52 protein-coding genes and 2 pseudogenes (2 of these 54 cut by a window edge) are annotated in these 57,041 nt (G+C 72.3%); 23 read left to right on the forward strand and 31 right to left on the reverse strand.

Going from position 1 to position 57,041, the window contains the following annotated elements:
• Positions 1–1,223: the start of a hypothetical protein gene (locus tag FBY22_RS14130; protein WP_142145622.1), read on the reverse strand. The gene continues 1,555 nt to the left of window position 1, outside the view; 1,223 of the gene's 2,778 nt are visible here — the first part of the coding sequence; its start codon is at positions 1,221–1,223; its stop codon lies off the left edge, out of view.
• Between the two features lie 187 nt (positions 1,224–1,410).
• Between FBY22_RS14130 and FBY22_RS45730 the strand changes: the two are divergent.
• The 3 genes and pseudogenes from FBY22_RS45730 to paaI all read left to right on the forward strand — a co-directional run.
• Positions 1,411–1,998 (forward strand): annotated as a pseudogene (locus FBY22_RS45730) (Gfo/Idh/MocA family protein); the annotation flags it as partial.
• A 49-nt stretch (positions 1,999–2,047) separates the two neighbouring features.
• On the forward strand, positions 2,048–2,749 hold the full coding sequence (locus FBY22_RS45735) for a Gfo/Idh/MocA family oxidoreductase (RefSeq protein ID WP_313905395.1): 702 nt from the start codon (positions 2,048–2,050) through the stop codon (positions 2,747–2,749).
• On the forward strand, positions 2,746–3,165 hold the full coding sequence (gene paaI / locus FBY22_RS14140) for a hydroxyphenylacetyl-CoA thioesterase PaaI (RefSeq protein ID WP_142145624.1): 420 nt from the start codon (positions 2,746–2,748) through the stop codon (positions 3,163–3,165). Before FBY22_RS45735 ends, paaI begins: the two co-directional genes overlap by 4 nt.
• A gap of 6 nt (positions 3,166–3,171) precedes the next feature.
• Here paaI and FBY22_RS14145 read toward each other — a convergent pair whose 3' ends face one another.
• Both FBY22_RS14145 and FBY22_RS14150 read right to left on the reverse strand, forming a co-directional pair.
• On the reverse strand, positions 3,172–3,585 hold the full coding sequence (locus FBY22_RS14145) for a Zn-ribbon domain-containing OB-fold protein (RefSeq protein ID WP_142147612.1): 414 nt from the start codon (positions 3,583–3,585) through the stop codon (positions 3,172–3,174).
• 132 nt (positions 3,586–3,717) lie between these two features.
• Positions 3,718–4,383, reverse strand: coding sequence for a TetR family transcriptional regulator (locus tag FBY22_RS14150; RefSeq protein ID WP_142147613.1), 666 nt, complete (start codon positions 4,381–4,383; stop codon positions 3,718–3,720).
• A gap of 217 nt (positions 4,384–4,600) precedes the next feature.
• Here FBY22_RS14150 and FBY22_RS14155 point away from each other — a divergent pair, with 217 nt between their 5' ends.
• Positions 4,601–5,260 carry a peptidoglycan-binding protein gene (locus FBY22_RS14155; RefSeq protein ID WP_174267141.1) on the forward strand — a complete coding sequence of 220 codons (660 nt, stop codon included), beginning with the start codon at positions 4,601–4,603 and terminating at the stop codon, positions 5,258–5,260.
• Positions 5,261–5,296: 36 nt separating this feature from the next.
• Here the strand turns inward: FBY22_RS14155 and FBY22_RS14160 are convergent, their stop codons facing one another.
• The 7 genes from FBY22_RS14160 to FBY22_RS14190 all read right to left on the reverse strand — a co-directional run bounded on the left by FBY22_RS14160 (position 5,297) and on the right by FBY22_RS14190 (position 15,062).
• Positions 5,297–7,723 carry a SpoIIE family protein phosphatase gene (locus FBY22_RS14160; protein WP_260844832.1) on the reverse strand — a complete coding sequence of 809 codons (2,427 nt, stop codon included), beginning with the start codon at positions 7,721–7,723 and terminating at the stop codon, positions 5,297–5,299.
• A gap of 116 nt (positions 7,724–7,839) precedes the next feature.
• Entirely contained in the window at positions 7,840–8,406 is a 567-nt protein-coding gene (locus FBY22_RS14165) for an antibiotic biosynthesis monooxygenase (RefSeq protein WP_142145626.1), read from the reverse strand.
• A gap of 56 nt (positions 8,407–8,462) precedes the next feature.
• The gene (locus FBY22_RS14170) at positions 8,463–8,837 is read right to left on the reverse strand and encodes a hypothetical protein (protein WP_142145628.1); all 375 of its coding nucleotides are present in this window, start codon (positions 8,835–8,837) and stop codon (positions 8,463–8,465) included.
• Positions 8,838–9,154: 317 nt separating this feature from the next.
• Positions 9,155–10,078 carry a MurR/RpiR family transcriptional regulator gene (locus tag FBY22_RS14175; RefSeq protein ID WP_174267142.1) on the reverse strand — a complete coding sequence of 308 codons (924 nt, stop codon included), beginning with the start codon at positions 10,076–10,078 and terminating at the stop codon, positions 9,155–9,157.
• A 124-nt stretch (positions 10,079–10,202) separates the two neighbouring features.
• Positions 10,203–11,891 (reverse strand): phospholipid carrier-dependent glycosyltransferase, encoded by a 1,689-nt coding sequence (locus tag FBY22_RS14180; protein WP_142145632.1) that lies wholly within the window; start codon positions 11,889–11,891, stop codon positions 10,203–10,205.
• A 94-nt stretch (positions 11,892–11,985) separates the two neighbouring features.
• Positions 11,986–13,914: a phosphatase PAP2 family protein gene (locus FBY22_RS14185; protein ID WP_142145634.1), complete on the reverse strand. Its 1,929-nt coding sequence runs from the start codon at positions 13,912–13,914 to the stop codon at positions 11,986–11,988.
• 248 nt (positions 13,915–14,162) lie between these two features.
• A complete protein-coding gene (locus tag FBY22_RS14190) occupies positions 14,163–15,062 on the reverse strand; it encodes an N-acetylglucosamine kinase (RefSeq protein WP_142145636.1) in 900 nt (299 codons plus the stop codon).
• A gap of 310 nt (positions 15,063–15,372) precedes the next feature.
• Here FBY22_RS14190 and FBY22_RS14195 point away from each other — a divergent pair, with 310 nt between their 5' ends.
• The 6 genes from FBY22_RS14195 to FBY22_RS14220 all read left to right on the forward strand — a co-directional run bounded on the left by FBY22_RS14195 (position 15,373) and on the right by FBY22_RS14220 (position 23,578).
• Positions 15,373–16,506 carry an ROK family transcriptional regulator gene (locus FBY22_RS14195; RefSeq protein WP_260844833.1) on the forward strand — a complete coding sequence of 378 codons (1,134 nt, stop codon included), beginning with the start codon at positions 15,373–15,375 and terminating at the stop codon, positions 16,504–16,506.
• A 274-nt stretch (positions 16,507–16,780) separates the two neighbouring features.
• Complete coding sequence (locus FBY22_RS14200) at positions 16,781–18,112, forward strand: extracellular solute-binding protein (RefSeq protein WP_142145638.1); 1,332 nt, start codon at positions 16,781–16,783, stop codon at positions 18,110–18,112.
• Between the two features lie 114 nt (positions 18,113–18,226).
• On the forward strand, positions 18,227–19,138 hold the full coding sequence (locus tag FBY22_RS14205; RefSeq protein WP_142145639.1) for a carbohydrate ABC transporter permease: 912 nt from the start codon (positions 18,227–18,229) through the stop codon (positions 19,136–19,138).
• Positions 19,135–20,037, forward strand: coding sequence for a carbohydrate ABC transporter permease (locus tag FBY22_RS14210; protein WP_142145641.1), 903 nt, complete (start codon positions 19,135–19,137; stop codon positions 20,035–20,037). The genes FBY22_RS14205 and FBY22_RS14210 overlap by 4 nt, the downstream gene beginning before the upstream one ends.
• A gap of 2 nt (positions 20,038–20,039) precedes the next feature.
• Complete coding sequence (locus FBY22_RS14215) at positions 20,040–21,740, forward strand: hypothetical protein (protein ID WP_142145643.1); 1,701 nt, start codon at positions 20,040–20,042, stop codon at positions 21,738–21,740.
• A gap of 5 nt (positions 21,741–21,745) precedes the next feature.
• Positions 21,746–23,578, forward strand: coding sequence for a hypothetical protein (locus FBY22_RS14220; protein ID WP_142145645.1), 1,833 nt, complete (start codon positions 21,746–21,748; stop codon positions 23,576–23,578).
• Here FBY22_RS14220 and FBY22_RS14225 read toward each other — a convergent pair.
• On the reverse strand, positions 23,568–24,248 hold the full coding sequence (locus FBY22_RS14225) for a nucleoside/nucleotide kinase family protein (protein ID WP_142145647.1): 681 nt from the start codon (positions 24,246–24,248) through the stop codon (positions 23,568–23,570). The genes FBY22_RS14220 and FBY22_RS14225 overlap by 11 nt on opposite strands.
• Positions 24,249–24,365: 117 nt before the next feature.
• Here FBY22_RS14225 and FBY22_RS14230 point away from each other — a divergent pair, with 117 nt between their 5' ends.
• The 3 genes from FBY22_RS14230 (at position 24,366) to prcB (ending at position 28,716) form a co-directional block, all read left to right on the forward strand.
• Entirely contained in the window at positions 24,366–25,106 is a 741-nt protein-coding gene (locus FBY22_RS14230; RefSeq protein WP_142145649.1) for an HAD family phosphatase, read from the forward strand.
• Entirely contained in the window at positions 25,103–27,445 is a 2,343-nt protein-coding gene (locus FBY22_RS14235; RefSeq protein WP_142145651.1) for a glycoside hydrolase family 65 protein, read from the forward strand. The genes FBY22_RS14230 and FBY22_RS14235 overlap by 4 nt, the downstream gene beginning before the upstream one ends.
• Before the next feature lie 416 nt (positions 27,446–27,861).
• A complete protein-coding gene (prcB, locus tag FBY22_RS14245) occupies positions 27,862–28,716 on the forward strand; it encodes a proteasome subunit beta (protein WP_142145653.1) in 855 nt (284 codons plus the stop codon).
• Positions 28,717–28,753: 37 nt separating this feature from the next.
• On the opposite strand, the gene FBY22_RS14250 is transcribed toward prcB, so the two are convergent.
• Positions 28,754–29,713 (reverse strand): hypothetical protein, encoded by a 960-nt coding sequence (locus FBY22_RS14250; protein ID WP_142145655.1) that lies wholly within the window; start codon positions 29,711–29,713, stop codon positions 28,754–28,756.
• 13 nt (positions 29,714–29,726) lie between these two features.
• Complete coding sequence (locus tag FBY22_RS14255) at positions 29,727–31,199, reverse strand: APC family permease (RefSeq protein ID WP_142145657.1); 1,473 nt, start codon at positions 31,197–31,199, stop codon at positions 29,727–29,729.
• Between the two features lie 334 nt (positions 31,200–31,533).
• Between FBY22_RS14255 and FBY22_RS14260 the strand changes: the two genes are divergently transcribed.
• Positions 31,534–32,025 carry a DUF5709 domain-containing protein gene (locus FBY22_RS14260; protein ID WP_142145659.1) on the forward strand — a complete coding sequence of 164 codons (492 nt, stop codon included), beginning with the start codon at positions 31,534–31,536 and terminating at the stop codon, positions 32,023–32,025.
• 8 nt (positions 32,026–32,033) lie between these two features.
• Here FBY22_RS14260 and sthA read toward each other — a convergent pair whose 3' ends face one another.
• The gene (gene sthA / locus FBY22_RS14265) at positions 32,034–33,437 is read right to left on the reverse strand and encodes a Si-specific NAD(P)(+) transhydrogenase (RefSeq protein ID WP_142145661.1); all 1,404 of its coding nucleotides are present in this window, start codon (positions 33,435–33,437) and stop codon (positions 32,034–32,036) included.
• A gap of 153 nt (positions 33,438–33,590) precedes the next feature.
• Here sthA and FBY22_RS14270 point away from each other — a divergent pair, with 153 nt between their 5' ends.
• Positions 33,591–34,715: a sulfite oxidase gene (locus FBY22_RS14270; protein ID WP_142145663.1), complete on the forward strand. Its 1,125-nt coding sequence runs from the start codon at positions 33,591–33,593 to the stop codon at positions 34,713–34,715.
• Here FBY22_RS14270 and FBY22_RS14275 read toward each other — a convergent pair.
• Complete coding sequence (locus tag FBY22_RS14275; protein WP_142145665.1) at positions 34,712–34,918, reverse strand: hypothetical protein; 207 nt, start codon at positions 34,916–34,918, stop codon at positions 34,712–34,714. The two genes, FBY22_RS14270 and FBY22_RS14275, sit on opposite strands and share 4 nt — an antisense overlap.
• A 176-nt stretch (positions 34,919–35,094) precedes the next feature.
• Here FBY22_RS14275 and FBY22_RS14280 point away from each other — a divergent pair, with 176 nt between their 5' ends.
• Positions 35,095–37,359, forward strand: coding sequence for an MMPL family transporter (locus FBY22_RS14280; protein WP_142145667.1), 2,265 nt, complete (start codon positions 35,095–35,097; stop codon positions 37,357–37,359).
• Here FBY22_RS14280 and FBY22_RS14285 read toward each other — a convergent pair.
• Positions 37,331–38,431: a PP2C family protein-serine/threonine phosphatase gene (locus FBY22_RS14285; protein WP_399211092.1), complete on the reverse strand. Its 1,101-nt coding sequence runs from the start codon at positions 38,429–38,431 to the stop codon at positions 37,331–37,333. The two genes, FBY22_RS14280 and FBY22_RS14285, sit on opposite strands and share 29 nt — an antisense overlap.
• Positions 38,432–38,512: 81 nt before the next feature.
• Positions 38,513–39,406 carry a Gfo/Idh/MocA family protein gene (locus FBY22_RS14290; RefSeq protein ID WP_142145671.1) on the reverse strand — a complete coding sequence of 298 codons (894 nt, stop codon included), beginning with the start codon at positions 39,404–39,406 and terminating at the stop codon, positions 38,513–38,515.
• Between the two features lie 218 nt (positions 39,407–39,624).
• On the opposite strand from FBY22_RS14290, the gene FBY22_RS14295 reads away from it, so the two are divergent.
• Positions 39,625–40,482, forward strand: a complete 858-nt coding sequence (locus FBY22_RS14295) for an aldo/keto reductase (protein WP_142145673.1) — start codon at positions 39,625–39,627, stop codon at positions 40,480–40,482.
• Positions 40,483–40,585: 103 nt separating this feature from the next.
• Positions 40,586–40,759 (forward strand): annotated as a pseudogene (locus FBY22_RS14300) (ABC transporter ATP-binding protein); the annotation flags it as partial.
• Between the two features lie 21 nt (positions 40,760–40,780).
• Here the strand turns inward: FBY22_RS14300 and FBY22_RS14305 are convergent.
• Entirely contained in the window at positions 40,781–41,119 is a 339-nt protein-coding gene (locus FBY22_RS14305) for a hypothetical protein (protein WP_142145675.1), read from the reverse strand.
• Between the two features lie 169 nt (positions 41,120–41,288).
• On the opposite strand from FBY22_RS14305, the gene FBY22_RS14310 reads away from it, so the two are divergent.
• Positions 41,289–41,540 carry a DUF5133 domain-containing protein gene (locus FBY22_RS14310; RefSeq protein ID WP_142145677.1) on the forward strand — a complete coding sequence of 84 codons (252 nt, stop codon included), beginning with the start codon at positions 41,289–41,291 and terminating at the stop codon, positions 41,538–41,540.
• Between the two features lie 15 nt (positions 41,541–41,555).
• Here FBY22_RS14310 and FBY22_RS14315 read toward each other — a convergent pair whose 3' ends face one another.
• On the reverse strand, positions 41,556–42,524 hold the full coding sequence (locus FBY22_RS14315; protein ID WP_142145679.1) for a GlxA family transcriptional regulator: 969 nt from the start codon (positions 42,522–42,524) through the stop codon (positions 41,556–41,558).
• A gap of 178 nt (positions 42,525–42,702) precedes the next feature.
• Here FBY22_RS14315 and FBY22_RS14320 point away from each other — a divergent pair, with 178 nt between their 5' ends.
• Positions 42,703–43,152 carry a DUF2269 family protein gene (locus tag FBY22_RS14320; RefSeq protein WP_142145681.1) on the forward strand — a complete coding sequence of 150 codons (450 nt, stop codon included), beginning with the start codon at positions 42,703–42,705 and terminating at the stop codon, positions 43,150–43,152.
• Positions 43,153–43,286: 134 nt separating this feature from the next.
• Positions 43,287–43,502 carry a hypothetical protein gene (locus tag FBY22_RS14325; protein ID WP_142145682.1) on the forward strand — a complete coding sequence of 72 codons (216 nt, stop codon included), beginning with the start codon at positions 43,287–43,289 and terminating at the stop codon, positions 43,500–43,502.
• A gap of 7 nt (positions 43,503–43,509) precedes the next feature.
• Here the strand turns inward: FBY22_RS14325 and tgmB are convergent, their stop codons facing one another.
• From tgmB to FBY22_RS14360, 7 genes are all read right to left on the reverse strand, one after another.
• Entirely contained in the window at positions 43,510–44,493 is a 984-nt protein-coding gene (tgmB, locus tag FBY22_RS14330; RefSeq protein WP_142145684.1) for an ATP-grasp ribosomal peptide maturase, read from the reverse strand.
• Positions 44,494–44,510: 17 nt separating this feature from the next.
• Positions 44,511–44,702, reverse strand: a complete 192-nt coding sequence (gene tgmA / locus FBY22_RS14335; RefSeq protein WP_058921277.1) for a putative ATP-grasp-modified RiPP — start codon at positions 44,700–44,702, stop codon at positions 44,511–44,513.
• Between the two features lie 84 nt (positions 44,703–44,786).
• Positions 44,787–45,122: a YkvA family protein gene (locus FBY22_RS14340; protein ID WP_142145686.1), complete on the reverse strand. Its 336-nt coding sequence runs from the start codon at positions 45,120–45,122 to the stop codon at positions 44,787–44,789.
• Positions 45,123–45,435: 313 nt separating this feature from the next.
• On the reverse strand, positions 45,436–47,541 hold the full coding sequence (locus FBY22_RS14345; RefSeq protein WP_142145688.1) for a xanthine dehydrogenase family protein molybdopterin-binding subunit: 2,106 nt from the start codon (positions 47,539–47,541) through the stop codon (positions 45,436–45,438).
• A gap of 23 nt (positions 47,542–47,564) precedes the next feature.
• Positions 47,565–48,557 carry a xanthine dehydrogenase family protein subunit M gene (locus FBY22_RS14350; RefSeq protein ID WP_142145690.1) on the reverse strand — a complete coding sequence of 331 codons (993 nt, stop codon included), beginning with the start codon at positions 48,555–48,557 and terminating at the stop codon, positions 47,565–47,567.
• Entirely contained in the window at positions 48,554–49,120 is a 567-nt protein-coding gene (locus tag FBY22_RS14355; protein WP_142145692.1) for a (2Fe-2S)-binding protein, read from the reverse strand. The genes FBY22_RS14350 and FBY22_RS14355 overlap by 4 nt, the downstream gene beginning before the upstream one ends.
• A 93-nt stretch (positions 49,121–49,213) precedes the next feature.
• Entirely contained in the window at positions 49,214–50,389 is a 1,176-nt protein-coding gene (locus FBY22_RS14360) for a hypothetical protein (protein WP_142145694.1), read from the reverse strand.
• 313 nt (positions 50,390–50,702) lie between these two features.
• Here FBY22_RS14360 and FBY22_RS14365 point away from each other — a divergent pair, with 313 nt between their 5' ends.
• Positions 50,703–51,083, forward strand: a complete 381-nt coding sequence (locus tag FBY22_RS14365; RefSeq protein ID WP_142147621.1) for a PadR family transcriptional regulator — start codon at positions 50,703–50,705, stop codon at positions 51,081–51,083.
• Complete coding sequence (locus FBY22_RS14370) at positions 51,080–52,084, forward strand: hypothetical protein (protein ID WP_142145696.1); 1,005 nt, start codon at positions 51,080–51,082, stop codon at positions 52,082–52,084. Before FBY22_RS14365 ends, FBY22_RS14370 begins: the two co-directional genes overlap by 4 nt.
• 103 nt (positions 52,085–52,187) lie before the next feature.
• Here the strand turns inward: FBY22_RS14370 and FBY22_RS14375 are convergent, their stop codons facing one another.
• The 5 genes from FBY22_RS14375 to FBY22_RS14395 form a co-directional block, all read right to left on the reverse strand.
• Entirely contained in the window at positions 52,188–52,682 is a 495-nt protein-coding gene (locus FBY22_RS14375) for a lamin tail domain-containing protein (RefSeq protein ID WP_142145698.1), read from the reverse strand.
• Between the two features lie 110 nt (positions 52,683–52,792).
• On the reverse strand, positions 52,793–53,758 hold the full coding sequence (locus tag FBY22_RS14380) for a DUF1152 domain-containing protein (RefSeq protein ID WP_142145700.1): 966 nt from the start codon (positions 53,756–53,758) through the stop codon (positions 52,793–52,795).
• A 28-nt stretch (positions 53,759–53,786) separates the two neighbouring features.
• Positions 53,787–54,947, reverse strand: coding sequence for an NAD(P)/FAD-dependent oxidoreductase (locus FBY22_RS14385; RefSeq protein ID WP_142145702.1), 1,161 nt, complete (start codon positions 54,945–54,947; stop codon positions 53,787–53,789).
• A gap of 175 nt (positions 54,948–55,122) precedes the next feature.
• Positions 55,123–56,487 carry an FAD-dependent oxidoreductase gene (locus tag FBY22_RS14390; RefSeq protein ID WP_142145704.1) on the reverse strand — a complete coding sequence of 455 codons (1,365 nt, stop codon included), beginning with the start codon at positions 56,485–56,487 and terminating at the stop codon, positions 55,123–55,125.
• Between the two features lie 141 nt (positions 56,488–56,628).
• Positions 56,629–57,041, reverse strand: partial view of a chitosanase gene (locus FBY22_RS14395; RefSeq protein ID WP_142145706.1) — the 3' end only. The gene runs 433 nt beyond the window's last position; the window shows 413 of its 846 coding nt (coding positions 434–846); its start codon lies beyond the right edge, outside the window; the stop codon is at positions 56,629–56,631.

Below are 57,041 nucleotides of genomic sequence, written 5' to 3' on the forward strand. Positions count from 1 at the left end.
TGGTCGGCGCCGACCACGTACACCGCGCTGTGCAGCGCCTTGCCACGGCTGACGCCCCGGGTGCCGTCGACGTAGACCTCGCCCTGGAGGTCGGAGACGTCGCCGTCGCAGCCCGGCAGGATCGTCGCCGACGGCACGTCCGCGACCGGATTCTGGCCGAAGATCGTCGGTCCGATCAGCACGGTGCCCCGGATGTGCCAGCGGACCGGGCCGCGGTAGCCGTCCTGCGCGGCGGGCGGTGGGTACAGGCTGTCCATCGCCGCCCGGTTGACGCCCTCGCCGCCGCGCGAGTGGCCGACGAGCAGAATCCGGGACAGATCGGTCTTCGGCGCCCGGCGCACGGCCGCGGGGGCCGTCTCGGGGTGGGCGGCCCAGTCGGCCCAGCGGGCCAGGTGCTGCCGGATGAGGGAGGAGCGGGCCTGCGCCCCGCCGTCCTCGGCGGCCCAGTCCTGGCCGTTGACGCCGTTGGCGGAGATCGAGACGGTCACATAGCCCTGCGAGGCGAGCAGGCGCTGGTCGCGCAGATAGCCGCGGTAGCTGGGAATCGTTTTCGTGCCCGCCGGGCAGGGCCAGTCGCCGGTGACGTCGTCGCCCTTGTAGCAGGTCGAGTGGCGCCCGTGCAGGAACAGGGCGAGCGGCCGGTTGCCGGTGGCGCCCTCGGGCGCGACCACCACGGCCTTCATCTCGACGGGCTGGGGGAAGTCGGGCAGCTTGACCGGGTCGAGGTCGTACTCGCCGGTCGCCGTGCGGTACTGGCCCGGCTTGCCGGGGTCCACGGAGTTCGCCGGAAGCGGTGTGGGCGGCTGCGAGGCCGCCGCCTCGCGCCGGGCCCGTGGAGTCTTCGTACGGCCCGCGGAGTCCAGCTCGCGCCCGCCGGCGCGGACTTCGAGGGTCTTCAACTCGCCTGTGGAACGCAGGTGTTCGAGGTGCAGACGGAAGGTGCGGCCGTCCTTCGCGGCCGTCGGGTGGCCGAGCAGGCGGTCGCCCGCGTAGAAGTCGACGCGCGCGTCCCCCATGCGCACGGGCGCGGCCGAGCGCCACACCAACTGCCGCTCGCCGCCCCGGCCGGCGATCCGCCAGCCGGGCGGCAGACCGCCGTCGTCTGTCGCCGCCGGGTGCGGTCCGGCAGCGGACGGCGGTGCCGCCTGTGCCAGTCCTGGCGATCCCCCCGCCACCGCGAGCACCACCGCGGCGGTAGCCCATATTCGCCGGGCACGGATCAAGGTGTTCCTCCTCAAGTACCGGTTGCGGGCACCCCGTTGGTCGGGCGGAGCGCCTCGTGCCCCGGAGGACGGGGAGAGGCAGCTGTGGGTTGCCTGTGACCGGTGATGCGACCGGGGTCGGACGGTGCGATCAGGCCAGGGCCGCGTGGCAGGCATGCGCCCGCGTGCTCCGGGACAGGACCCCCCAATGAGCCGAACCCCGTTGCGCGCCGCCGTCGTCGGAACCGGGCACCGTGCCCAGACCTTCACCCGCGGTCTCGCCGCGCGCCCCGGCCACGTGGTCGCCCTGTGCGACCCGAACCCGTCCCGGATGGCCTTCCACAACAGGCTGCTCACCGCCGAGGGGGAGCCCGCCGCCACCACATGGGAGCCCGGCCGTTTCGCCGACCTGCTCGCCGAGGAGGACATCGAGGAGGTCGTCGTGACCACCGTGGACGCCGCCCAAGGCCGTTACGTCGTCCCGGCGTTGAAGGCGGCCTGCCGGGTCGTCACCGAGAAACCGATGACCGTCGACGCCGAGCGGTGCGCACGCATCCTCGACACGGTCCGCGCGACCGGCAACCCCCTCACCGTCGCCTTCAACTACCGCTTCAACCCGGTCACGAGAAGGTGCGCGTCCTGGCGCGGACGGCGCGATCGGTGGGTCCTCTCCGTGCACTTCGAGTGGCTCCTCGACACCCGGCACGGCGCCGACTACTTCCGCCGCCGGCACCGCGGGAAGGCCAACAGCGGCGGCCTGACGGTCCACACGTCGAGTCACCGCTTCGACCTCGTCAACTGGTGGCTCGGGGACGAGCCGCAGGACGTCTTCGGTTACGGGCGGCTTGGCTTCCACGGCCCCGACGCGGGCGAACGGCACGGACCGCGCCGGGACTGCGAGCGCGCCCACGGCGCCCCGCGGGCGGTCGACGACCCCTTCGCCCTGGACCTGGCCGCCGACGGCACCCTGCGCCCTCTACCCCGACGCCGAGCGGCACGACGGGTGCCTGCGCGACCGCGACGTCTTCGGCGGACCCGTCACCATCGAGGACGACATGGCCGTCCTCGTGCGCTACGCCCGCGGGGCGACGATGACGTACCACCTCACCGCCTACTCGCCCTGGGAGGGCTACCGGGTGATGTTCAACGGCAGCGGCGGCCGCCTGGAACCGGAGGTGGAGGAAAGCAGCCGGCAGCGGCCCGGCACCCGGGTCGCCTCGGACAGTGGCGCCCTGCACGGGGACACGGCCGCCGGGCACGCGGGCGGCGCACGGCTCACCCTGCGCCCGCTGTGGAAGCCGCCGGCCGACATCCCGCTCGACGCGAACCACGAGGCGCACGGCGGGGGAGACCGCCGTATGCTCGACGCGCTGTCCGGACCCGTCGACGCGGGCCGGGCGGTGGACCCGGGCGCCGCCGGGCACACGATGGCCACGGAGCGGGACGGCGCCCTCGCCCTGGCCGTGGGGCTCGCGGCCAGCCGGTGTTTCGAGACCGGCAGGCCACTGGCCGTGCGGGACCTGATCCCTGGACTGTGGGAGCGATGACGCGGAAGAAGGACGGCGCGACCGAGGCCGCCCGGCACATGTTCGACGCGGACCGCGCGGCGCGGGGTCTGGGCATCGAGTTGCTGGAGATCGCCGAGGGAAGCGCCGTGCTGCGGATGACGGTGACGGCGGACATGGTCAACGGTCACGGCATCGCCCACGGCGGCTGTGTGTTCCTGCTCGCCGACACCGCGTTCGCCTGCGCCTGCAACAGCCACGGGCCCGTCACGGTCGCTGCAGCCGCCGACATCGACTTCGCGGCGTCCGCGCGCGAGGGGGACGTCCTGACCGCCGAGGCGGTGCAGCGGGTGGGCTTCGGCCGCAGCGGGATCTACGACGTCACCGTACGGCGCGGCGACGAGGTGGTCGCCGAGTTCCGGGGCCGCAGCCGCACCCTGCGGGCCGCGCCGGACTGATCCCGGTCAGGTCCAGGCGCGGAAGGGCTCGTCGACCAGCTGGAACACCGGCTCGCCGCGGACCGGGTCCTTGGCCGTGGACAGCCGCACCCGGTCGCCGCTGTGGATGCCGATCGGCGGGCCCATCACCCGGCCGCGGACCACGAACCCCTCGGCCATCTCGACCAGGGACACGTTGCGGGCGGCGGGGGTGTTGCGGTGCACCGTCGTGGAGTGCCGGACCGTGCCGATGCCCTCGCTGCGCTCCGTCCTGAGGTCGCTGCCCTGGCAGACCGGACACAGCAGCCGGTGGTACATGGCGGTGCCGCACCAGGTGCAGCGCTGGAAGAGGATGGCGTCCGAGTCCCGCGGCGGCGTGTCGAGCACGCCCGCCGCGGAGCCGCCCGCCTGCCGGACAACGCTTCCTGAGTGGTGGTACACGCTGGTCAACTCCCTGCGCTCGGCCGGAATCCCACGTGCGCGGTTCGCCGTGCCACCGTGCACGACCACAATGTATGGCACTGAGTGTCATACGTAAAGGCACTGCGTACCCTCAATCTGGTGGGTGTCCGGTCAGTCCCGTTCGAGGGTGCTCTCGATCTCCCGGACCACCCGCCACATCGGTGCGCCGCGCCGGGAGACGATCACCACCACGTCTTCGGGCTCCTCCTCGCCGTGCGGCGCCCGGGGTCCGGCGAAGGCCTGCTGCACATACCCCAGCGCGTGGTCCAGCGCGGCACTCGCGTCGCCCTCCCCGTCCGAGCGCAGCCAGGACCGCAGTGCGTTGTTGTGCGCCGCCGCCACGGCCGCCGCGACCACATCGGCGCGCAGCGTCCCGTCCGGACGGCCGGCGAGGCGGCCGCGCAGATAGTCCGCGAAGGCCCGCTCGTAGCGCCACACCACCGACAGCTCGTACGCCCGCAGCCCCGGCACCTGCTTGGTCAGCCGGTAGCGCTGCACGGAGAAGGTGGGGTTCTCGGTGTACATCCGCAGCACGATCCGGACCGCGTCGCACACCCGCCGCACCGGCTCGTCGTCGCTGCTCTCGGCGAGGAACGCCGTCATGTCGGCCAGGCACCGCTCGTGGTCGGGGAAGACCACGTCCTCCTTGGACGGGAAGTAGCGGAAGAACGAGCGCCGTCCGACACCGGCCAGCGCCACGATGTCGTCGACGGTCGTCTGCTCGTAGCCGCGCTCCAGGAACAGCTGGAACGCCGCCGCCACCAGGGCGTCCCGCATCGGGGGCTTCGCGGCCGCCGGCTCGGTGTTCATGAACGCGAAAGTAGCACCTCCGGGACACCGGTGGCACTCAGTGCAGGCATAACAGGGAACTGAGTGCTCTACACGGTCCGAGAGGGTGACGACGGCCGGGCACTGAACTCTCGGCGACGCCCCCGCGTATCTCTCCTCGGGGAACGGCGGACAGACCCGCCACGGGAGGGAAGGAGAGCGCACTGTGCCCACGCCGCCGGCCTCCGGGTCACCGCAGGACCAGCCGCCGCTGGAGCCCATCGTCGTACTGCGGCCGCGCCGCACCGACGCCCTGGCCGAACTGTTCCGGGAGATGGAGCAGGGCAATCCCGGCCTGGAGACCGTCGCCATGCCCGACCCGCACTCCTGGGACGAGGGCGAGACGCAGGAACTCCCGCCCGTGCGCACCGGCGACCGCACCCCGCCGCGCGGCGACCGGTTCGGCTTCGGTCCCGGCCTGCGCCGTGCCGCCGTCGGCGTGGCCGTCACCGCGGCCGCCCTCGTCGGCTTCGGCGGCGCGCTCCTGCTGGCCGGCAGGAACGACGACACCGGCGCGCGGACACCCGCACCCTCGGCATCGGCCGAGCCGACCCCGACGGCCACCGCCACGTCCGCCGACGATCCCGACGGGGCGGGCACCCTCCGCGAGGGCGACAGCGGCCCGGCGGTGACCGACCTGCAAGAACGCCTGCTGCGCATCCCCGACGTCTACCGCGACGGCGCCACCGGCGGCGTCTACGACGCCACCCTGCGGGCAGCGGTGGCCCGCTTCCAGCTCTGGTACGGCATCAGGGGCGACGAGACCGGCGTCTACGGCAACGACACCCGGCAGGCACTGGAGTCCCGCACGGCTCCCACCGGCTGACGGCGCGAGGTCGGCGGCCGCTCCGGACGCCGCCGGCTACTCCGGCTCGGCCGGCACCCGGATGTCGAGCATGCAGACGTCGTCGCGCCGTTCGCCCGCCAGCACTTCGGCGAGCAGCGCGCCGAGCCTGCCCGCCTCGTCGGTGTGGTGCGCAAGGACGCCCTCGGCGAGCCGCTTCAGGCCCCGGTCGAGGGTCTCGCCGGGCCGCTCGATCAGACCGTCGGTGTAGAGCAGGACGCGGTCGCCCGGTTCCAGGGCGACCTCCGCCTCCTGGAACCGCGGATCGGTGCTCGCCCCGAGGAGCATGCCGGCGGGACGGTCGAGGAAGCGCACCTCGCCGTCGCGCAGCAGCAGCGGCGGCGGATGGCCGGCCTGGGCCCACAGCAGCCGGCGCCGGGCGCTGTCGTAGCGGGCGAGGACCATGGTCGCCGTGCCGTGCGAGTCCCGGGAGTGCAGCAGCAGCCTGTTGAGCCGGGCCAGCGCGCCGGTCAGCGACGACCCGGTGATGACCATGCCCTTGGCGGTGAAGCGGAGCTGGGCCATGGTGGCCACCGCGTCGATGCCGTGACCGGCGACGTCCCCGACGACGAACAGGGCGCCCCCGTCGGCGAGTTCGATGGCGCTGAACCAGTCGCCGCCCACATGGATGCCCGACTGGGCGGGCAGGTAGGCGACCTCGACCCGCAGCCCGGCCAGCCGGACCGGCCGGGTGGGCAGCGGCAGCAGCGCGTCCTGCAGCCGGCCCGCCAGGGTCCGTTCGGCCAGCAGCACGTCGTGCTGGGTGAGGATGGCCCGCTCGCTCTCGACGAGGGCGAGCTCCGCGCTGCGCTGCGCGGTGAGGTCCTGGATGACGCCGTGCACCTCGACGGGTTTCCCGTGCGAGTCCGGCACCGCCTCGGCGACGGCGCGCAGGTGCCGCAGCCCGGCCGTCGTCCTGATCCGGAAGGGCAGGTCGAACGGCCGCCCGTCACGCAGGAGTCGGGCGATGGCGTGGTCCAGCGCGGAGCGGTCCTCGGGCAGCGCGAGGTCCGGCAGCGCGGTGAGGCCGACCGGTCCGGACTCGGCGTCCCGGCCGAGGAGCACGTAGACGTGCGAGGACCAGGTGACCTCGTGCGTGAGCAGGTTCCAGCTCGCCCAGCCCAGGTTGCCCAGCCGCTGCAGATCCGCGAGGCGCTGTTCCTGCCGGTCCGAGGAGCCGTGCCGCACCCAGGTGAGGACCAGTCCCTCGCCGAGCGGTGCCGCCCGCACCGAGTACGTGGACAGCTCGGCGATCCCGTCCACGATCTCCTGGTGCCCGAACGGCTCGCTCTCGTACGGCTCGCCCGTGGTGAGCGTGCGCCGCAGGCCTCGGCGCAGCGAGGGCTCGGCAGCCAGGGCCGGGCAGCACTCCTGGAACCGGCGGCCGACCAGTTCGTCTCCGGCCCTGCCCACCACGACGCCGGCCTGCGCGGTCGCGGCGGCGACGCGGAGGTCCTCGACCCCTCCCGACGCGTCGGGAGGCGGTGTCAGGAGCATGGCCGCGCCGGGCAAAGCGTCGAACACCGCCTGCACGGACTCCGCGGCGGCGTCGACCGCACCCCCGGGGCGGGTGTCGAACGCGCGCAGCCGCCCTGCGCAGAGGCGGGCCACCGCCAGCAGAAGGTCACGGTACTCCGCCGAGAACGGCCCGCTCCGGGAGCGCAGGATGCCGATGCACACGTCGGTGGCGGAGCCCTGGCGTCCGCCCGCCGCCCCGGGCGCGGGCAGGGGCAGCCAGGCGCGGGTGGGCCAGCGGCTGGGCGGGTCGCCGATCAGCAGATACCGCCGGCGGTCGGTCTCGAAGTCCTCCAGCCAGCGCGGCTCGCGGGCCCGCAGCGCGTCGAGTGCGGCGACCCCGCTCAGTGGGGGGACGTGGTGCCACTGGGTGGCCAGCGTCTCCTCGATGCCCGCGTGCCCGATCAGGTCGAGTCCTCCGGCGGGCAGCCGCGCGTAGATCATGACCGCGTCGGTGTCCGCCCCGGCGAGCTGCTCCAGCAGGCACTGGGCGAGTTCCTGCGGGGTGGCGACCCGGACCAGCTCCCTGCCGAGTGTGGCGAGGGCGGCCGAACTCCCTTCGCCCAGCGCGGGGTTGCGCGACGGCGGGACGGCGGAGACGGGGGCGGCGTCCGGCCGGCTCCCCGCGGGCGGCGGGGTGTCCGCCGGGGCGGCCTGCGGCGCCGCCAGGGTGCCGAGGGTGATCCAGCACTGTTCCAGCAGGGTGCGTCGTCCGGCTTTGGCGCGTCGGCGCAGTTCCTCGTCCGCCGCGTCGGGAGTGCAGCCGGTCAGGGTCATCACCGCGCCCTTGGCCCGCTCCAGGACAGCCGCCATCGCCGCCAGGTCCCGCAGCCTGTCCAGCTCGGCGCGTTGTCTGGCGACGACCTTGGCCAGCGCGACGGTGTCCGGCGCGGCACCGGAATCCGCCGGCGTGGCGGGCTCGCTCGTCACGCGATGAGCATCGCACACAAAGCTCGGCCCGATCACGGTCTTGCCCGCCCGTACTTCACTCGTAAGGGGACAACCCCGGCCATGGCCGTGGACGGGCCCGCTCGCGCACACCGCGATCACTCATCCGGTGGCCGGTACAGCCACAGCCGCAGCAGCCGGCTGAGGCGCGGCATGATGAGGTACGTCAGGACCGGCAGGAGCACCAGCGGGAAGACGGCCGCCCGCAGGAGCAGGGGCCAGCCGGCGGTGCGGGGTGTGACCAGCCACTGGATGAGGAGAGTGAAGGGGTAGGCGCCGAGGAAGGTGGTGAGGACCATCTTCCAGCGGGGCGGGGACCGCACGGTCGTGCCGGGGAGGCTGAACCAGGTCTCCATCCCGCTCGTCGCCTGCCGTTCGCTGCCCACCTCGGTGGCCACGCCGTCGATCCGCCGGTGCCATTCGGCGCGCTCGGCGGACCGGAGCCACCGGGTGAGCCGGTCCGGATCGGACCAGCGCAGTACGGCGTGGAAGCGGTGGCCGTCCTCGGGGCGCAGCCACGAGACGCCCTCGTTGCCCGGGAATCGCCTGGCACAGCGGGTGATGCCCCGGGTCCACTCCTCGAACTCCCGCTCCCGGCCCGGCCGTACCTGCCAGGTGAGGACGGTGGTGACCGGCTCGCCTCGTCGCAGCTGGGTGGTGCTCATGCTCACCACGGGTGCCACGCGCGGCTCGGATCATGCCGCGGGGGCCGGTCCCCGGGTCAGCGGCCGGCCTCCACCAGTGCCCGGGTGACGGCGCGGACGCTGCGCGCGATGTGCTGGAGCTGCATCACTTCCGCCGCGTACAGCTTGATCGTGTGCTCGATGACCGACTCCGGCATGCCGAGGCCGGGGAGATCGGCGCGGGCGGTCTGCAGGGCGGTGCGGGCCACCCGGATCTCCTGCTGGACCTGGATCTGCGCGTGCCGGGCGAGCAGCACGGGGTGCCGGATGAGTGCCGGATAGCTGGCGTAGCGCGCCGGAACCAGCTCGCGCAGCCACTTGGCCGCCGAGCGCTCCCAGTCGTAGGAACCGGGCTGCTTGACCTGGCACGGCCAGTCCGGGCTGAGGCGCGTGGTCGTCAGTTGCATGAGCATCGCTTCCGGGTGTGCGGCGTCGTGAAGGGTGGTCCGACGGGTGCGGGCGGCCCCGGCCTAGGGGATGACCGGGACCGCCACGGGCCTCCTGAGCGGGGCCCGCCCGGACACCACCGGCGCCGACGCGGGTAGGAGACGGCGGCTTCGGATGTCCGGGTGACGCGTGAGAAGTATTTATATATGCCGTCTGCTTTGCAAGACGCATGAAAACATTCATGCGCGAAATGTTGCGAAAGGTCCCTTTGTAATTCCCGACGGCGCGTGGGAGCGGTGTTACCGACGGTTGCGGTCCGGGCGGTTCCGCGGGGAGCGCCCGCTCATTCCCGCAGGAAGAACTGGTGCTGGTCGGAGATCTGCTCGTACTCCTCCAGCCGGGCCTGGGTGCGTTCCGGATCGGCGTCGGTCATCGCCTGCAGCAGCGCGGCGGCGATCACGCCGGGCGCGGCGTAGGAGTCGAAGACCAGCCGGGAGCCCGTGCCGGTGGCGAAGACGACGTCGGCCTCGTCGGCGACCGGGCCGAGCGCCAGATCGGTGACCAGCGCGACCTTGAGCCCGGCACTGCGCGCGACCCGGACCGCCGTGAGCGTCTCCTGGGCGTGCCGGGGCATCGAGAACGCCAGCACCCAGGTGCCGCCCGCCTCGCGGGACTGCAGCAGCGAGTCGTAGGCGACGCTGCCGCCCCGGGTCACCAGCCGTACGTCGGGGTGGATACGGCGGGCGGCGTAGGCGAAGTACTCGGCGAGCGAGACCGAGATACGAAGCCCCAAAACGGTCAGCGGGGTGGACGCGGACAGCTCGCGGCCGATGTCGATGAGCTGGTCCGGGTCGGCGAAGTCGCGCCGCAGGTTCTCCAGGTTCTCGATCTCGGCGTCCACCGCCGCCTGCAGTTCGTTGCTGCCGTTCTCCTCGGTCGCGGCGGGCCCGCCGGCCAGGGTGCCCAGCGCGATCGACTGGAGCTTCTCGCGCAGCGCGGGGTAGCCGCTGAAGCCGACCGCCGCCGCGAAGCGTGTCACCGACGGCTGGCTCACGCCGACGCGTTCCGCGAGATCGGTGATCGACAGGAACGCCGCCTCGGTGATGTGCTCGATCAGGTACTGGGCGATGCGGCGCTGGCCGGGAGAGAGCCGGGGCCGGTCGAAGAGCGTCCTGAGCTGGGATGCCGGGGCGGCCTCCGCTTCGGGAGCGGTTTTGCCCGACGTGATCGAGGATGCCTGGGCGCGTGCCTGCTGCGGCGATGGCACCGGTGCGCCTCCTTTGTCTGCCACAGTGCTTCAACATAGCTCACGCACGGTCGTGACCAGGGCTTGCACAAGGGCAACGGGCCCCCGGCGGACGGACCCTGGCAGTGCCCGCCACAGGCTCGGGTCACCGACGGTAGATCGTGATCGAGTGGCCGACCTCGTCGATCGGGCGACTGCTGTCGATCAGGGTGCGCAGCCGCCCGCGCGCCTTGTCGACCGCCGAGTCCGACACGACGAGCAGTCCGTGCACCTGACGGGGTGCCACCTGCCGCGGATCGGCGGCGTCGATCCCGTAGTACGACGGCACGCCACTGCCCTTGTACACCAGCCAGACCCGCTCGCCCCGGTACCGCTCCCGGAGCCGGTCGGCGAGCCTGCCCAGATCCTGCCCCCAGTCGACGTTGGAGTCGTGCAGCCGCAGATAGGTCTTGTCCGGACCGCCGAACGCCTCGTTGGAGTACGGCAGATAGTAGGGGAACGTCCGCAGCGAGCTGACCGCGACGAACAGCACCAGGACCCCGGTCGCGAGGAACGCCCACCGCCGTCGTACGGCGAGCACACAGCCGGCCGCCACCGCCAGGAACATCGGCACGAAGACGGCGTAGCGGGTCCCGAAGTCCCGCGAGCCGGTCATGGCCGAGGCCAGCAGCGCGGCGGGCGGCACCAGCACATAGGGCGCGGCCGGCCGCAGCCGCCGTACCGCCACCACCGAGGCGGCACCGGCCGCCCACAGCACCAGCATGCCGAGCGGCGTCTTCACCAGCAGCGCGGCCGGCAGGTAGTACCAGCGGGAGCCGGTGTACAGCTGCCCGAACAGGAAGCCCTGCCACGGATACCGCTCCAGCCCGAACTGGACGCGCATCCCGTCCAGATACGACTCCGGGAACGGCAGCAGCCCCACGAGCAGCCCCTTCAGCCCGTGCACGGCGGGCACCCGCTGCCCCGCGGCCGACCATCGCAGCCGCGGATCGACCACCAGGTACGACAGCCATACGACGGCCACTCCGGCCACCGCCAGGACCGCCGCCCCCGCCGCGGCCCGCCGCAGCGCCCGCCGGCGGTCCCCGCGCTCCGCCGCCCACACCGACCAGGCGGCCAGTGCCATCAGTACCGGTACCGCCGGCAGCACGCTCATCTTGGTCGCCAGTCCCGCGCCGAGCGCCAGGCCGCCCAGCGGCACGTACAGCCGGGGGCGTCGCCGGGCCCGCCACAGCAGCCAGGCGGACGTCAGCACGAACCCCGCGGCCGGTACGTCCAGCGTCGCCAGCGAACCGTGCGCGATGACGTCGGGGGAGAGGGCGTACAGGGCCAGGGCCACCGAACCGGCCGCGGCGCCCGCCAGTTCACGGGCGAAGGCGAACACCACCAGCCCGAAAAGCAGGGTCAGCACGATCATCGGCAGCCGGGCCCAGAACATCAGCCGCCAGGGGTCGTTGCCGGACTCGTACAGCAGATGGCGCGCGTACTGCGTCTGGTCGCCCCGGTAGGCGGTGTCGACGTGCGGATCGGCGACCGCCACTCCGGCGGCGACGATCAGCTTGCCCAGCGGCGGATGCTCCGGGTTGAGCCGGACGCGGTGCTCGTGCAGGTAGTCGGCGGCCGTGGCGACGTAGATCGGCTCGTCGATCGTCGGTGTCTGCTGCACGGCGGCGGTGACCATCGCGGCCGCCATCTGCCCGAGCAGGACCACCACCAGCAGGGGCACCAGCCACCGTCGGGGCCGGCGGGCGGCAGGGGTCGTCCGCGGCGGGTGCCGCTCCTCGTCGTCGCGTGGGCCCGGTGCGAGGACCGAGTGCTGTTCGTGCGCCATCATCCGCCCCGCGGTGACACCGGCCGCGAGAGGGCGGGAGCGATCCGGGGTCCTGTCATGGACCCCACTTTCGCACCGTCTCCCGCCCCCTGGGATGTCACCGCTTCAGGAGTCGTACCGACAGACCTTCCGCCGTGTAGACGGGTACGGCCCGCAGACCCTCGGAGTTCAGCTCCACGCGGTCGAATCGGCCGCTCAGCCGGGGCGCGCACAGCACGCGCACCGTGTCGCCCGCGACCGGCGGCCGGTCGGCGTCGAGCACCAGCGACAGCACACCGCCCGCGCCCAGCAGCGCCCGGCGCGTCACCTCAAGGGCGGGCTCGTGGCCCGAGCGCAGCGTCAGCTCCAGCGTGGCGGACTCCTGGGAGTACGTGCCGTGCACCTGCACCGGCCGCGGCACCCGCAGCGTGCCGCCGGACACCCGCACATCGCCGTGCCCGAGCGCGTGGGACGAGGCGGCGACCAGCACGCCGTCCCGCACCACGGTGCCGCCGGTGTACTTGTTGTGGCCGGTCAGAGTGAGTGTGCCGCTGCCCAGCTTGGTGAGTCCGCCGTCGCCGTCGATGTCGTTGCGCCAGCTGTCGGCCGCGCCGAAGCCGCCCGCCGCCGCGTCCAGCGTGACGGTCACGTCGGAGTCGAAGGCGCCGTAGCCGTCCGCCGCGGTGAACAGGTCGAGTCGGCCCCACTGCTCGAAGCCGTCCAGCAGGACGTACCCCGACGGCAGCGCGGTGGTCCTCAGCACCTCGCGCCGCTGTTCGGCGCTCAGGTACGGCAGCCGTGTCTCCAGCAGCACCTCGGCGCCCTTGGGCACGGTCAGCGGTGTGCCACGGCCCTGCCGGGTCAGCACGTACGTCAGCCGGGGCCGCACCGCGCGGGCGTTGGCGTCCCGGTCGCCGTAGGCGTCTCCGGCGCCGGGGTGCGCGTAGGCGAACAGGGAGTCGGCGGTGGTGCCCGTCTGCCCGGTGAAGTAGGCCAGTGCCTGGGCGCGGGCGGCTGCCTTGAGGCCGGCGTTCGCCGGGTCGGCCAGGGTGGCGGCGGCCAGGGCGGTGGCCATGATGCGGCCGCCCATCACGTCGACCGTGGAGTGCATGCCGGCCATGATCCGGGTGTGGCTGAGCTCGAAGGCGCGGGTGACCAGCTCCTGGAAGCGCTCCGGCACGGCGTAGGCGTAGGCGAGGCCCGCCAGGTGGAAGGCGTTGGTGTGGCCGCTGGGGAAGCCGCCGTCGTCCGTGGGAGAGGTGCTGCGCTGGCGCAGCAGCTGGGGCGCGACGACCACCTCGGAGTCGTATACGGGGTAGCCGAGCGCGTCCGTCGCGCCGGTGTCGACGACCTCGCTGTCCTCGTTCATCCGCCACGGGCGCGGGTACTGGTAGGCGTACTTGGACGGGTTGCCCGACGCCCAGTTGCCGCACACCGTGTCGACCAGTTCGGCCACCTTGCCGAGCGCGGAGTCGTGCGAGCCGGCGCCGAGCGCGGAGCCGGCCGGGGCACCGGCGGGCACGGCGTCGTCGATCTTGGTCGGAGGGGTGCCGTCGGGAGCGCTGGTGATCGAGGTGACCGCCTTGGCGCCCGCCTTGTAGAGGTCGGACAGCGGGCCCAGGCCCGCGATCATCGCGTAGCTCTGGTGCTGGCGGTCGTAGAGGAAGGCCTCCTTCGCCTGCGCGTCCGTCCGGGCGCCGGTGAGGCGGGCGCAGTAGCGCATGTTGGCGCGCAGCACCTCGGGCATGAGCGGCGTGCCGGTGTTCCAGGCGCCGCCCGTCTTCCATGTCCGCGCGAACCCGCCGAGGACCCGAACGACCGCGTTGGTCTCCGGGGTCAGGTTCGCCATGACGTTGGTCTTGTAGTCGTCGACGAACGCGGCGGCGGAGCCGGCGGCCTTGGCGTCGGCGGCGCCCAGCCAGGAGACGAACGTGGGCGCGGCCAGGACACCGGCCGAGGCGCCCAGGGAGGTCTTGAGGAAACCCCTTCTGCCGACGGAGGGTCGGCCGTTCGACGAAGGGGAGCGGTGCCCGGCGGATGACGGCATGCGTGTGCCTCTCTTGAGTTCTTCGGCCCTGCGGCCGGGGGAGATCGTGCGATCAGAGGTGTTCGGTGGGGCGCGGGGATGTGCGAATCCGGTGCGTCCCGTGAAGCTTTGAGCGAAGATCTACGGCCGTGTCCTGGCCCACCGGGGGGTGCCCGGCGGCCGAGACGTGTCGTGCGGGTGAACGGAGCGGGCCGGACGAGGCCCGCTGCGGCTGTGCGGCGGAGCTCCGGCGAGGGCCGAGGCGCCCCTCACAGCAGCGAACGCGCCAGCGCCACCGCGCCCTCGACCGGCGGCACCCGCAGCGGCTGCGGGCGGACTCCGGGCAGGGAGGCGGCGAGCGACGAGGCGAACGCGTCGTACAGGGCGGGCTGGTTCAGGATCGTGCCGCCGGCGACCACGACGTCGTCCACCGGGAGCCCGCGGGCCGCGAGCCGTTCCACGAGTGCGGCGAGCGAGCGCCCGGCCTCCGCGATCACGGCGCGGGCGACGCGGGAGCCCGCCTCGGCGGCCGCGAACACCACCGGGGCGTGCCGGCCCCATTCCGCGGAGACGTCCCGGGCACCCTCCAACGCGGCCCCGAGCGCGGGCACTTCGCCGACGCCGAACGCGGCGACGAGACGGAGGGCGAGGTCGTCGGGTTCCTCGCCCCGGTCGTGGGCGGCCCAAACCGCGCGCGCCGCCTCGCGGACGAGCCCGGCCGCGCCGCCCTCGTCGCCGAGGACCGCGCCCCAGCCGCCGACCTGGACGGGGGTGCCGTCGGCCAGTCGGCCCACGGCGACGGAGCCGGTGCCGGCCACCAGGCCGACGGCCTTGTCCAGTCCGGCCGCGGGTACGAGGAGTTCGGCGTCGCCCACGACCAACGCGGGCGCGTCGAAGTGCAGTTGCAGTGCGGTGCGGATCTGCTCGCACTGGCGTGGGGTCTCGCAGGCGTGCCCGCCGACGGCCAGCGCGGACGGGCGGGTGCGCGCGGGGAGGGCCTCGGCGACCAGCGCGGCCAGCCAGCCGGCCGCGGCCACGGGGTCGTGCGGCCGCCAGCCACTGCTGGACCGGACGTGATCGGCCACGGGGTCGTGCCCCGCCAGGGCGCGGAGGTGGGTCTTGGTGCCACCCACGTCGATGCCGACCACGAGAGGCGTGAAGTCCTGCACGGAACCTCTTTCGTCGTTGCGCTGTGCTGCGACGGCGGGCGAACCGTGCCTGGTCAGAAGCAGGTTGAAGCACTCGCGAAGCCCCGGGACGGGCCTCTGGACGGAACACGGCAGGCGAGTACCGTGAAGTTCGTTAGGAAGTTAACTAACGAAGTACAGTGCGTCAAGAGGCTTCGCGCACCCGACCGACCGAGCTGCCCCGCGGACGGGGGCGGTACCGCGTGACGCCGGGCATCCCATCGCCGAGTCCCCCGCGGTCAGTACGACGGGGGAGCGGCCCGTGACCTGCGGGAGAACTGTGGAACACGACGTGGTGCGAGCCCCGCGCCTGACCGAGAGCGCCGGCGCGGTGTTCGCCGTGCTGGCCCGGGCGGGCAGCGCGACCCGGCCGCAGCTCGCGAGCCTGGCGGGCCTGTCCAAGCCGACGGTGTCCTCCGCCGTCGCGGAACTGGAGAACGCCGGGCTCGCAGCCCACTCCGGCACGGCGTCCAGCGGCACCGGCCGCAGCGCCGCCGTCTACCGGCTGGGCCCGGCCGCCGGCGCCGTCCTCGCCGTCGACCTCGGCCCCGCGCTCACGCGGGTGCGCGGCTGCGCCCTGGACGGCACCCTGCTCGCCGAGGCCACCGAGTCCCGGGAAGAGGCCGCCGAGGCCGTCCGGGAGGCCCTGGACGCGCTGCCCGCGGGCGCCCCGCTGCGCGCCATCGTGGTCGCCGTCGGTGACGTCACCGCGCGCGACGGCGAGGGCGCGGGCGTGCGGCCGGCCACCGCCAAGGCCGGGCCCGTCTTCGACGCGGTGACCGTCGCACTGCCGCCCGGGGTGCCCGTCCACCTCGAGAACAACGTCAACTGCGCGGCGCTCGCCGAGTTGCACGAGGGCGCCGCGCACGGCCGCGAGACCTTCGGCTACCTGCGGATCGGCGTCGGTATCGGTCTCGGTGTCGTCATCGGCGGCCAGGTGCTGCGCGGGGCCAACGGCGCCGCGGGCGAGGTCGCCCGGCTGCCCTACCCCTGGGACGACGGCCGCGAGCCGCGGCACGAGGCCCTGGAGGAGCACGTCGGCGCCCGCTCGTTGCTGCGCCGGGCCGCACAGACCTGGCGCGAGGAGGACGGTCCGTGCCCGCGCACCACGGAGGAGCTGTTCTCCCTCGCCGGCGAGGGCCGGCCCGCGGCCCGTGCGGTGGTGGGCCGGCACGCCGCGGACATAGGCCGGCTCGCCGCCGCCGTGACCGCCGTACTGGACCCGGGGCTCATCGTGCTCGGTGGCAGCACAGGCGCGTATCCGCAGCTCCTGCCGGGTGTGCGGGCCGAGCTGGAGCGGCTGAGCTGGCCCACCGAGGTGGTCAGCAGCACGCTGGGCGATCTGGGCACCGTCGTGGGTGCCGCCCGGCTCGCGGTGGCCCGTGGAGTCCAAACCGTGACCGAGGCCGCGCATGCGAAGGATTGACGGCTTCCGACTCGGTCTGCCAATGTCCGGACAAGCGCTTTCTAAGTCGGCCGGGACGCCGGCTTGGGTTGGCGTCCCGGCCGTACGCGAAGTACGGCAGCCGCACGAGGGCGTGCTTGTGCGACGACGGCCCTCGGGGCCGGGGATCCCACCCGTCGAGGCGAAGCGGCCGGGCGAGGCCGCACCCCCGGAAAGCGAAATTTCCTGCAAAATGCACCCGTGCCGCCTCGATCGGCGCCGTGCTCCGTCTCCTACGACGAAAAAGGGATCGAAGATGACCATTGTGGGTGTGCGGCGCTCCCGCCGACTCGGCCGCGGCGGTATACGCCGTGTGGTTCCCCTCGCTGCCGTGGCCACGGCAGGTGCCCTGCTGCTCTCCGCCTGCGGGGGTTCGGGGTCCGGCTCGGGCGGTACGTCCAAGTCGCTGACGTTCTGGATCTCCACGGTTCCGGGGCAGGACGCGGGCTGGAAGAAGCTGGTCGCGCAGTACAAGAAGGAAGCCGGCGTCAAGGTCAAGCTCGTCAACATCCCCTACGACGGCTACACGACGAAGCTGCACAACGCCGCGCAGGCGAACTCCCTGCCCGACGTCGCGGCCGTCCCGGCGCTGGACCCGATCTGGTCGAACAAGCTGGTCGACCTCAGCTCCATCGCCAACAACAAGGCGAACAACATCAACGCCAACTTCCTGGCGAAGGACTCGTCCGGGAAGGTGCTGTCCATCCCCTCGGACGTCACCGCGTCCGGCCTGTTCATCAACAAGTCCCTGTTCGAGAAGGCCGGGGTTTCCTTCCCCACCTCGCCGCAGAAGACCTGGACCTGGACCGAGTTCATCAAGGCGGCCAACAAGGTCCGCGAGAAGACCGGCGCCAAGTACTCCCTGACGTTCGACCAGTCGCCCTCGCGCCTTCGCGCCATGGTGTACGAACTCGGCGGCAAGTACGTCCACGCCGACTCCTCCGGCAAGTTCTCGGTGGACGCCGCGACCAAGAAGGCCGTGAACACCTTCGTCGGCTGGAACGACGACAAGACCATGCCGAAGTCGGTGTGGACCAGCGGCGCCGACCCGTCCGCCATGTTCCAGAGCGGTGACGTCGTCGCCTACTGGTCCGGCGTGTGGCAGGTCGCCGCCTTCTCGGAGTCCATCAAGAAGTTCGACTGGGCGAGCGTCCCGACCCCCGCCGAGCCGGTGCAGGCCAGTGACGTCAACAGCGGCGGCATGATGGTCGGGTTCAACAACAACGGCGCCGCGGCCACCGCCGCGAAGAAGTTCATGTCCTGGCTGTACGAGCCGGCCCACTACACCGAGCTGTGCGCGGCATCCGGGTTCCTGCCCGTCGAGAGCGGTCTGACCCCGAAGTACCCCTTCAAGTCCGAGGCGGCGCAGGCGGCGTTCAAGCTCTACAACGAGGAGATCCCGCTCTACGCCCCGATCTCCGGCTACTTCAACAGCGCGCAGACGAACTGGGTGCTGAAGGGCAAGAGCCTCACCGAGGACCCGACCAAGACGGAACTCGGCAAGGCGATCAACGGCCAGCAGTCGGCCGACAAGGCCCTGGAGAACATCGTGGCCGGCTACAACCAGCAGGTCGGCGGCGCGTCGTAGGCCGACGGGCCGGGCGGCGGGGCCGAGACCCCGCCGCCCGGCCCCGGCCCATGCGATGCCGGGCTCACGGCCCGAGCCCACAGCAATCCATTCCACCAGCACGGAGTCAGGAAGATGACAAAACGCGCCTCGGCCGTGTCCGCGAGCCCGCCCAGGAGACGCAGTAAGTACGTTCTCGCGCCGCTCGTCCTCATCGCGGCCAACGTCGTGCTCTTCGCGCTGTTCTTCGTCTGGCCGGCGGTGATCGGGCTCGTCTACTCCTTCACGAACTACACGGGTGTGGGGGCGTTCCAGTTCGTCGGACTGGACAACTACCACAACCTGTTCGGGGACTCCACGTTCTACGACGCGCTGACGCGGACGCTGCTGTACGCCGTGCTCTTCGTGCCGCTGAACTTCGCGCTCGCGCTGGCCGCCGCCAACCTGGTGGTGAGCAAGCACGCCAAGGGCACGTCGGTCGCCCGCGTCATCTTCTTCATCCCGTGGCTGCTGTCGCCCATCGTCGTGGGTGTCCTGTGGCGGTGGCTGTTCGGTGAGAACTTCGGACTGGTCAACTACGTCATCGAGAAGCTCGGCGGAAGCGCCGTCCCGTGGCAGTCGAACGCGGACCTGTCCCTGCTCGTGGTCGTGATGGCCGCGTCCTGGGCCTGGACGGGCTTCTCGATGCTGCTGTTCATAGCGGCGATCAAGAACGTGCCCACCTCGTACTACGAGGCGGCCTCCCTCGACGGAGCGGGCCCCTGGCGGCAGTTCGTCAGCATCACCCTGCCGAGCATCGCGCCCACCTCGTTCATCGTCATCCTGCTCAACACGATCAACGCGATGAAGGAATACCCGGTGTTCGTCGCCCTCAACAACGGCGGACCCGGAACGTCGAACAACCTGCTCGTCCAGTACATCTACGAGACCGGCTTCAAACGGGGGCAGATCGGCTACGCGAGCGCCGCGTCGTTCGTGCTCATGCTCATTCTGATGGCCGTCGCGATCATCCAGCTGATCGTCAACCGGCGGGTGGAGAACCGATGACAACCACAGACATTCCTCGCCCTGTCGACGCCGGTCCCGGACGGGCCGTCGCCAAGAAGCGACCCCGCAAGACGAGCAGCGGCGGGCTGCGGCGGGCGGTGTCCGCGACGACCCTGCTGTGGATCCTGGCCTGCCTGTACGGGCTGCCGGTGCTGTGGTTCGTCCTCAGCTCCTTCAAGCCGGCCAGCGACCTGTTCTCCTATCCGCTGACGCTGGTACCGCACAACCCCACCCTGTCCGGCTTCAAGGCGGCGTGGGACAGCGCCAACTTCTCCCAGTACTTCATCAACACGGCCATCGTGTGCGTGATCACAACGATCCTCACGGTGGGCGTCAGCTGCTGCACCGGCTACGCGCTGGCCAAGTACGACAACATGTGGCTCAAGGCCTTCTTCCTCTGCATCCTGGCCACCACGATGCTGCCGGGCGAGGTCATGCTCGCCCCGGAGTTCCTGGTCGTGCGCAACCTCGGCCTCTACAACTCCTTCGCGGGCATCATCCTGCCGGCCGTGCTCACGGCGACCGGATGCTTCATGTTCCGCCAGTTCTTCCTCACGGTTCCCGACGAACTCGTGGAGGCCGCGCGCATCGACGGCGCCCGCGAACTGGCGATCTTCCTGCGGATCATGGTGCCGCTGTCCCGGCCCATCATGCTGACGCTCGCCATCCTGTCCTTCCAGTGGCGGTGGAACGACTACATCTGGCCGCTGCTGATGCTCAACGACCCCAACAAGTTCACCGTGCAGATCGGCATCCAGAGCATCGTCGGCGCGCAGAACATCAACTGGTCGGTCCTGCTCGGCGCGTCGGTCATCTCCATGATCCCGCTGATCGCCATCTTCCTTGTCTTCCAGCGCTATGTGATGGGCGCCGACATCAACGCCGGACTGAAGGACTGACCTTGCCCGCTCCGATCGACCGCGAGTTCGTCCGCGCGGCAGCGCTCGCCGCCGACGGGTCGGCCGATCCGTCGGCGGAATTCATCGAGCCGCACCGCGCCCTGGCCCGGCGGGTGAAGACCCTGGTCGCGGCGTACCGCTCGCCGGAGTCGGCCCTGCACGGCAGCGAGCGGGCCGTCGCCGCCGCGCTGACCCACCTCCGTGCCCTGCGGTCCGCGCAGACCGGGTCCGGCCTCTTCGCGGGCGGCGACAACGTGCAGTCGCCGCCGGACTCCGCGTTCACCGTCAACGACGTGTGCGACGCGCACGTCCTCGCCGCGGCCGCGGGGCCCGAATTGGCCGACGTCACGGCAGCGCTGGCCGAGATCGCCGGCGCCGCCACCGAAAGCCTCCTGGCCGGTGGCGTGCACACCCCCAACCACCGCTGGGAGCTGTCCGCGGCGCTGGCCCGGCTGCACCGATCGTTCCCCGACGACCGGCTGCTCGTCCGCGCCGAGGAGTGGCTCGCCGAGGGCGTCGACATCGACGCCGACGGCATGTACTCGGAACGCAGCGCCGTCTACGCGTCCATCGTGACCAACCCGGCGCTGCTGTTGCTGGCCGAGGTGCTCGGGCGTACCGACCTGGTGGACGCCGTCGAACGCAACCTCACCGCGACCCTGGACCTGATCAGGCCGGACGGCACGGTGGAGACCGTCCACTCGCGCCGCCAGGACCAGAGGCAGTCGTTCGCGCTGTGGCCCTACCTGCCGCACTACCGGCTGCTCGCGATCCGCACCGGCCGGGGCGACTTCGCCCGCGCTGCCCGCCTGGCGGCCGCCGACGGCATCCACGACCCCGACCTGCTCGCCCAGACCCTCCTCACCCCGGACCTGTGCCGCGCCCTGCCGGCCCCGGACGCGGAGCAGCTCCCGCGCGACCGGTACCTCCCCACCGCACGCCTCGCCGCACGCGCCTCGGCCACCGCGCACACGGTGGTGTACGGCGGCTCCGACGTGCCCGAGCACCGGCGCATCCGCTCGGGCCTCGCCTGCAACCCCACCTTCCTGCGCCTGTTCGCCGGTGCCGCCGTCCTCGACGCGGTCCGCCTCTCAAGGGGGTTCTTCGACCTGGGCCCGTTCCGCGCCGCCGACATGCAACGGCTCGCCGACGGCCGCTACCTGCTCACCGAAACCCTCTCGGCCGCCTACTACCAGCCGCTCCCGCCCGACCACCGGCGGGACGACGGCGCCTACCGGATGGCGGACGAGGGACGCTTCTCAGCCGCGATGGCCTTCCCGGACCGGCCCCGGGACGAGGTCTCCCACACGACCCGTGTGCAGGTGGACCTGCGGGAGGACGGGGCCGACCTGCGGATCGACATCAGCGGCCCGCCGGTGCCCTGGGCCCTCGAACTGACCTTCCGGCCGGGCGGCGAGCCGCAGGGCGCCGTACCGCTCGGTGACGGTAGCTGGTGCCTGACGACCGAGCCGTTGACCTACCGCGTCGGCGACGACGAGATCCGGGTCGAGGCCGCCGTCGAGACGGGTGAACCGCTCGCCGGACCGGACCGGAGCGACGTACTGCGCTACGACCCGGGGCAGGACCACACCGTGGTGGGCGGTACCGACGCGACGACCGGGAACCGCGTCTACATCGGTGGACATGGCTCGCACACACTGACCGTCGCACTGCGCGCGACCACCTCAGGCATGAAGGACTGATCCCCGTGCACCTCACGCACCAGCGCGGACCGCTGCACGACCTGCCCGACAACCCGGAGGCGTACGACGCCGTCCTCGCCGACGTCGTCGAGCAGGCGCTGGCCCGGCTCACCCCGGAGGGCAACCTCGAACACCCCGACTGCGTCGACGACATCGGAGACACCTCGCTCGGCATCACCTCCCTGCTCGCGTTCGCCTGGCAGCGCGGCAAGGACCCGCGGCTGCCGGAGGCGGTGCGCCGCAGCCTCGCCTTCCACCTGCGCGAGCGGGTGTACGTCGAGGACAACCCCGGCTACCCGAACCTGAGGGTCCGCAACTCCGGTCTGCCGTACGCCCGTTACGTCCTCGAAGCCGGCGCCCATCCCATCGGCGACTGGCCGAGCACGGCGTGGGCGCTGCTCCAGGCAGTCAACGTCCTGGACGCCGCCGAGGGCCTGGTCGAGGACGAACAGCGGGCCGGACTGCTGGAGTTGGCCCGGGGCTACTGGCGCTGGCTGACCGAGGCGACCTTCTTCAACCCGCAGGAGGCCGGCAACCAGGCCATCGGCTGCGTGGTCGGCGGTCTGATGCTGGCCCGCCATCTGCCCGACGCCGAGGGCGAGTCGGTGCGCGCCCGGGCGCTTCAGCTGTACACCGACGAGATCCGCGCCCACCGCGTCCGCGACCGGGGCGCCCTGCTGCCCCCGGAGCACGGCGGCGCCTACGACAACAACTACGGCCCGATCTCCCTGTCCTTCCTCGCCCAGGCCCACCGGGTCAGCGGCGAGGAGATGTTCGCCGAGGACGGCGACGCGCTCGCCCGCTACATCGACGCCCGGCTGACCAATGGCGGCTTCGACAACGGCGGCCCGCGCTACAGCGAGCAGCACTCCGCCTTCGAATCCGTCCTGGGCCTCAGGTACTTCGGCGCCCGCATCGGCTCCGACCTGGGCCGCTACCGCGGTGACAGCCGCTGGGCCCGGTACGCGTGCAAGCCGGACGGTGGGGTCGACGGTCACTTCGCCTGGATGCTGGTCTGGCAGATCCAGGACAGCACGCGCTGGCACCGCGAGCCGAGCCCCACGCCGGCCCGGCACCAACTGCGCGCGGGCACGGTCTCGGTGGCCTTCGACGACCGCATGACGCCGGCCGTAGTAGAGGCCGCCGGTAACTACTGGCTGGCCGCCGCCGTCGGCCGTCAGCACGGCTTCGGTCCCGTCACCGACGGCTTCCTGCTGTGCCGCCCCATGGGCGCGGTCCGCGTCCGCGACCTCAGGGCGGACGGCCTGACGGCCAAGCTGGTCACCAAGCCGGTCGTCGGCCGCGACCATGTCCTGCGGCACGTGCGGTCCCTGTACGTCACCGACGGCGAGACCCTGTGGACCACGGTGGCCGTCGAACGCCTCCACGGGACGCCGTACCTGCTGGCCGGCCTGCCGTACGCCGAGGACGACGGCGACCGGGTACGGCGCGTCGCCGCGGGGCCGGTCGCCTCGGCGGGCGCCCTGCGCCTGACCCACCCGCGGGCCACGGGCGCCGAGCACTTCGACGCCCGCGCCGAACTCCTCCAGCAACAGGCCGCGTTCGCGCTCGCGGCCGACCCGCGCGGCTACGGCAACCCGGACGAGGGCTGGCGGCACCTGGTGAGCTCGACCGCCCTGGAGGCCGGCCCGGTCCCTGGCACCCCGGACGACCTGCACGTCTTCGCCGTCCGCTACGGCTCCGAGACGCCGATCACGGTCTCGGTGGAGCGGAGCGGCGAGGAACTCACGCTCACCACGGGGCAGTTCACGGCCGTGATCGGACCGGACGACGAGAAGGGGGAGCCCCGGTTGGCGCTGCGCGCGGTCAGTCGGTGACCTTCAGCGGCGAGGGGAGTCCCAGCACGCCCGCCGGTACCACCAGGTCGGCCCGGTCCCGGGTCGCGGCGACCAGCTCGGCGTTGGGCTGGTCGCTGCGCTTCACCCAGGCGACCGCCTCCTGGTGCCCCTTGCCGAACTCCTCGTGCCGGGTGATCAGCCGCCGCAGGCGCTCCTGCTCGTCGAGCTCGCAGAACCACACCTCGTCCAGCTGCCGCCGCACCCGCGGCCACGCGCCGTCGTCCAGCAGCAGGTAGTTCCCCTCCGTCACCACCAGCCGGGCCGTCGGCGGCACCGGTACGGCCCCCGCGACCGGCTGCTCCAGCACCCGCTCGAAGCCCGGCGCGTACACCACGTCGCCGGCCGCCTCCGGGTCCGTCTCGCGCAGCCGCCGCAGCAGCGCTGCGTACCCGGCCGCGTCGAAGGTGGCGGGCGCGCCCTTGCGGTCTCGCAGGCCCCGCCGGTCCAGCTCGACGTCGGCGAGGTGGAAGCCGTCCATCGGGACGTGCGCCACCCACGGCTCGCCCGACCCGTTCAGCTCCCGCACCAGCCTCTCGGCGAGCGTCGTCTTCCCGGCGCCGGGACTGCCCGTGATACCGAGGATCGCGCGCCGGTCGCCCCTGCTCAGGGCGCGGGCACGGGTGAGGAGGTCGTCGAAGGTCAGCGGCACAACCCGAGTGTGCCATCCGGGCCACGGCGGCGATCTCCGGGGCGGCCGACAAGATTTTGCCGCCCGTGTGGTGTGAGCCACCCACTGGAGCGCTGCTTATGGGGAACGGTGTCCTGTATGACGCTGCTCGGACTCCCCGAAGACATCCAGGCCTGCCTCTTCGACCTCGACGGTGTGGTGACCAGGACCGCCGTGGTGCACGCGGCCGCCTGGAAGGAAACGTTCGACGCGTTCCTGCGCGAACGCGAGGGCGAGGACTTCCGGCCGTTCGACTGCGCCGCCGACTACGACGAGTACGTCGACGGCCGCCCGCGCGCCGACGGCGTGCGCACCTTCCTCGCCTCCCGCGGCATCGAACTGCCCGAGGGAACCCCCGACGACCCACCGGACGCCCAGACGGTCAACGGCGTCGGCAACCGCAAGAACGTCCTGCTCCTGGAGCGCATCCGCACCCAGGGCGTGGAGCCCTACGAGGGCACGCTGCGCTACATCGAGGCCGCGCGCAAGCTGGGCCTGCGCACCGCGATCGTCTCCTCCAGCGCCAACACCCTCGACGTCCTGCGCTCCATCGACGCCGAGCGCCTCTTCGACGTACGCATCGACGGCGTCGTGGCGGCCGAGCGCGGGCTGCCGGGCAAGCCGCGGCCCGACACCTTCCTCGCCGCCGCCCGCGACCTGGGCGTCGCCCCGAAGCGGGCCGCCGTCTTCGAGGACGCGCTGGCCGGCATGGACGCGGGCCGCTCGGGCCACTTCGGGTACGTCGTCGGCGTCGACCGCGTCGGCCAGACCGAAGCGCTGTACAAGCACGGCGCGGACGTCGTCGTCAAGGACCTCGCGGAGCTGGGAGGGCAGGAGTGATCAGCGACCGGTCGTACACCGTGGAACCGTGGTGCGTGCGCGAGACGGCCCTGAACCTGGACGTCCTGGCCCAGAGCGAGTCGGTCTTCGCCCTGTCCAACGGCCACGTCGGCTGGCGCGGCAACCTCGACGAGGGCGAACCCCACGGACTGCCCGGCTCCTACCTCGGCGGCGTCCACGAACTGCACCCGCTGCCCTACGCGGAGGCCGGCTACGGCTACCCGGAGTCCGGCCAGACGGTCATCAACGTCACCAACGGCAAGGTCCTGCGACTCCTCGTCGACGACGAGCCCTTCGACCTGCGCTACGGCCGCCTCGTCTCCCACGAGCGCACCCTCGACCTGCGCCGGGGAGTGCTGGAGCGGGTCTGCGAATGGGTCTCCCCGGCGGGCACGGCGATACGGGTGCGCTCGACCCGGCTCGTCTCCCTCAGCCAGCGCGCGATCGCCGCCGTCTCCTACGAGGTGGAGCCCGTCGAGGCACGTACCCGCGTCGTCATCCAGTCGGAGCTCGTCGCCAACGAGACACTGCCCGAGACCAAGGGCGACCCGCGCGCCGCCAAGGCGCTGCAGTCGCCGCTGGAACCGGAGGAGGACTTCGCCGCGGGCCGCCGGCTGCGGCTGGTGCACCGCACCCGGCGCAGCGGACTGCGGGTGGCCGTGGCCGCCGACCACGTCGTCGACGGCCCCGAGGGCACCAGCACGAGCAGCGAGAGCAACGAGGACGTCGCCCGGCTGACCGTCACCTCGGTGCTGGAACCCGGCGAGCGGCTGCGGGTGGAGAAGCTGGTCGCCCACGGCTGGTCCGGAACCCGCTCCAAACCGGCGATGAGCGACCAGGTCGAGGCGGCCCTGGCCGCCGCGAGCGTCGGCGGTTTCGCCGGACTGGCCGAGGAGCAGCGCGAGACCCTCGACGACTTCTGGGGGCGCGCCGACGTCGAGGTGGGCGGCGACGAGGAGATCCAGCAGGCCGTCCGCTTCGCCCTCTTCCACGTGCTGCAGGCCGGCGCCCGCGCCGAACAGCGCGCGATCCCCGCCAAGGGCCTGACCGGGTCCGGCTACGACGGCCACGCCTTCTGGGACACCGAGGCCTTCGTGCTGCCGCTGCTGACCTACACCGCGCCCGGGTCCGTCGCCGAGGCGCTCCGCTGGCGGCACAGCACCCTGAACGCCGCACGCGAGCGCAGCGCCCAACTCGGCCTGCGCGGCGCCGCGTTCCCCTGGCGCACCATCGAGGGCTCGGAGTGCTCGGCGTACTGGCCGGCCGGCACGGCGGCCTTCCACGTGAACGCGGCGGTCGCCGACGCCGTCGTCCGCTACACGGCCTCCACCGGGGACGAGCAGTTCGAACGGGAGGCGGGCGTCGAGCTGCTGGTGGAGACGGCCAGGCTGTGGCGCTCGCTCGGCCACCACGACCACCGCGGCGACTTCCACATCGACGGCGTCACCGGCCCCGACGAGTACAGCGCCATCGCCGACGACAACACGTACACCAACCTCATGGCCCGTCAGAACCTGCTGGCCGCCGCCGAGGCATGCGAGCGCCACCCGGACCGGGCCGCGCAACTCGGCGTCGACGACGAGGAGAGCGCGGCCTGGCGGGACGCGGCCGAGGCCATGTACGTCCCGTACAACCGCGAACTCGGCGTGCACGAACAGCACGAGGGCTTCACCCGCCACCAGCGCTGGGACTTCGCCGGCACCGGCCCCGACCAGTACCCGCTGATGCTGCACTTCCCGTACTTCGACCTCTACCGCAAGCAGGTCGTCAAGCAGGCCGACCTGGTGCTGGCGATGTACACCTGCGCGGGCTTCTTCGACGACGAGAACATCGCGCGCAACTTCGCCTACTACGAGCCGCTGACCGTGCGCGACTCCTCCCTGTCCGCCTGCGTCCAGGCCGTCGTCGCCGCCCGGGCGGGCCACCTGGAGCTCGCCTACGACTACACGGGCGAGGCCGCGCTGATGGACCTGGAGGACCTGGAGCACAACACGCGCGACGGCCTGCACATCGCGTCGCTGGCCGGAACGTGGACGGCCCTGGTCGCCGGTTTCGGCGGACTGCGCCGCGACGGCGACGTGCTGAGCTTCGCGCCGTGCCTGCCCGAACGGCTGAGCCGGCTGGCCTTCAACCTCCAGCTCCTCGGCCGCCGGCTGCGCGTGGAGATCGGCCCCGACAAGGCCACGTACACCCTGCTGTCCGGTCCGCCCCTGACCATCCGCCACCACGGGACGCAGGTGACGGTCCGCACCGAGGCACCCGTCCTGCGCACGGTTCCGCAGCCACCGGCACGCCCGGCCCCCGAGCAGCCGCCGCACCGCAGCCCGATCCGGCGCTGACGGCGCGGGACAGGGGCGTCAGGCACCTGGTCGTACTGCGCAGAGCGCGGCCAGGTGCGGCGGGTCGGTTCGTGCCCGTCCACCGTGGTTCGGGTGGTCCCGCATGACGTCCGAGCAGGTCCCGCCCGCGGCCCCCCGTCGCCACGCCTACTGGCAGACCGCCCTCACCGCCGCCGTGCCGGCGGCTACGCCGTCCACCGGCACTGGCCGGTGCTGCTCACCGGCGCCGTCCGGCCGGCCGTGGCCGACCAGGGCCGGCTGCTGGTGGGCGCCCTGGCCGGCGCGACCTGGTCGTGCGCGGCACTGGCCCAGCAGGGCGTGGTGCGGCGCTGCCCGCCGCGGGGCCGGGCCGGTGTTTCCCGGCGCCCAGCTTCAGGTAGGAGTCCGTTGTCGGTGCGACGAGGAGGGGGAGCGGCATGACGTCGAGCGACACCGGCGGGCGGCTGGGGGAGGAGTTCTTCACTCCCGGGACCGCGTCGTTCACCGAGTTCCTGGCCGCACACCGGCCCGAACTGCTGCCCACGCGCCGCCCGTTCCCCGACGGCGTCCGCGCCGGGGCCGACCGGTTCCCGCACGGCACCACCGTGCTGGCGCTCACCTACCGCGACGGCGTGCTGATCGCCGGCGACCGCCGGGCCACGATGGGCAACCTCATCGCCCAGCGGGACCTGGAGAAGGTGCATCCCGCGGACGACCACACGGCCGTGGCCTTCGCCGGCTCCGTCGGACTCGCCCTGGACATGGTCAAGCTGTACCAGGTGGAGCTGGCCCACTTCGAGAAGATCGAGGGCATCCCCATGACCCTCGCCGCCAAGGCCAACCGTCTCGCCGGCATCATCCGGCAGAACCTGGGCCAGGCGATGCAGGGTCTGGCCGTCGTCCCCCTCCTCGCCGGCTACGACCCCACCGCCCCCGAGGGCGGCAAGGGCCGCATCTTCGGCTACGACGTGGCCGGCGGCCTGTACGAGAAGCGGGGCTTCCACGCCGACGGCTCGGGATCGCCGTACGCGAGAGGCGCGCTGAAGAAGCTCTTCCGTACCGGCATGGACCGGCGCGAGGCCGCCCTGGCCGCCCTCCAGGCCCTGTACGACGCGGCCGACGACGACTCCGCGACCGGCGGCCCCGACATCGGCCGGCGGATCTTCCCCATCGTGTCGGTGATCACCGAGGACGGTTTCGAGCGGCTCCCCGAGCAGGAGACGGAGCAGCTCAGCCGGGAGATGGTGGAGCAGCGCCGCAGCCGCCCGGACGGCCCGAACGCCGCTCCCTGACAGAACCCCACGCGTCCGAACAGCCCGCCGCCGCACCTCAGCCGCGCAGCCTCAACTCCTTGCGCCACTTGACGAACTGCTGCTCCGCGTCCCCGGTGTACGACCACGGCGTACGCGTCGCCCGCCGGCCCAGCATGCGCATCAGCGGACCGGCGACCTCCCTGTCCCCGGCCAGACAGGCCGCGTGCGCAAGGTAGTTGAAGTCGCGCAGTTCGCCCGGGAGGATCTCGCTCGCCACCCGCCCCATGATCCAGCGCTGCCAGGTGCGGCGCAGGTCGCCCACCGCACCGTCGTGGGTCCAGTGCTGCCCGAGACCCACCGCGCTGCGGCCGCTGTGACCGGCGTCCAGGGCGAAGCGGTACTCCTCCACGTGCGCGTACTGCACCAGCACCGGCAGCGCGCAGCCCGGCGGCGACACTCCGGCGGCGTCGCGGGCGAAGTCGTACATCAGACCGTGACTGCCGTGCCAGCGGGCCGAGTAGTAGTGCAGGACCTGCAGGTGGCCCTCCACGCTGTACGGGTCACGCTGGTGCAACTCGTCCCACCAGCGGGCCAGTTCCTGCCGGCGCACCCCCTGCGGGTACAGCCGCGCCACGGAGATCAGCGAGATCCACGGCGTCGGATCGTCCAGATAGGCCTCCGCCGCCTGCAGGCACGCCGTCACCGCGGTGTCGATGCGGTGCTGGTCCATCGGCGCACCCCGGCCCGCGGCGATGGCCACGTTGAACGCCCGGGCCGTCTCGGTCGCCGCGCGCAGCACCAGCGCGTCCGCGCTGCGCGGTTCGGCGGCCACCCAGGTCTCCGCGGTTGAACTGCTCGCGCAGGCCTGTGCGAGCGTCCGGACGCGGTGACCGCGGGCGAGCCAGTCCGCGCCGGTCGTCCGCAGCAGGTCCCGCAGGCCCTGCCAGCGGCCGATGACGATGTCGTGCGAGGCGTCGGTGAGGGCGGCGTCGCCGCAGTCGGGGTCGAAGTCGGGAGCGAAACGGTCGCGCGCCATGGGGGAATCTCCCTCAGAAGTCGGTCGGGAGACCCTCGTAGGCATGCGTGTTCGCCACCGCCAGGTCCTCGGGCACGTACTCCGCCTCCACCGTGCGGCTGGCGTCCAGCCGGGCGGGCCGGTAGTAGTCGCTGCCCTGCCTCCAGTACCAGAGCATCGGCACGAGCCCGACGGCCAGACCGCCGATGCCGATCGCGATCGCCGCGGGGTCGAGCTCGCCCAGCGACTCGACGAAGATCCAGAACATGAACAGGGCACCGAACAGCGGCCACAGACCGCCGAGCAGGAAGTTCCCCACCGACTTCAGCAGCATCTTGCGGTACGCGACCACCACGGCCAGGCCCGCGAGGCCGTAGTACACGGCGATCTGCAGACCGATCGCCGAGATCGCGTCGCCGAGGATCTCACCCACGGAGCCCAGGGCGTTGGAGGCGATGAACATCGCCAGCGCCACCCCGCCGACCACGGCGATCGCCACCCACGGGGTGTTCCAGGTGCGGTGCACCCTGCCCAGGGCGGAGGGCATCGTGCGGTCGCGGCCCATGGCGAACAGCGAGCGCGTGACCTGGATGAGCGTGGTCTCCAGCGTGGCGATGGTCGACAGCATCACGGCCACGATCAGCAACTTGCCGCCCCAGCCCGGCCAGACCTCCTCGCCGAGCACGCCCAGCACGTTCGCGTCGTTGTCCTCGATCTGCTTCGAGGACAGGATCACGTTCACCGCGATGGTGAACACCTCGAACAACAGGAAGACGATGCCGACCCCGATCAGGCCCGCGAGTCCCGTCGTACGACGGCTGTTGCGGGTCTCCTCGCTCAGGTTGCTGGTGACGTCCCAGCCCCAGTAGTAGAAGGCGGCGACCAGCGCGCCCGACGCGAACCCCGCCACCCCGTCGAAGTGGGAGAAGCCCAGCCAGGACCAGTCGAAGGCGCGGGCGTTGCCGGTGTGGAAGAAGGCGAGGACCGCGAACAGCCCCAGAATGGCCAGCTCCACACCCGACATGACGAGCTGTGCGCGGACCGTGAGCCGTGCGCCGCCCAGCACCACGAGCAGCATGATCACGAACCAGACCGCGCCGACCACCGTGGACAGCGCCGTGTTGTCGGCCAGCCCGGAGTCGAACAGGGCCAGCGTCATCGAACCGGCCGGCAGCGAGCCCGCGACCATGAAGATGGTCGCCGAGATCACCAGCGCCCAGCCGCTGATGAAGCCCAGGAACGGGTGGAGCGTGCGGCCCACCCAGGAGTAGCTGGCGCCCGCGTTGACGTCGATACGGCTGAGGTAGCTGAAGGCGAGGGCGATGCCCAGCATGGGTATCGCGCAGTACAACAGCGCGGCCGGGCTGGCGAGCCCGACCGTGCCGACGAGGACCGCCGTGGTGGCGGCGATGGAGTACGCCGGGGCACTGCCCGCGACGGCCATCACCACGGTGTCGAAGGTACCGAGGGCATTGGCCTGCAGCCCTCTGCCCCTGTTCATGCTCATGGTTGCGCTGCTTTCCGTGTTGCGCGACGCGAGGCCGGCCCGGCCCCGACGACGTAAGGGAGGTGGGGGGTGGTGAACCAGCCTCTGACCGACGAGGGTTGACCTCGGGACAGGGGTTGGGGAAAGGCGTGGTGGATCGCGCCCGGCCAGTGCGTCGCCGGGTAGTCACAGCGTGTGTGCGAGTGATGATAGCCCCACACTTTGAGCTTTCAAGATTGACCAGTGGGTAATCTGATGAGCCGCACGGGGCCGGGGAGGTTGGACGGCGCACAACGGGAAACGCGGATCAGGACACCGTACGAAGCGATCCGCCGCAGTGCGCCAGGAGGTACTCATGGGCACCGACCCGATGGCCGACGACGCCTACCAGCCCACCGGAACCAACGAGGAGCAGGAGGACGCGGCGCCGCTCGACCTGCAGGACGCCCTCGACGAACGCGACTACGACACCACCCTCGACGAGGGCTACTCCCCGCCGGAGAAGCCGCTCGGCGTCAACCGGCACGGCACGACCGCGGCCGAACAGCATGAGGGCGAGACCCTCGACCAACGGCTCGCCGAAGAGGTCCCCGACGTCACGCCGCCGGCCGGCGACGAGATCGGCGACCTCCCCGGCGGCGAGGGGGAACCGCTCGACCCCGAGGCCGGCACGGACCGCGCGGGCCGCCTGGTCGCCCCCGACGAGGGCGCCCACCCCGATATCACCAAGGAGACGATCGCCTCCGACGTGGGCATCGACGGCGGAGCCGCCGGCGCCGAGGAGGCAGCCGTCCATGTCGTCGAGGAGGACGTCGTCGAGGACGACGCGGAGCTGCCCGGCGGCTGATCCGGCGCTCAGTCGCCGATGTGGTCGATCTGCCGCAGCCGGTTGGTGGCGTCGAGGGCGGCGACTTTGTAGGACTCCGCCAGCGTCGGATAGTTGAACACCGCGTCGACCAGGTAGTCGACGGTGCCGCCGCAGCCCATCACGGTCTGCCCGATGTGGATCAGCTCGGTGGCGCCGGTGCCGAAGCAGTGCACACCGAGCAGCGTGCGGTCCTCGGGGGAGACCAGCAGCTTCAGCATGCCGTGCGAGTCGCCGATGATCTGGCCGCGGGCCAGTTCGCGGTAGCGGGAGATGCCCACCTCGAACGGCACGCTGTCCTCGGTGAGCTGGTCCTCGGTCCGGCCCACGAAGCTGATCTCGGGGATGGTGTAGATGCCGATGGGCTGCAGGCCGTGCATCTGTCCGACCGGCTCCCCGCAGGCGTGGTAGGCCGCCGAGCGGCCCTGTTCCATCGATGTCGCCGCGAGCGCCGGGAAGCCGATGACGTCACCGACCGCGTAGATGTGCGGCACCTCGGTGCGGTAGTGCTCGTCGACCGTGATCCGGCCGCGCCGGTCCGCCGACAACCCGGCCTTGTCCAGGTCGAGTCCGTCGGTCAGGCCCTGCCGGCCGGCCGAGTACATCACGGCGTCGGCGGGGATCTTCTTGCCGCTCTCCAGGACGGTGAGCGTACCGCGCGCATGACGCTCCACCGCGGCCACGGTCTCACCGAACCGGAAGGTCACGGCGAGGTCCCGCAGGTGGTACTTGAGCGCCTCGATGATCTCGATGTCGCACATGTCGAGCATCCCGGCCCGCTTCTCCACCACCGTCACCTTGCTGCCGAGCGCGGCGAACATGGAGGCGTACTCCATGCCGATGACCCCGGCACCCACGATGACCATGGAGCGCGGGACGCGTTCGAGCTCGAGGACGTTGTCGGAGTCCATGATCGTACGGCCGTCGAACTCGACGCTGTCGGGCCGGGCCGGCCGGGTGCCGGTGGCGATGATGATGTTCTCGGCGCTGAGCAGCCGTTCGTTGCCGGTCACCTCGCGCAGCGCGACGGTGTGCGGGTCGACGAACCGTCCCGTGCCGGCGAAGAGGGCGACCTGGTTGCGGGAGAGCTGGCTGCGGATGACATCGACCTCGCGGCCCACCACGTGCTGGGTGCGGGCGGTCAGGTCGGCGACGGTGATGTCGTCCTTGAGCCGGTAGCTCTGCCCGTACAGATCCCGCTGGGTGAGGCCGGTCAGGTACAGCACGGCCTCGCGCAGGGTCTTCGAGGGGATGGTGCCGGTGTGGATGGAGACCCCACCGACCATGTCGGGGCGGTCGACGACGGCGACCCGGCGGCCGAGCTTGGCCGCGGCGATGGCGGCCTTCTGGCCGCCCGGGCCGGATCCGATGACGAGTATGTCGAAGTCGGGCACCCTCGGAAGTCTGTCAGCCCCAAGGCCCTCTTAGAAAGGGCGAACGGTCAACGGATGCCCACTGATCGATCCGAACCCCTTCCGACCGTCCGGCAGTTGTCCGCCGGCATCCGAGGAGGTGCCGATCCGCCCGACGAGCGCGAGAATGCGCCCATGGGCCATCGACTCGCCGACACAAGCAGCCCCGCCCGGCTGGCCGCCCCCGACGAGGGCATCGGCCATGACGAACTGGCGCTGGCCACCCGCAACCACGGTCTGCCGCTGGAAGCGCTCCGCTACGACGTCACCCCGCCCGGCCTGCACTACGTGCTCACGCACTACGACATGCCCTACGTCCCCGACGACACGGCCTGGCGGCTGACGGTCACGGGCCGCGTGCACCGGCCGCTGCACCTGGACCTCGCTGACCTGAAAGAGTTTCCGCAGGTCACCACCCGGGTGACCCTGGAGTGCGCGGGCAACGGCCGCGCACTGCTGACACCCCGCCCGGTCAGCCAGCCCTGGCTGGTCGAGGCGGTCGGCACCGCCGAGTGGACCGGCGTACCGCTGCGGCTGCTGCTCGCCGAGGCGGGGGTGGACGCGGACGCCGTGGACGTCGTCTTCACCGGCGCCGACCACGGCGTGGAGCGCGGCGTCGAGCAGGACTACCAGCGGTCCCTGCCGATCGACGTGGCCACGGGCACCGAACCGGAGGTGCTGGTCGCCCACGCGATGAACGGTGCCCCCCTGCCGCCGCAGCACGGCCACCCGCTCCGGCTGATCGTGCCCGGCTGGTACGGCATGGCGCATGTGAAGTGGCTCCGCGAAGTCACCGTCACCGACGCGCCGTTCACCGGTTTCCAGCAGTCCGTCGCCTACCGGCTGCGCCAGGAGTCCGGCGAGGAGGGCGAGCCGGTCACCCGGATCGTGCCGCGGGCGCTGCTCGTCCCGCCCGGGTTCCCCGACTTCATGTCCCGGGCCAGGGTGGTGCGGCCCGGCCCCGTGCAGCTCGAAGGGCGTGCCTGGTCGGGTCGGGCGCCGGTGACCCGCGTCGACGTCAGCACGGACGCGGGTACCACCTGGCAGGAAGCCGAGCTGGAACCGGACGAGGGCCGGCCGTGGGCCTGGCGCCGCTGGCACTTCGCGTGGACGGCGGCCGAGGGCGAGTACGAGCTCAGCGCCCGGGCCACCGACGCCGCAGGCCACACCCAGCCGCTCCAACAGCCCTGGAACCGCGGCGGTTTCGCCAACAACCTGGTGCAGCGGGTCCCGGTCCTGTGCCTTGCCGAGGCCCCCTAGGGCAGCAGCTTCTCCATGGCCGCGTCGCCCTCGGTCTCCAGCTTGCGCCTGGCCCATTCCAGGCTGCGCGGGGTGATGTCCTTGCCGGCCGCGAGGACGAGGTCCTCCGGTGACACCTCGGTGCCTGTGCGGGTGTGGAGCAGGGCGTCCGGGGTGACGCGGTCCTCGGACGACGCGGACGCGTCGGGCTGTGACATCGGCATGATCTCTGCTCCTCGTGTCCGGATCTCTTCTTCGGTCCCGGTGCTGTACCCGGTTCCGATATCACCATTCAACGCCCGGGCCCCGCGTGCATCCGGAGGAGACCCGAGATGCCGGAGTGACAGGACGGACGTCTAATGAGGAGACGAACGTCTGGCCGACGGGAGAGACCAAGTCCATGTCACCGACGCACATCACAACGGGGAAGACAGGGACCTCCCACGCAGGCGTACTGCGACGGCTGGGGGAGTGGTGCGCCCGGCACTTCCTGATCGTCATCGTGGCGTGGCTGGTCGCCCTCGTCGCCCTGCAGGTCCTCAACCGCACCATCGGCGGCGACTACTCCGACAACTTCTCCCTGCCGGGGGTCCAGTCCCAGCAGGGCCTCGACGTCCTGAAGAAGCACGATCCCGCGGCGGGCGGATACAGCAGCCAGATCGTGCTCCACGACGCCGACAAGTCCCTGGGGTCACTGAGCTCGCAAATGTCGAGCACCGTCGGTGACCTGCAGAAACTGCCGCACGTCCTGTCCGCCCAGAACCCGCTGTCCACGCCCGCGTCGAAAGTCGGCCCCCTCTCCTCGGACGGAAAGACCGCCTACATCACCGTCCGCTTCGACACCCAGCCCTCCACCCTCGGCGACGGCTATCTGAACGGCGTCGACAAGGCGGTCCAGCCACTGCGCTCGGCCGGAGCGCAGGTCGAGTACGGCGGACCGCTCGGCGAGCTGGCCCGGCCCGCACCCGACGACCGGGTGAGCGAGCTGATCGGCTTCGGCGTCGCGATCGTGGTGCTCCTCGTCGGCTTCGGCAGCGTGATCGCCGCCGGTCTGCCCCTGCTGACCGCCCTGGTCGGCGCGGTGGGCGGGCTCGCCTGCCTCGGCCTGCTCGCCGCGGCCTTCGAGTTCGCCACCGTCTCGCCGACCCTCGCCACGATGATCGGCCTCGGCGTGGGCATCGACTACGCCCTGTTCCTGATCACCCGGCACCGCCAGAACATCATGAACGGAGTCGACCCGGTCCACTCCGCCGGCCACGCCACGGCCACCAGCGGACGGGCCGTCCTCGTCTCCGGCTGCACCGTGATCATCGCGCTGGCCGGTCTGTACGCGTCCGGCGTGAGTTTCATCGGCAAACTCGGCCTGGCCGCCGCCGTGACGGTCGTCTCGGCCGTCACCGCCGCACTGACACTGGTCCCCGCCCTGCTCGGGCTGATCGGCAGACACATCGACCGCTACCACGTGCGCCGGCCCGTCGCCGAGACCGACGCCGAGCCCGGAGCCGCACCGCAGGGCGCCTGGCACCGCTACGCGCAGCGCGTGGAGCACCGGCCCTGGCAGTTCCTGGCGGCGGGCGTGGCGACCGTCGTCGTCCTCGCCATCCCGCTGCTGTCCATCCAGCTCGGGCACATCGGCGACGGCGCCGACCCCACGTCCTTCACCGACCGGCGCGCCTACGACCTGATGACCGACGCCTTCGGGCCCGGGTCCAACGGCCCGCTCACCGTCGTCATCGACCAGAGCACCGTCTCCTCCTCCAAGCGCTCGGACCTGTCCTCCCAGGCGCAGAAGACCCTCGACGGCGTCTCCGGAGCCTCCACGGTCACCCAGCTGACGCCCACCAAGGACGGGGACGTCCTGGTCGGCACGGTCTACTCCAAGGAGTCCCCGCAGAGCGCCGGCACCACGGACCTGGCGAACCGGCTGGTGCACGACACCCTCCCCGACGCCGTCTCCGGCACGTCCGCCAAGGGGTACGTCACCGGCACCACGGCGGCCCAGGTCGACTTCCGCGACATCGTCGCCAGCCGGCTGCCGCTGATCATCGGCGTCGTGGTCGGCCTTGCCTTCCTGATCATCCTCGCCGTCTTCCGCGGCCTGCTCGTCGCGGTGAAGGCCGCCGTCCTGAACGTCCTGTCCATCGGGGCCTCGTACGGCGTCGTGGTGGCCGTCTTCCAGTGGGGCTGGGGCGGCCCCGCGCTGGGCGTCAACGGCAAGGTGCCCATCGAGAGCTACGTGCCGATGATGATGTTCGCCATCATCTTCGGACTGAGCATGGACTACGAGATCTTCCTGCTCTCCCGCGTCCACGAGGCCTGGCTGCGCACCGGGGACGCCAAGGCCTCGGTCGCCCACGCGCTCGAGATCACCGCCCGGGTGATCACCTGCGCCGCCCTGATCATGGTGAGCGTCTTCGCGGCCTTCATCGTCAGCGACAACATCGTGGTCAAGATGCTCGGACTGGGCCTCGCCGTGAGCGTGCTGATCGACGCGACGGTGGTGCGCCTGCTGATGGTGCCGGCCGTGATGACCCTGCTGGGGCAGCGTGCCTGGTGGACGCCGCACTGGCTCGACCGGATCCTGCCGCACATCGACGCCGAGGGCGACCAGGAGCGGGCCGCGGCCCAGGAGGACGTCAGCGGCCGTCCGAGGACCCGGGCGTGAGGACGAGCATCGTGACGTCGTCCGCGACGTCGGGGCAGTAGCGGACGAGATCCGTCCACACCCGCTGGGCCAGCACCGCCGGGTCGCTATCGGCCAGGGCCGCGAGGCGGTCGGGCAGCGGGTAGAAGGTGCCCTCGCCGTCCCGCGCCTCGCTCACCCCGTCCGACGCCAGGAACAGACTGTTCCCGGTTTCCAGCCGCAAGGTGAGCCCGGCGGGCCGGCCGCCGTCGGGCAGGCCGAGCCCGAGCGGCGTCCACGCGGAGAGCTCGACCTCGGTGGCCTCCCGCCCGCGCAGCAGCAGGGGCGCCGGATGCCCGCAGGAGACCAGCCGCACCGAGCGCGCGTCCCGGGAGAACTCCAGCAGCACGGCGGTCGCGAACAGTTCGGCGTACCGCGACGACGCGGAGTCCGCCACCAGCCTGCGGTCGAGCCGGGCGGCGACCGACTCCAGGTCCGGCTGGTCCAGGACCGCCTCCCGGAAGGCCCCCAGCAGCGAGGCCACCGTGGAGACCGCCGACAGCCCGTGCCCCTGCACGTCGCCGAGCACGGCCCGCACACCGTAGGGCCCCTCGCGCACGTCGAAGAAGTCGCCGCCCACCAGGGTCCCGCGCTGCGCGGCCCGGTACAGCCCGGCGCAGCGCACCGCGCCGACGCGCTCCGGCAGCGGCGGCACGACCGCGCGCTGCGCCGCCTCGGCGACCGTGCGCTCCAGGTCCAGCTGGGCGTCGCGGCGACTGCGCACGTACGACACGAACACGCTCAGCCCGGCGACGAAGAGGATGGTCAGCAGGTCGGTGTTGCCGGGCTTGTCGAGCTGGAAGGCCGGCACGTTGAGCACGGCGACCACGGCGGCGCCGAGGACCGCGGTCGCCCAGGGACCGTACGACAGAACCGCCAGGGGCGGGATCGCGCCCAGCAGGAACCCGATGTCGAGCGGGTCGGGGCTGATCAGCGTCGCCGTGCACACGCCCGCGATCAGGACGACCGGCAGGGCCTTCACCCACCACGGCGGCGGCGCGCCCCGCAGCCAGCCCCGCCGGCCACGGTCCCGGCGCGCCGTCACTGCGGTCACCCTCTTCACACCACCACGCTCCTACGGCGGGGCGGTGAGCGCATGCCGGAGGCGCCGGGCAGGGGACGGGCCGATGCCTCGTCAGCCGGTGCGGCCGTCCAGCAGGGCCTCGGCCTCGGCCAGGATCTCGGTGACCCGCAGCCCGAACGCCGCGTCGCAGGCGTGCGGCCGGCCGGTGCCGACGGCCGTCAGCAGGGCGTCGGTGGCGTGGACCAGAGCGGTGACGGCGCCTTCGTCACCGGTGGGCAGCACGGCCACGCCCGACTCGCCGCGCAGTTCGACGGTGGCCCCCGCGGCCGCGGGCGGCGCCGACAGGCTGAGGGTGACGGTGCTGGACGCGCCGCCGGCGTGGTCGAGGACCAGGTGGACGGTGTCACCGGGGCCCGGTGCCGCGGCCGCCACCCGGCGCGCGTCCCCGAGGACGGGCAGCAGTACGGACAGCGCATGGGGACCCACGTCCCACAGCGCGCCCTTCTCCCGCCGCCACGGCGAGGCGGCGAACGGGCTGTCGCTGCCGCTGCCGTACAGCGATCCCAGCCACTGAGCCCGCGCGGTGAACCAGCCGCCCGTCTCCTCCTGCGCGGATATCCACGCCTCGGTCTCCGTGACGAAGCGGCTGGTGAAGAAGACGACCGAGGCGACCTGGGCCTCGCGTACGGCGTCGACGACGGCCCGCCCCTGCTCCACCGTCGTCGCCAGCGGCTTGTCCAGCAGCAGATGGCGGCCCGCCCGCGCCGCGCGCACAGCGAGTTCCGCCTGCACGGCCGGCGGCAGTGCCACGGCCACGGCGTCCACGTCGGCGAACAGCGCGTCGACGTCGTCGTAGGCACGGGTGCCGAACCGGTCGGCGAGTTCCTTCGCGGCCGACGGACGGCGCCCCCACACCCCGGCGAAGTCCACCGCGGCATGCTCGCTCAGGGCGGGCGCGTGTGCCATGGCCGCCCAGGGGCCGGTACCGAGCAGTCCGATGCGCATGCCGCCGCCTCTCCGCCGTGCCGCCCTCGTGGCGGCCGTCCGGCAGCGAGCGTCGCACACCGACCTGCGGGGCGCGCAAGCGTGTCGACGCATGCCGCCATTCAGCGCCCCGGCTGCTGAATCCGTTCTCTTTCCTCTATTGGACCTCCGACCCGGGGCGGTCCAGGCTGGAGGTGTTTCGGTACCGCCCTCACCCAGGTGAAAGAGGTCACGACCACATGCACACCCGCCGCATCGGGGACGTCGAGGTCAGCGCGATCGGGCTGGGCGGGATGCCCATGTCGATCGAGGGCAGGCCGGACGAGGCACGCTCCCTGGCCACCATCCACGCCGCCCTGGACGCCGGCGTGACCCTGATCGACACCGCGGACGCCTACCACCGGGACGCCCACGAGGTCGGCCACAACGAAACGCTGATCGCCAAGGCCCTCGCCTCCCACGACCGGGGCAAGGACGTCCTGGTCGCCACCAAGGGGGGGCATCTGCGGCCCGGCGACGGCAGTTGGACCCTCGACGGCAGCCCGCGGTACCTCAAGGAGGCCTGTGAGGGGTCCCTGCGCCGGCTGGGCGTGGAGGCCATCGGGCTCTACCAGTTCCACCGCCCCGACCCGAGGGTGCCGTACGCCGAGTCCGTCGGTGCGATCCGCGACCTGCTGGACGAGGGCAAGATCCGCATGGCGGGCATCTCCAACGCCGATCCGCAGCAGATCAGGCAGGCCCAGGAGATCCTCGGCGGCCGGCTGGTCTCCGTGCAGAACCAGTTCTCCCCGGCGTTCCGCTCCAGCGAGCCCGAACTGGAGCTGTGCGACGAGCTCGGCATCGCCTTCCTGCCCTGGAGCCCGCTCGGCGGCATCTCCCGAGCGGGTGAACTGGGCTCCGCCTACGCGCCGTTCGCCCGTGTCGCCGAGGCGCACGGGGTGAGCCCGCAGCGCGTGTGCCTGGCCTGGATGCTCGCCAAGTCCCCGGTCGTCGTACCCATTCCGGGCGCCAGCCGCCCGGAGACGATCCTCGACTCCCTCGCCGCCACCGACCTCGAACTCGGCTCCGAGGAACTCGCCCGGCTCGACGCCGTCTGACACCCGGTCACCACGGAGGACTCCCACCGATGGCGTCGTCGTCGGAAAGACCCCTCGACCACAGCTACCGCGACGAACACCCCGTCCGAACCCTCGGACACCCCGGCTGCTGCGCGGCCGGACCACGTTCGTGGTGGCGCACCGGCTGTCCACCGTGCGGGGCGCGGACCGGATCGTCGTGATGGGCGACGGCCGTATCCTGGAGACCGGGACGCACGAGGAACTCCTGAGCCGCGGCGGGGCGTACACGCACCTGCACGGCGGACAGGTCGCCTGACCCGCGGCGGCGCCGCCCGGCTCAGGCGGCGCTGCTGCGCGGCACCCGGTGCGGGCAGACCGCGTCGTGGGCGGTGCCCAGGCTCGTCCACCAGCGTTCGCAGCACGCCGCGTCCAGGTTCTCCCGGACGATATCGTCGGCGGCCGAACGCGCGGGCCGGTGCCGCCCGGCATCGGCCGTGCGCAGTTCCCCGATGAGTGTCTCCCGTACGACGGCGATCAGCGGGACCACCGCCGCGGCGGCGCAAAGGAACACGGCCCACAGCGGACCGCCGCCGCGGTACTCGAGGGCTGTTGTGCAGGTGAGCCCGCCGCTGGTGGCGAGGTACAGGGCGCAGAGGAGGCGGCCGGATCCGTTCATGATGGTCACCGTTCGTGCCGGGAAGGTTGCTCTCCGTACAACGATCCGCAGCGGCCGGGGAACCGGATCGGGGGCGATATTGCGTCAATTGTGATACGAGTGACTGCGGATGGGATTGAGTCCGCTCCGTTCGGGAACACGAGGCGAAAACCGAGAGAAGGGTGTTTTCGTGCTCGTTGCGGACCCGAAGGCCGTCAGAACGCTGCTCACCCGCTACGCGTCGCTGCGCATCGCGCAGGCCGAACGCAGCACACCGCGTACGACACGGGAGTTGGCGGACGTCAGCCGCAGGCTGTGCGCCATGACGGGAACCACCGACGTGCGGGAAGCGATCGAGCGGGCCGATGCCCTGCTCAGCGCGGCGCGGCGGATGAGGGGTGGGAGCGGCTGCGGCGAGGACTGCGTGTCGCACGCCGCCTGACGGAGCGCGGCCGCCTCAGGCGTGCCCGCCCGCTAGGGCCGCGCGTCTGTGGAACGCGGCGCGGTACGCCTGCGGGGTGGTGCCGACCACCCGGCGGAACCGCTCGCGGAACGCCGTCGGTGAGCCGAACCCCGCCTGCTGCGCGATCCGCTCGATCGGACGGTCGCTGTTCTCCAGCAGGTACTGGGCCCGCCGCACCCGGGCCCGCAGCAGCCACTGCAGCGGTGTCGTCCCCGTCTGCTCGCGGAAGCGCCGGCTGAAGGTGCGCTCGCCCATTCCGGAGCGCGCCGCCATCGCACCCAGGGTGATGTCGCCCGCCAGGTTGTCCTCGATCCACTCCAGGACCGGTTCGAGGGTCGAGCCGCGTGGCACCGGGGGCTGCTCGTGGACGATGAACTGGGCCTGTCCGCCCTCCCGTTCGAGGGGCATCACGCACATGCGGGCCGCGTCCGCGGCCACCGCCGAGCCGAGGTCCCGGCGGATCATGTGCAGGCACATGTCCAGGGCCGCCGCGGCGCCGGCCGAGGTGAGGATCTGGCCGTTGTCGACGTAGAGCACGTCCGGCTCGACCCGGACCTCGGGGTGGCGGCGCGCGAGGTCGGCGGCCGCCATCCAGTGCGTGGTGGCGCGCAGACCGTCCAGCAGCCCCGTCTCCGCCAGCACGAACGCGCCCGCGCACACCGACGCGATGCGTGTGCCCGCGGCGGCCGCCCGGCGCAGCGCCGCCAGTACGGGCTCCGGCGTCGGTCCGGCTCCAGGCGCCCGGCCCGGCACGACGATCGTGTCGGCGTCCGCCAGGGCGTCCAGTCCCCGGTCCACCCGCAGCACCAGACCGTCCCCCAGCACTTCCGGGGACTCGGCGCACACCCGCACCCGGTAGGGACGGCGGCCGTCCGGCAGCCGCGCCCAGTCGAACACCTGCATGGGCGCCGCCAGATCGAACGGCACCACCTGGTCGAGCGCGAGGATCGCAACGGAGTGCATGAAGGCCACCATAGGCGGGTTCACGCCTCGCTCATGACCTGGGCCCTTGCCCAGATGGGCTGACGAAGGCGTTGGCGGGAATCCGTTGGAACCTGTCGTTTCAGCCTCTGTGGCGGGGGCTCGAAGATCCTTAGCGTGAGCGCGGACCCGGCCACCGCACCTCTCCGAAAGGCCCCCGATGACCAAGCTGCTGCTCACCCTCCATGTCCTGGCCGCCATCGTGGCCGTGGGGCCGGTGGCCGTCGCCGCGAGCATGTTCCCGCCCGCGGCCCGTCGGGCCGACGGGGAGGCGGTGCACACGGTCCGGCTGCTGCACCGAATCTGCCGGGTCTACTCCGGCATCGGCATCGCCGTGCCCGCCCTCGGTGTCGCCACGGCGGCGGCGATGGGCGTCCTGGGCAGCGGATGGCTGATCGCGTCCATCACCCTCACCGCCGTGGCGGCCGGCCTGCTGATCGCCTTCGTGCTGCCCCGCCAGGACGAACTCCTCGCGGAACTGGACGCGGGGCGGCCCGTGGAGCGGCCGCTCACCGTGCGACTCGCCATGTTCACCGGGGTGTTCAACCTGCTGTGGGCCGCCGTGACCGTGCTGATGATCGTCCGCCCGGGTTCGACCACGGGGGCCTGACCGACGGCCCGCCCCGGTCGTGGCGGCGTCCGGGGCCCGGCACTCCGGGGAATTCGCACCGCGGTGTGCCGGGGCGCTTACACTCGACAACTGTGCCCATACCTATGGGCCGGCATACGAAAGGCGCGTCGAGGGTGTTTCAGGATTCCCCCATCTACGACCGGCTCGTCGCCGAGCGCGGCGACATCCCCCTTCAAACCCGCAGGGAGGCCGAGCGCGTCAGCCGCGAACTGGAGTACGCGATGCGTCCGTTGTCGTCCTTCGGCGCGGGGATGACGCCCGAGCGGCCCGCGGCGCCGGGCGCGGGATGGCAGCGGACGGCGCTGCTGCCCGGCTCGCTGCCCCACTGACCGCCCCTCAACACACCGAGGCGTCGGCGTCGTCGACCCGGGTGCCGGACTCCGGGCCGGGCCGGGCGAGCCACTCCGCGACGGCACGGGCGATCGGCTGGCCCGTCTCCACCTCGACGAAGCCGAACTGCCCCGACTGGTTGCACTCGAGAAACCACCACGTCCCGTCCGCGTCCTCGGCGAAGTCGAAGGCGCCGTACGCCAGTTGCGCCCGCGCCAGGTAGGAGCGGACGGCGTCGGCGACGCGCGGCGGCACCTCGGTCGGCCGCCACGGCACGTCTCCCGGCGCGAAGCGCACGTCCACCGCGTCGGGGTCGGCGTCCGCGGCCGTCGCCTTGCGCGCCGCCAGCATGCGCTCGCCCACCACGGTCAGCCGGACGTCCGCCCGTTTGGCGACGCGCCGCTGCAGCAGGGTGGGCCCGAAGGCGACGGCGGAGAAGTCCGTGTCCGGCGCCACCCTGCTGGTCGGCACCGCCCGGGGCGGATCCTGCGGGTGCGCCCCGGAGACCGGCTTGACCACCAGGTCCGGGTAGCGCTCCGCGAACTCCCGCGCGGCCTGCGGGAACGTCGTGATCAGCGTGGCCGGCACGGGCAGCCCGCAGTCCTGGGCCAGCCGCAGCTGCCACGGCTTGTGGCGGGCCTGCCGGGCCGCGTCCGGGTGGTTCATCCAACGGGCCCCGCTGCCACGGAGCATGCCGTACAGCGCCTGTGCGGCCTCCTCGGTCAGCCAGGCGGAGGACTGCGGAGCACGCGCGGCCGGGTCGCCCGGCCTGCGCACCCATATGGAGCGCAGGCCGGAGATGCTCACCAGCCGCCCCGCGGACTGGAGGTGGCCGCGGAAGGCCCCGTGGACGTACTCACCCGACAGCGCGACACCGCCGGGGAGGTCCGCCGGGTCCAGCCGCACCACCGGGACCCCGGACGCGTTGAGGTGCACCACCACCATGTCGGCGGTCACATCCTCTTCACAGGTCAGGATCAGGACGGTCATCGTGGACGGTTCCGCGTTCAGTCGTCGAAGTGAGTCTTGGACCCGGCGGTGGAGGTCGTGGTCCCCAGTTCCCTCAGCAGTGCGAGGTCGCTCGCGGCGACCCGGCCGTCCATGAGCACGTTCAACTGCAGCGCGCCGTCGTAGGCGTACGGAGTCGTGGCCTCCAACTCCACCGCCGGACGTGCGTAGTTGAGCGCGAACGGTTGCATCGTGTCTCCCTCGTCGGTGCTGCGCCGACCAGGCCGTCCCCCCTCCGGGACGGCGCTGGTCCGCCGACTGCCTTGCCCTTCCAGTCACTTATACGAATCGAACGGGTGATTGGTTTCCTTACTCTGCGTAGTCAAGGGGGATTTGTGGCCATAGATCCCGCGAAGTGGCGCACGCAGATTGTGCAGGGCGAGGAGAAGGACGCCGATGTCGTCCAGATATATCGGGTCGGGCAACAGGTCGGTCGGCAGTACGAAGTAGAGGACGGCCCCCCAGAAAACCCAGCGCGGCCCGGTCGGCAGACCGGCTCTGCTCAGATCGCGCCGCGTCCGCACCAGGCGGACCAGCACGGCGACGGCCGCCGCGAGCACGAGTGCCGCGAGGACCGCGGCGATGACGATCACGGTCGTGGTCGTATCCACGGATCTTCCTCCGTCCGGCGCGCCGAGCGGCCCGCCCCCTAGTCGGATTCCCGCATCCGCCCTTCGTACGTCCTGCCGCCGTTCCGGCCGCACGGCGGCGGTTCACACCCGGGGCACCCGAGTGACATGGTGCGGTGGTGACAGGTGGTAGTTGCACGTAACCTCGCGTCAACCGTGTCGACGGCCCCGAGAGTGCCGAACTACGCCCTCCCTCACAGCGGAGCCATTCGGGCGTTACGGCAACGGGGCTGGGGGTGCCTCTGGGGGAGTGCGTGCAGGCGTCGCGGGGCGGGCCCGACTGTCGAAACGCGCCCTACGGCCGGCCCGACGCGGCTGCGCTCAGCACGCGGTCCGGGGTGAGCGGTAGTTCGCGCAGGCGCACGCCGGTCGCGTGATGGACGGCGTTGCCGATGGCCGCGGCCGTTCCGACGATGCCGATCTCCCCGATGCCCTTGCTCCCCATGGGGTTGAGGTGGGGATCGTCCTCGTCGATCCAGTGCGCCTCGATGTCGGGCACGTCGGCGTGCGCGGGCACGTGGTACGACGCCAGGTCGGACTCGGTGAAGTCACCGAAGGCGGCGTCCACGGTGCTGCCCTCGGTGAGCGCCATGCCGAGGCCCATGGTCATGCCGCCGACGAACTGGGAGCGCGCGGTACGGGCGTTGAGGATGTGCCCGGCGGCGTACACCCCGAGCAGCCGGCTCACCCGGACCTCGCCGCTCACGGTGTCGACGGCCACCTCGGCGAAGTGCGCGCCGAAGGCGTGGCGGGCCCAGGGGCTGTCGGCGCCGGCCCGTCCCGCGGTGTCGGCACGGACCTCCAGACCCTCGGCGGGCAGCGGCCCGGTGTGCCCGCGCAGGGCCGCCGCCAGCCGGGCGCACGCGTCGTGCACCGCCCAGCCCCAGGAGGCCGTGCCGGACGAGCCGCCGGCCAGGGAGGCCGGGGGCAGATCGCTGCTGCCGACCTGGGTGCGGACCCGTCCGAGCTCCACGCCCAGGGCGTCGGCCGCGACCTGCGCGAGCATGGTGCGCGAGCCCGTGCCGATGTCGGTGGCGTTGATCCGTACCAGGAACGTCCCGTCGGGCAGGGCCCGGGCCGACGCCGTGGACGGCTGCACGAGGACCGGGTAGACGGCGGCGGCCACGCCCGTGCCGAGGAGCAGCGGTCCGGCGCGGCGGGAGCGCGGGCGCGGGTCGCGGCGCGCCCACTCGAAGCGGCGGGCGCCCTCGCGCAGGCACTCGACGAGATGCCTGCTGCTGAACGGCTTGCCGCTGTCGGGCTCCCTGTCCGGCTCGTTGACGATCCGCAACTCCACCGGGTCCATGCCGAGTTCGCAGGCCAGCTCGTCCATCGCGGACTCCAGCGCGTACATGCCGGGGGCCTCGCCCGGCGCCCGCATCCAGGACGGTGTGGGCACGTCCAGCGGCGCCACACGGTGCAGGGTCCGGCTGTCGGGTGCCGCGTACATGATCCGCGCGGGAACGGCGGCCTGCTCGACGAACTCCTTGACGCGGGAGGTGTGGGTGGTGACCTCGTGGATCAGGGACGTGAGCCGGCCGTCGGCGCGCGCGCCGAGACGCAGCCGGTGCAGTGTGGGCGCCCGGTGCCCGACCACGGCCGGCAGGTACCGGCGCGGCAGCGCCACGGTGACCGGGCGGCCCGTCTGCCGTGCGGCCATCGCGGCGAGCACCACGTCGGGCCGCGGAGTGCCCTTGGATCCGAAACCGCCGCCCACGTGCTCGGCGACGACGGTGACCCGCTCCTCGGGAAGTTCGAAGAGGGCGGCGAGCGTGGCGCGTACGACGTTCGAGCCCTGGCTGGAGGTGTGCACGGTGAGCCGGTCGCGGTCCCACAGCGCGGTGCTCGTGTGCGGTTCCATGGGGTGGTTGTGCAGCGGCGGCACCCGGTAGCGGACGTCGACCCGGACGGCCGAGGAGCCGAAGGCGCCCTCGGGGTCGCCGTGTTCGCGGCTTGCCGGGTAGCCGCCGTTGGCCGTCTCGGGAACGTAGGCGCCGGGATGTGTCTCGGTGAGCGTGACGTCGTGGTCCTGCGCGTCGTACGAGACCCGGACCGCCGCGGCCCCGGCCCGGGCCGCCTCCAGCGTCTCGGCCACCACGAGCGCCACGAACCAGCCGTGGTGCGGCACCCGCGGGTTCTGCAGCACCGCGAGCACCGGGTCGTCCGGTTCGGTCAGGCGCGGGGCGTTCTCGTGGGTGAGGACGGCCAGCACCCCGGGTCGGCTCAGGGCGACGGCGGTGTCGACGGCGGTCACGGTGCCCCGTGCGATCGCGGCGGGCACCGGCCAGGCGTGGGCGCGGCCGGGGTGGACGTGTTCGGCGGCGTAGCGGGCGGTGCCGGTGACCTTCTCCCGGCCTTCCCGGCGCTCGGCCGGTGCGCCCACGGCGGCGGTGCGGACCATGAGGTCTCCTCGGATACCGGTGTTCAGGTCCTGGCGGGCTCGGCGAGCCGGGTCAGGACGTCCAGGGCGAGCGAACGGGCGAGCGGCACCTTGTAGGCGTTGTCCCGCAGGGGCCGGGCGGCGGACAGCTCGAGGTCGACGGCACGTTCGAACGCGGCCGCGGTGGGCGCCGCGCCGACCAGTGCCTCCTCGGCCGCGCCGGCCCGCCAGGGCCGGTGGGCCAGCGCCCCGAACGCGATCCCGGCCCGGGCGACGACCCCGTCCGCCACCTCCAGCACCGCGGCCACGGAGGCCAGGGCGAAGGCGTACGAGGCCCGGTCCCGTGCCTTGCGGTACAGGGACGGCAGCCCGGCCGTCGACCCGGGCAGCAGCACCCCGGTGATCAGCTCACCGGGGCGGATCTCGGTGTCCCGCTCCGGACGGTCCCCGGGCAGCCGGTGGAAGTCGGCGGCGGGGACGTCCCGCGTGCCTTCGGGGCCGTACAGCTCGACGCGCGCGTCGAGCGCGGCCAGCGCGACGGCCATGTCCGACGGGTGGGTGGCGATGCAGGCCTCGGAGTGCCCGAGGACCGCGTGATCGCGGTGGACGCCGTCCCGTGCTCCGCAGCCGCTGCCCGGCTCGCGCTTGTTGCACGGCTTGGTCACGTCCTGGAAGTAGGGGCAGCGGGTGCGCTGCAGCAGGTTGCCGCCGGTGGTGGCGGCGTTGCGCAGCTGCCCGGAGGCGCCCCCGAGCAGGGCCAGGGACAGGGCGGGGTACCGGTCGCGGACGGCCGGATGGGCGGCGAGGTCGCTGTTGCGGACGAGGGCTCCGACGCGCAGCGAGCCGTCGGGCAGGTCCTCCACCGCGTCCAGGGGGAGGCGGCCGACGTCGACGAGGGCGGCAGGTTGTTCGACGCCGAGTTTCATCAGGTCGACGAGGTTGGTGCCGCCGCCGAGGTAGCGGGCGCCGGGCAGGGAGGCGAACGCGGCGGTGGCCTCCTCGACGCTCGACGGACGTACGTACGCGAAGGCCTTCACGGGATCACGTCCTCGACCGCGTCGACGATCCGCGGATACGCGCCGCAGCGGCAGAGGTTGCCGCTGAGCCGCTCGCGGATCTCCTCCCGGCCCAGTGGGACCGGCCGGCCGGAGGGGGTACCGGGGTCGGTGACGCGGGAGGGGTGCCCCGCCTCGGCCTCGGTGAGCATGCCGACGGCGGAGCAGAGCTGCCCGGGCGTGCAGTACCCGCACTGGAAGGCGTCGCGGTCGAGGAAGGCCCGCTGCAGCGGGTGGAGCTCCTGCCCGTCGTCGGCGAGCCCCTCGACGCTCGTGACCTCGCGGTCGTCCAGGGTCACGGCGAGCAGCAGGCAGCTGTTGACGCGACGGCCGTCCACCAGGACGGTGCAGGCCCCGCACTGGCCGTGGTCGCAGCCCCTCTTGGCGCCGAACAGGCCCAGGTCCTCGCGGAGCACGTCCAGCAGGACGCGCCGGTGGTCGACGGTGAGGGTGTGCGGTTTGCCGTTGACCCGCAGCGTGATGGAGGACTGGTGGGGACCGCTGGTGGTGCCCTGTCCAGCCCGGAGGCTGTGGTTGCTGCCCATGGCGAGGGACCTTCCGGGACGGGCTCGGATGCCGTCCAGACCGCGTATCCAACCTGCGCCGGCTGACACGTCCGCCCCGGGAAGCGACAGGGGTCAGCCGTCCGCGGGTCGGGACCCCTCGTCCGTGCCCTTCCCGGCGGGTTCCCCGGTCTCCCGGTCGGCGCCGGGCGTGGGCCGCAGCGCCTTGGCCGAGAACTTCAGGCGCTCGAAGGTCCGCGTCAGCTGCCGGAGGGGCGAGCCGGCCGCGGGCGTCGCCGGGGGTTGCGGCTGTGCGGGGATCTCGACGCCTGCCTCCCGGTAGACGGCCAGCGCCTCGTGCGCGCGCTCGGCGGCCTCGCGGTACAGGTCCCGCGACTTCGTCATGGCCTCCAGCGCCTCCGCGTACATGGCGACCAGTCTGCGCTCGTGGTCGAGCTGCTCCTCCAGCGTCATCAGCCGCCAGTCGTCGCGCAGTTCGGCGACGGCCGCCTCCGCGCCGTCGGGCAGCGGCCGGGGCAGGGCGGCGTAACGGGTCAGCGCGTCGACGAGCTCGTCCGGGCGCGAGCCGTCGAGGAAGACCGTGCGGATCGAGAAGGCCTCCGCCTCGAAGCCCTCGGGGGCGGGGTCCGGTGGCAGCACGACGGCACCGCCGCGTGGGACCTGCACGCCGAACTCGCGCAGCGCGCGGTTGACGATGCGCAGTTGCTCGGGGGCGGCGCGGTGTTCCAGGACGCGGTGGCGCAGGGCCGGCGGCAGGAACGTGTGGAGCGGACGCCGGCCGCGCTCGTCGGGCGTCATCGCCTCGTGCACGACGAAGTTGACGCTCCAGCCGCCGCGCACCGAGCTCCTCAGCAGCCGCCGGATCTCCTTGTCGTCGTCCGGCGGCAGATGGGTGGCCTCGCGGAAACGCAGTCCGGTGTCGGGCTCGTGGTCCCAGGCGACGTCGGGCTCGTCGGGCCAGAACATCGTCGCGGGAGAGGGCCATCCCTGGTCCCACGCGCTTTCGGCCTCAGCCGCCAGCACCCAGTCGCGCCCGTCCTCGGCCGGCGGGGCCAGTGTCAGCCGGGCGCGCACGGTCACCGTCCCGGCGACCTTCCAGCGTGCCTCGAAGATCTGCCGGGCGTCGCCGTCAGACCCGGGCACCTCCAGATGGTCGTCGAGGATCTCGCTGTTCGTGAGCCGCTGGAGTGTGCGGCGTACGACGTCTGCCGCGTCGGGGCCGGTGTGCCGGCCACGGGCCAGCCACAGGGTGGTCGAAGGTGTCGGGCGTGCGGTCGGGGAAGTGCGCATGAGTCCATCTGAGGGCGGGGGCATGTGCGGACACCAGTATCTCTGCGCCGCTCGGCCGAGATCATGCGGGGTGGGGCGCACGGGACGCGGGCCGCGCACTCGGGGTGCGCGCGCTCCACCTCAGGCGCCGGTGTTTCACACGTCCCCTGGCGGTACCGGTCCGGCCACAATGGCGCCGCGAACAGGGCCCGCCCACCATCCGCTTTGGGGCGGGTCCTGTTCCGTCCGCACCCGCACCACGACACGCCGCCTTGCTCGCCGCCGCGCTATATATCGGAAGGCGAGATATCATGGCCACATGGCATCGAGGAACATGACCCAGGCGGCGTTCTTCGTCCTCACCGCCCTGGCCGACCAGCCCCGGCACGGTTACGGCATCCTGCGTGAGGTCGAGGAACTGTCCGGCGGCGACGTGCAGTTGCGCGTCGGCACCCTCTACGGCGTGCTCGACCGGCTCACCGCGGACGGGCTGATCGCGCTGGACCGCGAGGAGGTGCACGACGGCCGGCTCCGCCGCTACTACCGCGTCACCGACGACGGGACGCGGGCCCTGGCCGCGGAGGCGGAGCGGATGGCCGCCGGAGCCAGCGCCGCCAGGCAGCGCATCGCCGAAGGCCGCAAGACATCCACGCAGCCGGCGAACCCGGCCGCGAATCCCGCCACCGGTCCCGGACTCGCAGGAGGTCTGGCGTGACGACCCTGCTCGAAGCCCGCTACCGCACCGTGCTGCGCCTGCTCCCCGCCTACTACCGCGAGGACCGCGAGGAGGAGATGGTCGAGGTGTTCCTGTGGGACGTCGACCGCGAGACACAGGACCAGAGCAGGCCCACCCTGGGCGAGATCGCAAGCGTGGCCGCCCTGGCCGTGCGCAGCAGACTGGCCGCCTCCGGCGCGCCGGGGCCGTACGCGCTGCTCGGCTCGGCCGTGCGCCACTTCGCGCTGTTCGCTGTCCTGCTGCAGGCGGCCGCCGCCGTCGTCGACCGGATCATGAACCTGACGTGGTCCTCGACGCACGGCGGACGCGAATGGGACATGTTCCTGTCGGGGTTCACCGGTCGTGGCGCGCTGCTGGGCGCGGTCGCGGTCGCGCAGTGGGTGCTGCCACTGCTGTGGACGGTCGGCTTCTTCGCGCTCGTCCACGACCGCCGGCGTCTCGCCCGCACGGCCGTGCTGCTCGCCGCGCTGCCCACCCTGTGGCCGCTGGTCGAGCCGCTGGTGACCGAATGGGCGCCCTCGGAGCCGTGGTACGCCGTCGCCAGTGCGCTGCTGGCGTGGCTGCCGGCGCTCGCCCTGTGCGCCGCGTTCCACCGGGACGCCCCGCCGGCCGCTCTGCCCGCGGGCACCCCCGGCATGCTCTACACCGCCTGCTGCGTGGTGATGGGCGGATCGCTCGTCGTGCTGCCCGCCCTGGCCGACGCGGCCTGGGCCCCGGCCACCTGCTTCGTCCTCGGCGCGCTGGGCTGGCTGCTGCTGCGGACCCGCGGCGCGGACTCGACGCGTACCGGCGGCGGCGCCGTGGCCCTGGCCGCGCTCGGCCTGCTTCTGCTGGCGGTACGGGTGGCCGCCCTGTCCCCGTGGCTCGGCCTGCCCCTGCCCGCCGCCTTCGTCGGCGGCGCGCTCGCGCAGACGGCTGCGCTCACCCTGCTCGTGGTGACCCTCGCCCTCGTGGCCAGGCGCGACCTCGCGACACGCTGAGCGAAGGGGGCGATACGGTCGTCCCCGACCGCTCGCCCCGACCCAGCCGGACGAACACGCCCGCACCCTGGGGGAGTACGAGGAACTCGCCGGCCCTGCGCCGTCACCCGTGGAACGTGATGTACCCGTTGCCGTCGCTGTCGTTGCCGCTCTTGGTGTACGCGTGCGAGTCGGCGCCGCTGCCCGAGGACTTGTACACGTAGATGGTGTCCTTGTCGTTGTTCCACATGAAGTTGCAGTTGTTGCGGTACACGACGTTGCGCGCGTCCGAGTCGGTGCCGTGGCCGCCCCGCAGCTTCACATAGTCGCCCGGCTGCAGGTAGTGGTTGCGGGTGAAGGTGAACTTGTTGCCGGCCTTGTCCTTGACCACGTACCCCTTGAGGTTCACGGTCGTGTGGGACGAGTAGTTCTTGAGCGTCAGGTACTCCTCGTCCGTGTTGCCGGTGGAGCAGTTGTTGGAGTCCCGGCCGGGCGCGTCGTACTGGACGCCCTTGATCTTCAGCGCGGACTGGTACTCGGTGGCGTGCGCCGGGACGGCGGCCAGGATGGCGAGCGTGCCCGCGGCGGTGGCGGTCGCGGCGACAAGACGTATACGCATGGAGAAGTTCCCCCCTGTGTGCATGTTTCGTGAAGAATCTGGAGCGTATGCGACGGGGCCGATTTGTGTGGTCAGTTCACCGAAATCGTGCCGCCGGTTGCCCGGCCGTGTCAGTGTGGATAGGCCCGCGGTGGCCGCTGACGCGGCAGGCCGCCGCGGAACTCCGAGACGGCGGTGCTGATCTGACGCATCAACGCGGTGTTCTCCAGCCGGTCGAGATAGAGGTTGCGGCGGGCCAGGCCGACGGCGTCCACGCAGAAATACAGGGACATCAGCGGATTGACGAACAGTTCGCTGTCCTTGGTCCGTTCCGTGAAGCGGACGTCGCCGAAGTCGCCGCGCACGGCGGCCGCGACCGAGCCGTTGACGATGCTCGGGTACTCGGGCGTGGCGCGCTGGGCGTGGGCCACCGCGTCGAGGTACAGGGCACCCTCCCGGCTCTCACGCGGCAGGGAGAACGCGCCGAGATAAACGCCCTCCCGGTCCAGCGCGGCCAGGTTCTCCAGCACCAGGGAGTGATTGACCCCATGGTGGGCGTCCACCCCGAACCCCAGGCAGGCGACGAGCCGTTGGGGTATCTCGTCCATGCCGTTCACGGCGGCCAGGCTCGCCATGTCCTCCTCCGGCGTGCCCAGTCCGTGCTCGTCGCCCCGCATCAGGATGTCGGTGCCGCCGTCCACCAGCACCACGGCGTCCACTCCGCCCAGATGCGACACGAGGGCGCGGTAGGCGGCGCGCAACGGCTGGACCCCGGTCTGCGGGAACGCGTACACCGTGGCCGGCAGCCCCTGCTGTTCGAGCCAGCGGGCGAGGGTGCGCTCCGGGAAGTAGTCGCCGCGCGCGGGGGTGTCGGGCCGGACGGCCGCCACGTCCGCCTCCAGCCACACGTCCAGGTCGAGGCCGTAGAGGTCGGCGAAGGAGAGGTTGGCCAGATGGACCTCCTTGCCCGCCGACCGCAGCGCGAGGGCCAGCGGAAGGCCGGCGTACACGTCGAATCCACCGCCCGCGCCGACGACGAGGACCCGCCGCGCGTCGTGCAGACGAGTGAAGAAAGGGGGTTCGGTGAGGGTGAACACCGGGGGACGGTAACAGGCTGACGGGATTTCAGGGCCGTGCGGGAAGACCGGCCGTCCAGTCCAGCAGGCCGACGAGTTCCTCCTCCCCGGGGCGCGGGGGCGCGGCGCCCCGACCGGCCGGGGACGGGGAGCTCACGCCGCGGGAGATGTTGCCGCTGACGGTGGTGTTGTGCTCCACGCGCGGTCGGCGCAGCTCCTCGTAGCGGCCGAGGGCGGCGTCCGTGTCCGGAAGGTCGCGCAGGCACTTGGCGAGGATCACCGCGTCCTCCAGTGCCATCGACGCGCCCTGGCCGGTCGCCGGGGAGGCCGCGTGCGCGGCGTCGCCGACGAGCATCACGCGCCCGGAGCGCCAGGGGCTGCCGGGCGGGACCTCGGTCGCGTTGGTGACCAGGACGTCGTCGCCGGTGGCCGCGACGATGTCCGCCGCAGGGGTGTCGTCCTTGCGCAGCGGCGGAAAAAGGGTCTCGCGCCATCCGGCAGGGGTGCCGCCGCCGGTCTCCTCGGCGGGCAGCGGGTCGCCGCTCACTCGCGCGAACCAGTACGTCTGCCCGTCGGGGGAGACCGCGAAGCCGAAGGCCGCCGCGCTGCCGCGCACCATCGTGATGCACGCGTCCCCCGCGGGCAGCCCCGCGGCGGACGTGCGGCCGTAGAAGACCTGCTGGCCCGCGTAGGACGGCCGGACGGCGGGCGCGAACGTCGCGCGGACTGCGGAGTTCAGGCCGTCGGCGCCGATCAGCAGGTCGCCGCGCGCCGAAGTGCCGTCGGCGAAGCGGGCGGTGACGCCGTCCGTGCCGTGCTCGACGGAGACCAGCCGTGCGCCGTGCCGGACGGCGATGCCGCGGCGGACGGCCTCCGCCTGCAGCGTCGAGCCGAGGTCGCCGCGGCGCAGGCAGCGGTAGCGCAGGAGGGGGTCGGCCGCCTCGCCGAGCGGCACCCGCGCCAACTGCGCACCGGTGCCGTCCAGGACCCGCATCGAGGTCAGCGGGAAGCCGAGGGCGGTCACCGCCGCGGAGGCGTCCAGCGCCGCCAGCGCGCGCATCCCGTTGCTCGCCAGGGTGAGGAACGCGCCCAGGTCCTCGGCCGCGTCCGGATGCGCCTCGTACACCTGGGCGTCGAGCCCCGCCCTGTGCACTGCCAGAGCCGTCGCCGCTCCGGCGATCCCGCCACCGATGACCACCACCCGAGTCACGCCCACCCCCGTGTGTCCGTACGGCCCCCGTGGTCGTACGCGCACAGGTGAGAACGTTCTCCCGACGGCGGAGGTTCCGCGGACCGCGGTGAACGGGCCGGTTCGCGCCGTGGACACGGAAGAAACCGGTGGGGCCACGCGATCCGTACGCGTGAGCCCACCGGCTCGCGTGATCTCAGGCGCCGCTCTCCCGGAGCATGTCCTCGCGCTCGACGATCTTCACGCGCTCACGGCCCTGCGGCTCGCCCAGCGCCTTCTCGGCGGCGTCCAGCTTGTACCAGCCCTCCCAGGTGGTGAAGCGGACGTTCCGCTCGGCCAGGAACGCGTCCACGGCCGCCGGTTCGGGCGTGGCGGGGGTGTGCAGACGGCCGCCCGCGTAGTCGTCCAGCAGGTTGCCCACCGTCTCGTTGGCGTCGCCCTTGGTGTGGCCGATCAGGCCCACCGGGCCGCGCCGGATCCAGCCGGTGACGTACGTCGACTGAAGGTGCTCGCCGGACTCCTGGACGACCCGGCCGCCCTTGTCCGGGACCGTGCCCGAGTCGATGTCCCAGGGCAGCTTGGGGAGTTTGTCGGACAGGTAGCCGACCGCGCGGTAGACGGCGGTGACGTCCCAGTCTTTGAACTCGCCGGTGCCCTTGACGTTGCCGGTGCCGTCCAGGGCGGTGCGCTCGGTGCGCAGCCCGACGACCCTGCCGTCCTCGCCGAGGACCTCGACGGGCGACTCGAAGAAGTGCAGGAACAGCTTGTGCGGGCGGTCACCGACATCGCGGATCGCCCAGTTCTCCAGCGTCTTGGCGACCATGTCGGCCTGCTTGTTGCCGCGCCGGGTCTCGATCGAACCCGCGTCGTAGTCGATGTCCTCGGGGTCGACGACGACCTCGATGGTGGGGGAGTGGTCCAGCTCGCGCAGCTCCATCGGCGAGAACTTCGCCTGCGCCGGGCCGCGGCGGCCGAACACGTGGATCTCCAGCGCCTTGTTGGCCTTCAGACCCTCGTGGACGTTCGGCGGGATCTCCGTCGGCAGCAGCTCCTCGGCGGTCTTGGCGAGGATGCGGGCCACGTCGAGGGCGACGTTGCCGACGCCGAGCACGGCGACCCTCTCGGCCTCCAGCGGCCAGGTGCGGGGAACGTCCGGGTGGCCGTCGTACCAGGAGACGAAGTCGGCGGCGCCGTAGGAGCCGTCGAGGTCGATGCCGGGTATGCGCAGCTCGCGGTCGGCCGTCGCACCCGTCGAGAAGATCACGGCGTCGTAAAAGGCGCGCAGGTCGTCGAGGCTGATGTCGTTCGGGTAGTCGACGTTGCCGAACAGCCGGATCTGCGGCTTGTCGAGCACCTGGTGCAGGGCCGTGACGATGCCCTTGATGCGGGGGTGGTCGGGGGCGACGCCGTAGCGGATCAGCCCGAACGGCGCGGGCATGCGCTCGAAGATGTCGATGGACACACCGGGCTCGGCGGCCACGTCGGACTTGAGCAACGCGTCGGCGGCGTAGATCCCGGCGGGGCCGGCACCGACGATGGCTACCCGCAGGGGGCGGGGCATGATCAGGTTCCCTTCGAGCGGCGAAAAGATCGACTCGAACAGGAAGCCTAAGTTAAGGCAAGCCTAAGTCGGTACGCGGGTCCGGTCTATGGGCTCATAAGCCGGGTTTATGAGCCCATAGAGGCCGGTCCTTCGGTGGCGTCAGCCGATGTGGTAGCTGTCGCCGTAGACCTTCCAGTCCAGTGGCGTGTTCAGGCACAGGTTGCCCTTGCGCAGGAAGACGCGCTGCTCGGTGTCGACCCGGGTGGTGTCGCTGTGGGCCTCCTCCTGCTTCATCGCCCACACCCGCGCGTCCAGGAAGGCGTTGAGGTACGTCACCTCATCGCCGCCCTGCGCCGGCGGCTTCGCCTTGTTCAGGGCGCGCTTGCGTATGTTGCGGAAGCTGGTGGGGTCGTCGCCGTCGCCGTGCATGACGATGGCGTCGTAGTACGCGAACTGCCCCAGCGTGCCGATGCCGTCCGCCTTGCCCTGCTTGACGGCGGGCTTGAAGTAGACGCGGTCGCGCTCGTCGTTCTGCGCCTGCTGGAACGCGGTGTCCTGGGCCGCCTTGCGCC

The organism is Streptomyces sp. SLBN-31, from assembly GCF_006715395.1.
Lineage (GTDB): Bacteria > Actinomycetota > Actinomycetes > Streptomycetales > Streptomycetaceae > Streptomyces.

Bases quoted from the DNA above. Each gene is read 5' to 3' on its own strand.
- paaI (WP_142145624.1), top strand. From the start codon at position 2,746: ATGACGCGGAAGAAGGACGGCGCGACCGAGGCCGCCCGGCACATGTTC.
- FBY22_RS14345 (WP_142145688.1), bottom strand. From the start codon at position 47,541: ATGGTCCGCACCGCCGCCGTGGGCGCACCGGCCGAGCGCCGGGAAGGC.
- FBY22_RS14320 (WP_142145681.1), top strand. From the start codon at position 42,703: ATGACCAAGCTGCTGCTCACCCTCCATGTCCTGGCCGCCATCGTGGCC.
- FBY22_RS14280 (WP_142145667.1), top strand. From the start codon at position 35,095: ATGTCACCGACGCACATCACAACGGGGAAGACAGGGACCTCCCACGCA.
- FBY22_RS14290 (WP_142145671.1), bottom strand. From the start codon at position 39,406: ATGCGCATCGGACTGCTCGGTACCGGCCCCTGGGCGGCCATGGCACAC.
- FBY22_RS14255 (WP_142145657.1), bottom strand. From the start codon at position 31,199: ATGAGCATGAACAGGGGCAGAGGGCTGCAGGCCAATGCCCTCGGTACC.
- FBY22_RS14360 (WP_142145694.1), bottom strand. From the start codon at position 50,389: ATGCGCACTTCCCCGACCGCACGCCCGACACCTTCGACCACCCTGTGG.
- FBY22_RS14170 (WP_142145628.1), bottom strand. From the start codon at position 8,837: ATGCTCATGCAACTGACGACCACGCGCCTCAGCCCGGACTGGCCGTGC.
- FBY22_RS14210 (WP_142145641.1), top strand. From the start codon at position 19,135: ATGACAACCACAGACATTCCTCGCCCTGTCGACGCCGGTCCCGGACGG.
- prcB (WP_142145653.1), top strand. From the start codon at position 27,862: ATGACGTCGAGCGACACCGGCGGGCGGCTGGGGGAGGAGTTCTTCACT.
- FBY22_RS14205 (WP_142145639.1), top strand. From the start codon at position 18,227: ATGACAAAACGCGCCTCGGCCGTGTCCGCGAGCCCGCCCAGGAGACGC.
- FBY22_RS14230 (WP_142145649.1), top strand. From the start codon at position 24,366: ATGACGCTGCTCGGACTCCCCGAAGACATCCAGGCCTGCCTCTTCGAC.
- FBY22_RS14260 (WP_142145659.1), top strand. From the start codon at position 31,534: ATGGGCACCGACCCGATGGCCGACGACGCCTACCAGCCCACCGGAACC.
- FBY22_RS14355 (WP_142145692.1), bottom strand. From the start codon at position 49,120: ATGGGCAGCAACCACAGCCTCCGGGCTGGACAGGGCACCACCAGCGGT.
- tgmB (WP_142145684.1), bottom strand. From the start codon at position 44,493: ATGACCGTCCTGATCCTGACCTGTGAAGAGGATGTGACCGCCGACATG.
- tgmA (WP_058921277.1), bottom strand. From the start codon at position 44,702: ATGCAACCGTTCGCGCTCAACTACGCACGTCCGGCGGTGGAGTTGGAG.
- FBY22_RS14185 (WP_142145634.1), bottom strand. From the start codon at position 13,914: ATGCCGTCATCCGCCGGGCACCGCTCCCCTTCGTCGAACGGCCGACCC.
- FBY22_RS14275 (WP_142145665.1), bottom strand. From the start codon at position 34,918: ATGCCGATGTCACAGCCCGACGCGTCCGCGTCGTCCGAGGACCGCGTC.
- FBY22_RS14315 (WP_142145679.1), bottom strand. From the start codon at position 42,524: ATGCACTCCGTTGCGATCCTCGCGCTCGACCAGGTGGTGCCGTTCGAT.
- FBY22_RS14365 (WP_142147621.1), top strand. From the start codon at position 50,703: ATGACCCAGGCGGCGTTCTTCGTCCTCACCGCCCTGGCCGACCAGCCC.
- FBY22_RS14180 (WP_142145632.1), bottom strand. From the start codon at position 11,891: ATGATGGCGCACGAACAGCACTCGGTCCTCGCACCGGGCCCACGCGAC.
- FBY22_RS14375 (WP_142145698.1), bottom strand. From the start codon at position 52,682: ATGCGTATACGTCTTGTCGCCGCGACCGCCACCGCCGCGGGCACGCTC.
- FBY22_RS14295 (WP_142145673.1), top strand. From the start codon at position 39,625: ATGCACACCCGCCGCATCGGGGACGTCGAGGTCAGCGCGATCGGGCTG.
- FBY22_RS14165 (WP_142145626.1), bottom strand. From the start codon at position 8,406: ATGAGCACCACCCAGCTGCGACGAGGCGAGCCGGTCACCACCGTCCTC.
- FBY22_RS14250 (WP_142145655.1), bottom strand. From the start codon at position 29,713: ATGGCGCGCGACCGTTTCGCTCCCGACTTCGACCCCGACTGCGGCGAC.
- FBY22_RS14305 (WP_142145675.1), bottom strand. From the start codon at position 41,119: ATGAACGGATCCGGCCGCCTCCTCTGCGCCCTGTACCTCGCCACCAGC.
- FBY22_RS14270 (WP_142145663.1), top strand. From the start codon at position 33,591: ATGGGCCATCGACTCGCCGACACAAGCAGCCCCGCCCGGCTGGCCGCC.
- FBY22_RS14200 (WP_142145638.1), top strand. From the start codon at position 16,781: ATGACCATTGTGGGTGTGCGGCGCTCCCGCCGACTCGGCCGCGGCGGT.
- FBY22_RS14390 (WP_142145704.1), bottom strand. From the start codon at position 56,487: ATGCCCCGCCCCCTGCGGGTAGCCATCGTCGGTGCCGGCCCCGCCGGG.
- FBY22_RS14150 (WP_142147613.1), bottom strand. From the start codon at position 4,383: ATGCGGGACGCCCTGGTGGCGGCGGCGTTCCAGCTGTTCCTGGAGCGC.